This is a genomic window from Mangrovihabitans endophyticus (assembly GCF_014646155.1).
Lineage (GTDB): Bacteria > Actinomycetota > Actinomycetes > Mycobacteriales > Micromonosporaceae > Actinoplanes > Actinoplanes endophyticus.
Map to the genome: position 1 here is coordinate 56,377 of NZ_BMMX01000021.1, position 49,854 is coordinate 106,230.

The following is a 49,854-nucleotide window of genomic DNA, read 5'->3' on the forward strand; positions in this document are numbered from 1 at the left end:
GCGCCGCCGGAGCTGGAACGACTGGCCAAGCGCGCGCTGGTGATCGGCGACGAGATGACCACCGGGCTGCCGGTGGAATCGGCCCGAGCACACGGATGGCACCGGATCGCGGTCGGCGGTCACACCCGCGAGGAATGCCTGGAGCGGGCGCGGCGGCTCATCCAGTTGTACTCCCGCGAGTTGCGCATCTCCCTGCAGCACCCGAAAAACCAGGACCGGCTGGCGCGCGAGTTCATCCCGGGCGAGCCGATCGCCAACACCGGATACGTACGTCGCATGCCGGTGAAGCTGCTCGCCGCGGCGCTCCCGCAGGCCGCCTCCACCGTCGGCGACCGGCGCGGCGACCTGATCGGGCGTACCTCCGGCACCTGCCGACGTCCCGTCTTCCTGGACCTGCACTTCCCGATGGAGGTGCGGGAACGGTCCGGGCTCGGGGTGTTCGTCGCCGAGCCGGGCGGCGGCAAGTCCACGCTGATGGGCGCGCTGGGATACCTCAACGCGCGGCGCGGCGTACAGGTGACCCTGCTCGACCCGTCCGGTCCGCTCGCCCGTCTCTGCCAGATGCCGGAGTTGAAGCCCTACTCTCGCGTGCTCAACCTGACCGGCTCGGAGCAGGGGACACTCGCCCCGTACGCGCTGATCCCGACGCCGGTACGCTCCGAGTTCGCCGCCGGGCCGTCCGGCGACCGCGAGTTCGAGATCGCGGTGTCCAATGCCCGCGCCGAGCGTCGCATGCTCGTGCAGGACATCTGCTCGATGCTCGTACCGCCCCAGGTCGCCAAGGAGGCCAGCACCGCGACCCTGCTGCGCCACGCCGTGCGGCAGGTGCCGGCCGAGGAGACATCCACCCTCGACGACGTGGTCCGCACGTTGCAGGCGCTGGACGACGACGACGGCAAAGAGCTGGCGAACCTCCTGCTGGACACCGCCGAGATGCCGCTGGCGTTGCTCTTCTTCGGCTCGCCGCCGCAGCACCTCCTCGGCGGCGGCTCGGCGCTCACCGTGATCACCATGTCCGGCCTGCGCCTGCCCGACTTGAAGATCGAGCGCGAGTACTGGTCGGCGGAGGAGTCCCTGGCGCTACCCATGCTGCACACCGCGCACCGGCTCGCGGTACGCCGGTGCTACGGCGGGTCGATGGCCTCGCGCAAAATGGTCGGACTGGACGAGGCTCACTTCATGGAGGGATGGCGCTCCGGCCGCTCCTTCCTGGTGCGGTTGGCGCGCGATTCCCGAAAGTGGAACTTGGCGGCCCTCGTGGCCTCGCAGAACCCGCGGGACATCCTCGGCCTGGACGTGCAGAACCTGGTCTCCACCGTGTTCGTCGGCCGGATCGCCGAGGACCAGGAGATCGCCTCCGAAGCGCTGCGCCTGCTGCGTGTCCCGGTGCACGACGGGTACGAGGCGACGCTGGCCTCCCTGTCACAGGTGGATACCTCGTCGGCGACCCGGCTGGGCTTCCGCGAGTTCGTCATGCGTGACGTCGACGGCCGCGTGCAGAAGGTGCGCGTCGACGTCTCCTACGTGGACGGCCTGCTCGATCACCTGGACACCACTCCGGCCGCCGTGAAAGCGGCGCAGACGGTCATCCCGATGCCGTCCGACATGGAGGTTTGAGATGGTGCGGCGGGCGAGCTCCCTGGTCCTGACGCTGATCATCACGGTGGTGGCGTCGGTGGCCTGGGCGGTGGCAGCCCCGCCCGCCGCATCGGCGGCGCCGCTTGAGGGCCCGCTGGTGCGGGCACCCGGCGGCGCCTGCAGCACGGAGGAGTGGCAGCAGAACTTCAAATCGTGCGTTTCGCGGCTCGCAGAAGTGAGCGCCGACCGCGCACAGTGCCTGATGCCGCCGACCCCCAGCACGCCGGATTCCGGCCTCGCGGGATGGTTCGCCGAGCAACCCGCCTCTTCTACAAAGCCCGGGCCACAGGGTATTTACAGCCAGTACGGATATGCCGGATACAGTTACACGACATACGATCTCGACAGCGGCTGCGCTTCAACTTTGATCGATCCGGACTACAAATTCGAAACCACTGTCGCGAACGGCGAATTCATGATCGCCACTGCGGTCATCGGCGCTTCAAACGCTCTCCGGGAGCGGGCGTGGGATCCACAATCATTGTGGGGTTGGGCCGATCCGCTCGTTGCTCAGGCAACCAAGGCCGTCTACGAGAAGGTATTCAGCGTCTTCGGAGTCATCACACTCGCCGTCGTCGGCTTGTATCTCATATGGCGCTCTCGCCAAGCCGACATGGGTGCCGCCACGACGACCGCAGGATGGGCCATTCTCGTGATGGTCGCCGTCACGGCGATCGCCGCGTGGCCGGTGAAATCGGCAAACATCGCCGACGAAAGCCTCATTACGACTCTAGGTGTGGTACACGACGCGGTCGGACCACGAGCGCGGAGCGCCGCTGCTGGCGAATGCGATGATAAAACGCCCGGCGCGTGCAAGGACAATCGACCACCCGCCGTTCGAGCCAGCGATACGGCCACGGAAACCATGCTCTACCGCAATTGGCTCCGCGGCCTGCTCGGTTCGGCGGACAACACCACCGCCAAGAAATACGGTCGTGCCCTGTATGACGCGCGATCCCTCAGCTGGGCCGAAGCCGAGAAGATTCGCGCAAATCCAGAAACTCGGGAAGCCACGCTGAGCGCAAAGAACACCCAGTGGGAGAAGGTCGCCGAGCAGGTCAAGCAGGAGGACCCGGAGGCGTACGAATACCTGCAGGGCGTCAACGGTATGGACCGCATCGGCGCCGGCTTCATAGCCATGCTCGCCTCGATCATGTTCGCGATGTTCGACCTGACCGCGTCGGTGCTCGTACTGCTCGGCTTCCTGATCTTCCGATGGGCGGTGATCGCGGCACCGATTCTCGGCACCGTCGGGCTGCTCCGCCCCGCCAGCTCGGGCATCCGTCGGCTCGGCAACGCCGTCGTCGCCGCGGTCTTCAACATCGCGATCTTCGGAACCGGCGCGGCGATCTATCTCTTCGCCGTTGACTTGATCATGAATACGGCCAGCCTGGCAGGTTGGCTGCAGGTGGTGCTGGTCTGGTTGTGCGGAGTGGTGGGATGGCTCCTCCTGCGCCCCTATCGGCGCATCACGCAACTCGGCGGTAAGGACGGCACCCGCGCGATCGCCTCGGCCGGGTCGTGGCACCGGCGCTTCTTCCGCGACATGCGTGAGGCCGCCAAGCTTGAGGTTGCCGAGGGCGGCGGTACCCGGGAGCCGGTTATCGGCGGGAAGCGGTCCGTCTACGTCGAGCAGACCAATCTGCGGCCGGAGGCACGTCTCGAAGACCCTGCGCACCAGGCTTCGAGTCGCGGCGCGCTCGCACCAGCCGCGACCACCGGAAACGCGCGCGAGATTCCCCCGTCGGAGACGAAGCCGCGCCCCGACGGTGCGGAGAGCACGCAGGACCACGCGCCCGCCGCGCCGCGCCGCGCCGCGCCCGGACCGGCACGGACACGCAGCGCCGGCACGTGGACGGAACCGGATGTGGCCGAGCGGCAGGAGTCGTACGCGATCTATCGTCCCGAGACGGGAACCACCACCCGGGAATCGCCGGAGCCCCGGGTGCGCACCGAGGCTCGGTGACGGACCGTGGCGCCGCGTCTGCTGGAACGAGGACTCGCTGGGATCTTTCGGTCCCGATGGGGCGTCGCCCTGGTGCTCGCGATCCTGGTCGTGGCGGTCGTCGCGCTTGGCCGCGCCTTCGGTGACGGCGCCGCCGACCAGTCGTCCTTCGACACGGGGAGTTCACCGGCCCCGGTGCTTAGCGCCGACCCTGACGACGACGACAGCGTCCTCTCCGAAGCTCCGCCACCGTCCCCCTCGACCAGCCCCGGAACGGCCAAACCCGAAGCGGTCGCCTACGCCTTCGCGTCGGCCTGGGCCGACCACAAGAACGCCTCTGCGAAGGCGTGGCATGACGGTCTTGTCCCGAACGCGACTCAGGATCTGCTGGACGAACTGGACGGCACGGACCCGGCCGACGTTCCCGTCGATCGCGTGCTCGGCCGGCCCAGTCTGGTCCCCATCGGCGCGGGGCTGGTCGACGCGGACGTGCCGGTCGACTCCGGCAAACTGACCTTGCGGCTCGTGGCCCCGGACGGCCGTTGGCTGGTGGACGGGATCGACTGGGGACGGTCATGAGCCTGCCTCGTCCGCGCAAGGTGGCACTCATCGTGGCCCTGATCGGAACGCTGGCGTTGCTCTGCTGTGGCGGCAGCCTCAGCGCCCTCCTGCTGGGCGGTTTCGGCGACGATGACGTCAACACCTTCTCCACCCTTGGCTGCGGGCGAGGCGGGGTGGTCGACCCGGATGGTGAGCTCCCGCGGATCCGGCCGTACGGGCCGGAGCAGATCCGGAACGCGGCGATCATCATCAAGGTGGGCTCGGACCTGCGGCTGCCGCCGCGTGCCTGGGTCATCGCCGTGGCCACCGCGATGCAGGAGTCACGGCTGACCAACCTGGGAAATCTCGGAGCCGCCAACGACCACGACTCGCTCGGCCTGTTCCAGCAGCGGCCCAGTGCCGGCTGGGGCACCCCCGAGCAGGTCCGGGATCCCGTCTACGCCAGCCGAAAGTTTTACGAGAAGCTGCAGACCGTCAAGCACTGGGAGAAGATGTCGCTGACCCGGGCCGCCCAGAAGGTGCAGCGCAGCGCCTATCCCAACGCCTATGCGAAACACGAGACGGTGGCGACCGAGATCGTCAACATGCTGGCGGACGGAGCAGCGCGCGCGGTCGGCAACACGCTGGCAATGGTCTGCGCGGCCGGTGGTCAGATCGCCGCGTCCGGTTGGGGGATCCCGGTCAAGGCGGTGGTCGGTTCCGGTTTCCGGACGCCGTCACGGCCGACGCACCAGGGTGTCGACCTCATCATCGGGCGGTACACCCCCATCGCGGCGGCGGCGAGCGGGACCGTGTCGGTGGTCAAATGCGATGAGGACCATCGCGGGCGGCACACGTGCAACGTCGACGGCTATCCCGGCAAGGGCGGCTGCGGCTGGATGGTCGAGATCGTGCATGCCGGCAACGTGATGACCCGCTACTGTCACATGGTGCAGCGACCATTCGTCCAGGTGGGCCAGCAGGTGGCAGCCGGTGACATCATCGGCCGCGTCGGTACGAGCGGCAACTCGTCCGGACCGCATCTGCACTTCGAAGTACACCTCAACAACGACCGATCCAGCAGCGGCGCGGTGGACCCGGTCCAGTTCATGGCCGAGCACGGCGCGCCGCTGGGAGGACAGGGGTGAGCGGGGGCGCTATGCCCGACCCCTTCGCAGGCCATCCGGAGTGGGCGATCGAACCACCACGACCCATCGTCCCAGTGCCCGCGAACATGGGCGGCAACTTGCGTGGCCGCCGCGTCCTCATCGGCCTGCCGGGACACGGCTGGCGTGGGGATCTGCGAGCGGACGAGAAGGTGGTGCAGGGGAGCCGGACCTATGTGCCGGTGATGCCGGAGGCGGAGTGGTACCGCGCCGAAGCCGAACGCACCGAGGTCTTCGCGCCCCTCGTTCCCATCGAGCGCGTCTGGGTGGAAGACGAAGGAATGAGCGGCACAACCGCGAAGCCGAACGACGTGGCCGGCCGCCTGGTGTCACTCGACGAGCCGCCGCGCCGGTCACCGGTGGCGGCCCTGGACGCCGATTCCCTGGTCGGGCGCCGCGTCGTGCGTGTGGGCGACGATGGCAAGGAAGAACGTGATCTGCGAGCCGTCACCGAGTTGCACAGCAGCGACGACGGCGACATCTGTGCTCGGGTCACCAAGGAACTCGACTGGTACCGCTGGGGGTGGAGCGGAAAGACGCCAAGCACCCTAGAGGTTCCACTCAATGAACTTTGGGTGGAATAGCTCATCCCACTTTATGGGCGCCACAAACACGCCAGCCATTCTGGTCAATCAGGTCCAATGACCAGGTTTCGGAACGCCGGCTCTTTGTAACACCATCAGAGATACCTGAGATGAAAATGTCAGTGGAAACTGTTCGCCGTCCGCCTACCGTTTTACTTACCACGAGGCCACCCCAGTCGATGACTACATCGACGCCATAGTCACGTTCTCGCGTAAACATCTCCTGCCTCAAGGCTGCGACCTGAGAAAGGTCCGGCCCCGATTTGCAGGTATAGAGCGAGGCTTCCTCATCGTCACGGTTCACCAAGTACGCGCGCAAGAAGCTATCCGCCACCGCGTCCGGCGCTGTTCGCTTGATCTCTGTAGCCTCGTCATACAGCGAAACAATCACGCCGACGCCGCCCATGCAGAGCAACGCCAGAACGCCCGCTCCCAACGCCAGAATGAGCCGCAACCGCCTGTTCGGCTCCTTCTGTGGTGTGGACGGTGACTGCGGAGGCGACGCTCCTCGCGAGTCGTCCGGCCCCGGCGCCGAAGGCGCACTGGACCATGGACCGGCCGGGGTATCGGGCGGCTGCTTCACCCTTTCCAGGGTAGTCCCCGCTGCGACACACGCACGGTAGTCCTCACCCCGCCGCGCCCCACGCTGCGCCCGCCGTCGGCGCTTCTTCCTGGTCGCGCCCGCCGACCGAAGGCTCGTTACCACATCGACATGCTGAACTGTGCCACGCCGACGAAGGTGCACCGGCTACGCAACGCGATCTCACGCTCCGACCAAGGTACGGTTTGAGCGCACACAGGAGGTGGGCGGTGACGCAGGCGAGCACGCGTGTCGAGCAGGCCGCTGCTCTGCACCGGCAGGCAGTGGCCACGGTGGAGGCCGCGGCCCTCTCGCTCGACGGTCCGGTCCCGCCCGGCGGCGATCCGGCCGAGCAGTATCGCCTCGCCGAAGAGTTGCGGACGGCCGCGAACGCGCTTGCCCCGGGCTGGCTAGGCGCGCCGCTGGACGCCCAGTCGTCGGTGGCACCCCTCGGTGGTGACGTTCCGCCCCAGTTCGTCCGGCTGGGAGTGGCTCAGCTCTTGGACGATGCCCGGTTTCCCGCGGTCGTTCCGCTGCTCGGGACCGGCCATCTCACGGTGGACGCGGATTGCCGCGATCCGCGTGTCGCGGGCCTGTTGCGCAGCATCTTGCTCCGCCTTCTCGCCACGGCGCCGCCCGGGTCGTTGCTGATTCGTGCGGTGGACGGCGCGGCCGGGGGCACGGTGTTCGCACCGTTCGCGGCGCTGGCCGACGCGGGTCTGATGCCGCCGCCCGCGCTGGATCGGGCCGGTCTGCGTGACGCGCTGAACGAAGCCGAGAAGTGGCTCCGCCCCAACCGTTCCACCACCGCGCGGCGGGGGCGCCGGGACCGGTTGTTGTTGCTGGTGATCGCCTCGTTGCCGGAGCTTGCGGAGGCCGGCGATCTGGTCCGGATCGCCGCGCTGGCCCAGCAGGGTCCGGATTTGGGCCTGCATCTGCTCGTGGCGGGTTGGCCACCGCCGCCGTTGACGGCCGAGACGACACAGCCGCCGCTGCCTCGGACGACCATGATTTCGGTGCGCAACCCGTTCGCGGTGATCGGCGACCCGCCCGGCGGCACGTACGGGTCGGTGGACGGAGCCAACTGGCTGAATGCGCCGGTGTACCTCGACGAGGATCCGCCGCCTCACCTGATCGAAGCCGTGTGCCAGGAGTTGGCCGCTGACTCTGCCGCCGCATCGCAGGTGACGCTCGCCGATCTGCTGCCGGAGACCGGTGAGGAACTGTGGACCGGCGACGCGGCGGAAGGTCTGTCCACACCGGTGGGTCATGACGGTGACACACCGGTGGCGCTGAGTTTCAACGATCTGCATCCGCACTGGATGGTCGGCGGGCGGTCCGGAGCCGGCAAGACGGCCTTCCTGATCAACGTGCTGTACGGGTTGTGCGCTCGGTACAGCCCCGCGGAGCTGGCGCTGTATCTGCTGGATTTCAAGGAAGGCGTGTCATTCGCGGAGTTTGTGCCGACGCAGCGGGACCGGACCTGGCTGCCCCATGCCCGGGCGGTGGGCGTGGAGTCCGACCGCGAGTACGGGTTGGCGGTGCTGCGGGAACTGGACGCGGAGATGACCCGGCGCTCGGTGGCCTACAAGCGTGCCGGGGTCACCAAGTTCGCCGAGCTGCGCGCCGTGGCGGCCGAGGAGGGCCGCGGCAGGCCGATGCCGCGCGTGCTCTGCGTCATCGACGAGTTCCAGGTCCTGTTGGCGGGCAACGACGCGATGGCGACGGAGGCGGTGACGCTCCTTGAGTCGCTGGCGCGCAAGGGCCGCTCGTACGGCATTCATCTGATCCTGGCGAGTCAGACGGTGCTCGGCGTGGAGGCGTTGTACGCCAAGCGTGATTCGATCTTCGGCCAGTTCCCGGTACGTGTCGCGTTGCCCGGTGGTGGTGACGTGCTGGAGCCGAACAACGACGCGGCGGCCGGCCTTCCCCTGGGCACCGCGGTGGTGAACATGGCCGGTGGTTTGGGCGGCCCGCGCGGCGCCACCCGGGGGCATGAGCGGACCGTGCGGTTCCCCGACCCGCATGCCGATCAGGCCGGGCTCAGCGATCTGCGGCATCGCTTGTGGGGTGACCGCGACCCGGAGGCGACGCCGCCGAAGGTTTTCGCCGGGTACGCCGAGCAGCATCTGGCCGACGACCCGACCTATCGTGCCGCCCTCGCGGGCCGCGCCGGACGCCCGGCGGCCCTGGTCGGGCGGACGATCGACGTCGATCTGTCCACCGCCTCGTTCGCGTTGGACGGCTCGCCGGGCCGCCATTTGGCGATCTTCGGTTCGCAGGGTCTGGGCGCGGAGTTGCTGGAGGCGGCGGCGCGCAGCGTGGCGGCGTTCCACGCACCGCGTACCGCACGATTCGTGATCGCCTCGCTTGTCGCGGAGGGTGATGCCCTGGCGGAGTCGCTGGCCGACGAGATCGGGCTTCGACAGGAGGTGGCCGTGGTCGACGTGGCCGGCCTGGCGGCCGAGATGGACCCGGCACGACCCGGATACCGGGTGGTCTTCGGCATGGATGCCGCAAGCCGCGGGACTCTTCCCGGGCTGCGCTCGTTGTTGGTCGATGGTCCCGGCCGGGGAGCTCATCTGCTCTCCTGGTGGCGTGGCCTGCGCCGGTTCGCCGAGGAGACCGGCGGCAGTTCGGGCCGGGAGGATGTGGCCGGGCTGGTCTTCTTGAACGTGCCTGCGCAGGACGTGTCGATGATGCTGGGGAGGCCGGTCGATTGGACGCCGCGGCCGAATCGCGCCCTGTTGCATGACCGACAAGCCGACCGTACCGTCCGGTTCGTGCCTTTCGTTCAGCCCGAGGACGGCCGTCCGTGAGCCGCGACGCTCCACACACGCCGGACGAGGCGGCCCCGCCGCAGCACGGTGATCCGGCACCGGCGATACCGCGCCCGAGTCCACCCGGTCAGCCGGACCGGACCCGCCGGACCCCCGGCGGGCATGCCGACGCCGGGACCGCTGAGGTGGACGGTGGCGACCGTGCGAACGAGGCCGGCACCGGGCCGTGGGCCGGTTACCTCTGGGCCGCCCAGCGGCTCGACGCCGTGCGCCGTGCGGCGTCCGCGACGGCCGCGGACCGCGCTGCCACACTCGACGCCGCGCGGCAGGAGATCTCCGCGGTGCACGCCCGGCTCGCACCGCAGCGGTCCAGGCTGGTGCAGGATCTCGGCGTACCGGAGGCGGCTTTGACGCCTCTGCCCGCCGAGCGGGAGGCCGCCGCACGGGCCGTGGCGGGCGGTCCGGCCGCGGCGCTGGCGGCGGTGCGACAGGCGCGGGGTACGGCCGATGCCGCGGACGCGGTGATTCTGCGGCCGGACCGCGGCTCGTCATGGCTGCGCGGCGCGACCATGACGGCATGGCGGCAGTCCGCACCGTTGCGGCCGTGGGCACGCAATCTCCTCGTGTACGGGCCGTTCGCCGCCGCCGTGTTGGTGGTGCAGATCGTGCTCTACCTGGTCGCTCCGAGCGGCTCGCTGCCGACGTACGCGCTGTTGTGCGGGCTGAGCCTTCCGGTGCTCGCGTTCGGCCTGGGGTGGACCACGATCGGTTTCGTCTACGGCGGCAAGGGGACGAAGGTGGACCGCACCCCGGTGCTCGGCGCCGTCGTCTGTCTGACGCCGGTCCTGCTGACCTGCATGGGTGTCGGACTGCTCGCGCTCTTTCGGTGAGGGGAATGATCTGATGGCCAGCATCGAGGAGGTCAAGGCCAGCGTCGCGGCCTCGGTGGACGGCACCGGGCGCGCGGTCACCGGCATCCAGCAGGTGTCGGATCAACTCGACGATGCCTTGGCGTTGCTGCGGGTGACCGCGATCGGCTCGTTCCATCCGGCCGTGGCGGATGCCATCGCGCAGTTGGAACAGGCCCGTCTGCGCTTGGACGAGGCCGCCACGCTGGCTCGTGCCGCGGTCGACGCCGCCGAGCGCTACCGCATGATCGTCTGACGGGCCCGATCAGCGCGCGTTGATCAGGGCCATCGCCTCGGCGCGGACCTTTCCGTCGCGCTGGAAGGCACCGCGCACCGCCGACGTCACGGTACGGGCGCCCGCCTTGCGAATGCCGCGCATCTCCATGCACATGTGCTCGCATTCGAGCACCACGATGACACCGCGGGCGCTCAGCTTGGCGACCAGCAGGTCGGCGATCTGCGAGGTGAGACGTTCCTGGACCTGGGGTCGGCGGGCGAACACCTCGACGAGGCGAGCGAGCTTGGACAGCCCGGTGATGCGTCCGTCGACGCCGGGGATGTACCCGACGTGCGCCATTCCCTTAAACGGCAACAGATGGTGCTCGCAGAGGCTCATCACTTCGATGTCGCGGACCAGGACCAGTTCTTCGTGGTTCGCCTCGAAGGTGGTGGTGAGCACCTGCGCGGGGTCGACGCGCAGCCCGGCGAACAGTTCGGCGTACGCACGAGCGACCCGTGCCGGGGTGCGTTGAAGACCTTCGCGGTCCGGGTCCTCACCGATGGCGATGAGGATCTCCCGGACCGCTTTCTCGATGCGCGCCAGATCGACGGCCTGCTCCACCGGCGACCCGGTCACCTTGCCGTCGACGAGGCGCGCGGCCAGGTAGTCGATGTCGTCGTCGGAGTCCGCCGGTTCGGTGGCACTGTCGTCGCTGATCAGTGGCCGATCTCCCCATTGTTGCTGCTGTTGGGGCTGGCCCGTCCCGGCTCGCCGGCACCGCCGCCCACCGCCACCTGGCCGTCGGCCTCGGCCTGCGCCTTGAGCTTCTCCCGCTCGGCCGGGGTGAGCACCGGCGGCGCGTCGGAGGGCAGCCGCTTGCCGAACCCGTTGAACGGGGACATCGGCGGCCGCTTCTGCACCCGGGCGCAGATCCGGTTCATGTCCTCCTGGGTGATGGTTTCCTTCTCCATCAGCTCCAGGACCATCTCGTCCAGCACGTCGCGGTACTCGACCAGGATCTCCCAGGCCTCGTCGTGCGCCAGCTCGATCAGGGCCCGCACCTCGGCGTCGATGTCGGCGGCGATGGCGTCGGAGTAGTCCTTCTCGTGGCCCATGTTGCGGCCCATGAACGGTTCGTCGCCACTCGTGCCGTACTTGACCGCACCCAGCTTCGAGCTCATGCCGTACTGGGTGACCATGGCGCGGGCCAGGCCGGACGCCTTCTCGATGTCGTTGCCGGCACCGGTGGTCGGCTCGTGGAAGACGAGTTCCTCGGCGGCCCGGCCGCCCAGCGCGTACGCCAGGGTGTCGATCATTTCGGCCCGGGTCTGGGTGTACTTGTCCTCGGTGGGCAGCACCAGCGTGTGCCCCAGCGACCGGCCGCGCGGCAGGATCGTCACCTTGTGCACCGGAGCGCTGTGCGGCAGCGCGTACGCCACCAGGGCGTGGCCGCCCTCGTGGTAGGCGGTGATCTTCTTTTCCTTGTCGCTCATCGCCCGGGTACGCCGCTCGGGGCCGGCGATCACCCGGTCGATCGCCTCTTCGAGGAAGCCGTTGCTGATCGCCCGCTTCTCCTTGCGCGCGGTCAACAGGGCGGCCTCGTTGATGACGTTGGCCAGGTCCGCGCCGGAGAAGCCGGGCGTGCGGCGAGCCACCGAGTCGAGGTCGACATCCGGCGTGAACGGCTTGCCCTTGGCGTGCACCCGCAGGATGGCCTTGCGGCCCTCCATGTCCGGGTTGTCGACCGGGATCTGGCGGTCGAAACGCCCGGGACGCAGCAGCGCCGGGTCGAGGATGTCCGGCCGGTTCGTGGCCGCGATCAGGATGACCCCGCCCTTGGTGTCGAAGCCGTCCATCTCCACCAGGAGCTGGTTCAGGGTCTGCTCGCGCTCGTCGTGGCCGCCGCCCATGCCGGCGCCACGGTGCCGGCCGACCGCGTCGATCTCGTCCACGAAGACGATGGCCGGAGCGTTCGACTTGGCCTGCTCGAACAGGTCACGCACCCGGCTCGCGCCGACACCGACGAACATCTCGACGAAGTCGGAGCCGGAGATGGAGTAGAACGGCACCCCGGCCTCGCCGGCCACGGCACGGGCCAGCAGCGTCTTACCGGTGCCGGGCTGTCCGAAGAGCAGCACACCCTTGGGGATCTTGGCGCCCAGTGCCTGATATTTCGCCGGGTTCTGCAGGAAGTCCTTGATCTCCTGCAGTTCCTCCACTGCCTCGTCGGCGCCCGCCACGTCCGAGAATGTGGTCTTCGGCATGTCCTTGGTCAGCATCTTCGCCTTGGACTTGCCGAAGTTCAGCACCCGCGAGCCGCCGCCCTGCATCTGCGACATGAACAGCAGCAGCAGGATCACGAGGATCGCGATCGGTAGCAGGTTGACCAGCAAGGTCAACAGGATGTTGTCGCCGGAGACCGTCGAGTCGACCGTACCGGTGATCCGTCCCGCCGATTTGGCCTGCTGGACGGCCGACCAGATCTGGCCGGTCACCTCGTACGGGTACTGGGTCTCGATCCGGTCGGTGGACTTGCCGTCGAACCGCTCGGCCGAGGCGAGGTCGATTTGGAGCGTCTGCTCCTTGTCCTTGACCACGACCTTGGAGATGCCGGGCTGACTCAGCCGCTCAAGCGCGACCGATGTATCGACCCGCTGGTAGCTGGGTCCACTGGTGAAGAATGAGCTCAGCGCAATCGCACCGATGATCACCAGAATGATCCAGACCACCGGGCGGCGGAAGAAACGCGTACGTTCCATACTGTTGCGGGCGTCTGCGCGCCCGGACCCTCCTGATCGGCGTCCTGGTCACCTGGTCTATGTCACAACCGCCCGCCGGACCGGACCACTCCGATCCCGCATCGGCGACCGGCCGAGCCGGTTGCCTGGGCGGCACCTCCGGCACTCATGACATTGCGCCTTTGGTCACTCGACGGTACACCGTAGGTGCCGCCGTCGACTCCATGAGCCCGTGCGTGACCAGAACCCCGGACAATAAGATTTGGCTACAAAACCGGACAAAGACCTCTTTCCTGAGAAGAGGCTGAGGAAACGTTCAGCTACGCGCGTACACCTCGGGCTTGAGAACGCCCACATAGGGCAGCTCGCGGTACCGCTCCGCGAAGTCCAGCCCGTACCCGACGACGAACTCGGTCGGCATGTCGAAACCCACGTATTTCGTTGGCACCTGCACCTTGATGGCGTCCGGCTTGCGGAACAGCGCGACCACCTCGACGCTCGCGGGCGACCGGGACTGCAGATACTTCATCAGCCACGAAAGCGTGAGCCCGGAATCCACGATGTCCTCGACGATCACCACGTGCCGGCCGGTGATGTCCCGGTCCAGGTCCTTGAGGATGCGCACCACGCCGGAGGAGGTGGTGCCCTGGCCATAGGACGAGATGGCCATGAACTCCATCTCCAACTGCGGGCCGTAGCGACCCAGCGCCCGGGCGAAGTCGGCCATGAACATGACCGCGCCCTTCAGGACGCACACCAGCAGGATGCCGCCCTCCGCGCCGGCGTGGTCCGCGGAGACCTGCTTCGCCAGCTCATCGATCTTCTGCCGGATCTGTTCCTCGGTGATGATGACGCGTTCGATGTCGGCGTCGCGCCCGGACCCCTCAGCCATGGCCTAAGGGTGCCGCATGGACCCGCGGCGCGGTCACACGGGGCAGCCGTCATCCGCCGCAGAATCGCCCGATTTCACGGCAAAACTCGCGAAATTCGCTCCTCGCCGCGACGTTCAGTGACAACTCTCACAGGTACTCCGCGAGGAGGACTCCGTCCCGGCGAACCACCCCGATGCCGCCCGGTAACGCCGTGACGCCTTGGCCGTGCCAGTCCGTGATCAGCGCATCGAGGGCGTCCACATGGCGGTGCGAAAGGTCACCGCCGGGCGCGCCCAGCCCCCGCGCCCAGGCGTGCAACAACCGGGTCCGTACCGCGGGCGCGAGACCGGCCAGCACCGGCACCGACAGCGCCGGTGCTGGAGCTCCCGGCCGGACATCGGCGGTCTCCGCGGTCTCCCGCGCCCGCGCGGCGAGTTCGTCCAGCACCGCGTTGTCCGCCGCCAACTGGGTCGCGGTGCGCGCCAGGTTGTCCACCACCGCCGGGCCGAGCGCCTCGACCAATGCGGGAAGCGCTCCACCGCGCACCCGGGTGCGCGCGAACGCGGGATCGGCGTTGTGCGGGTCGGCCCACGTCGGCAGGCCGAGCGCGGAGCAGGCCTTGTGGGTCTGCGCTCGCGACACGTCGAGCAGCGGCCGGAGGAAGACGCCACGCCGGCGTGGCATGCCGGACAGGCCCCGGGGCCCGGCGCCGCGCGCCAACGCCAGCAGGACCGTCTCGGCCTGATCGTCCCGGGTGTGCCCGAGCAGCACCGCGACTGCGGACCACCGCGCCGCACTCGCTTGCAGGGCCGCATACCGCGCGCTGCGCGCGGCCGCCTCGGGGCCACCCGGCAGACCGCCGACGTCCACGCTCACCGCCTCGACCGGGTGGCAACCCGCCGACCGTGCCCACGTCGCCACCGCGTCGGCGCGGGCCGTGGAGCCTTCCTGCAACCGGTGGTCGACGGTGACCAGCCCGGGCCGCAGCCCGCTGCGCGGCGCGACGAAGGCCGTCGCGGCGGCCAGCGCCAGCGAATCCGGACCGCCCGAGCAGGCGACCAGCACGGTGCCACCGGACGGCAGGCCGGTCAGCGAACGGCGTACGGCGGTCCGGACGGCGGCGACCGGCGCCGGAATCCGGGCCATCGGCGGGCGATCAGCCGATCGAGGCGACCGGCCCGACCGCGCCGTGCACGCGGGCCACCCAGGCGTCCGGGTCGCTCAGCTCGGTCAGCCGCGGCAGGGTGAGCGGCGAGCTGAAGACCTTGTTGAAGCCGTCCATGCCCACGCGCTCCACCACGCCGTGCACGAACTTGCGGCCCTCGGCGTACTGGCGCATCTTCACCTCGATGCCGAGCAGGCGGCGGATCGCCTTCTCCAGCGGGTTGCCGCGCTCCCGGCGGCGATTGAACTTGGCGCGGATCTCCTCGACGCTCGGAATGACGTCCGGCCCCACGCCGTCCATCACGAACTCGGCGTGGCCTTCCAGCAGAGTCATCAGCGCGGTGAGCCGGTCCAGCACCGCCTTCTGCGCCGGCGTCTGCACGATGTCCAGCACCGACGAGCGGCTCTCCGGGTCACGCAGCGCGTCGGAGAGCGCGCCCACGCCGCGGCGCAGCCGCTCCAGGATGTGCTCTCCGCTCTGCGAGGCGTCCACGAACGCCTGCACCTCGCCCAGGAAGTAGCCCCGCATCCAGGGCACCGACGTGAACTGGGTGCGGTGCGTGACCTCGTGCAGGCAGACCCACAGCCGGAAGTCGCGCGGATCGGCGCCGATCTTGCGTTCCACCTCGACGATGTTCGGCGCGTTCAACAGGAGCTGGCCCGGGTCGCCGGAGAAGACCTCGTATTGCCCGAGCACCCGGCCGGAGAGGTACGCCAGCACCGTGCCGGCCTGCACGCCGGTGACCCGGGACCCGATCGCATCGCCGAAGGCACCCGGCTGCCGGTCTCCGGACAAGCGGCTGACCAGCGGCACGATGATCTGCTTCAGGCCGTCGATGTTCACCGCCGCCCAGTCCTTGCGGTCCACCACACGCACCGGCGGCACGTCGGCCGCCGCGGTCAGGCCGGTGTAGGCGGCGACGTGTCCGGCCGCCTCGTCGGTGAGTGTCCGCAGATCGGCCACCACCTGGACCGCCTCGTCGTATGACACCGCGGGCCCGGATTTGGACAGGGCGCCCGCGGTGGCGGCGGCCAGATCCCAGTCAACGAACTGCGCCATGCCGACCACGGTACCCGTGCGCCACCAGGCGCGGGCTCCGGTGAAATCCCTGATCACACTCGGTCAACGGGTGCACCCGTTCAGCAACCGCACCCCACCAACCCGGCGACGATCTTGTCGAGGGCGCTCCGGGCCGCGCTCGTCGGCCCCGTCTGGTCCGCCAGCACGGCGAACATGAGCAGGCGCCCGTCCTTGGTGACGAGTTCGCCGGCCATGGTGTTGACGCCGCTCAGCGATCCGGTCTTGGCGCGGACCACACCTTGACCGACTCGGTTGGGCGTGGGCGTGGCGAAGCGGTCTTCCAGCGTGCCCGACCAGCCGGCCACCGGGAGGCCGCCGAAGATGCTGCCCATCACCGGCTGCCCGCCGCCGGCCGCCATCGCCAGCAGGCCGGTGAGCAGGGTCGGGCTGATCCCGTCGTGGTAGGACAGGCCGCTGGCGTCGTAGAGATCCGCCTCGTCGCCGGGCAGGCCGAGCTCGTTCAGCTTGGCGATCATCGACTGGGTGGCGCCCTCGAACGACGCCGGTCGTCCGGCCGCGAGCGCCACCTGGCGGCCCATCGTCTCGGCGATCACGTTGTCGCTCTGCTGCAACATCCAGTCCACGATGTGCACCAGCGGCGGCGACTGCACGCTTCCCAGCTCGGTGCCGGGCGCGGGGTTGCCCGCCGCCGCGGATCCGTCCGGGTCGGCCGCCGAGGCGTCGCTCGCGGGAGTCGCCGTCGAGGCGTCCGACGTGGGAGCCGCAGGCGCCTTGCCGCGCTTCACCGGGGCGTTCACGCCGAGCTGCTCGGCGAACAGCCGGCCCGCGGACAGGGCCGGATCCGAGTAGCGCGGGTCGCCGCCGTACTCGTGGTGCACCGGCTTGCGCCGACCGGCGTTGGTCATCAGCGATTGGATCGCGGCGACCTGGCCCTCCGGCGAGATGAGGCCGGAGCTCCAGCCCGTCCCGGTGGTCGGGCCGACGAACAGCGACGTGTCGATGAGGACCTTGGTGGGGGCGTGACCGCCCAGCGCCTTGGTCACCTGAGCGGCGAGTCGATCCAGCCGGGCGGCACCGGGGAACTGGGCGTTCTCGTCAACCGCGAGAGTCGGATCGCCACCCCCGATCAGCACCACCTCCCCCGGCTCGTCGCCGGCCACCACCCGGGTGGTGAGCCGGTACGCCGGGCCGCGCGCCGCCAGCACGGTGGCCGCGGTGATGAGCTTGGTGGTGGAGGCGGGTGTCCGGAGATTGTCCGCATCGTGCTGATAGAGCGCCTCGCCGGTCACCGCGTCGACCACCGAGACACCCACACCGGTCCCCAACGCCTTGGCCTTGACCAGCGGCTCGATCGCCGCCGCGATGCCCGCCCCGGTCGGCACCACGCCGCTCTCGGCGTTCGCCGCCGCCAGCACCGGGGTCGGCGCGGGCTCCGGGTTCGCCGTGGCGGTCTGGCTGGCCGCCGGGCCCGCGCCCAGCCAGCCGGCAAGCGGGCCGGGCCGCACCAACAGCAGCGCGCTAGCCACGGCCAGCACCAGCGCGGACGCGATGCCGGACACCCACCAGACGCGAGTACGGCGTACGCCCACCGCCGGTTCCGGCGTCGGCGGTCCGGGGGTGGGTGCAGGCCCGCTGGTCGGCGACTGCTGCGCGGGCCCGCCGGGTGCGGTCGGCTCCCGTCGCATCGGGACGGCGGCACGCCCGTACGTCGCGCCGACTGGCGGCGGCGCCGCGGCGTTCGGCGGATCGGGTGGCGCCGGCACGGCCGCACGACCGGTCACCGCAGGACCGCTCGCCGGACCGCCGGGCGGCGCTGAGTCCGCGCCGTTCTCGCCGGAGGATGCGGACACGCCGCCGTACACAGGACCGTTATGTGAGTCTTCCCTCCTCACGAGCCCCCCTCCTCGTACGTGGCGTCAGACTTAGGGGAGACTACAAACATCCGGCACATCGCTGCGCGCGGATCCTCCCCGCCGACCGCGGCCGGATCTTCCGCGGCGCACCGGATGGCGCGTGACCTGCGCGGACTGACATGACGGGTGAGCAAGGGAGCGAGCATGGATTTCGACGTCCTGGTTGAGATCCCCAAGGGCCACCGGAACAAATACGAAGTCGACCACAAGACCGGGCGGATCCGGCTGGACCGGACATTGTTCACCGCGACCCAGTACCCGGCGGATTACGGCTTCATCGAAGGCACCCTGGGCCAGGACGGCGACCCCCTGGACGCCCTGGTGCTGATTCAGGAACCGACGTTCCCGGGCTGCCTGATCCGTGCCCGCGCCATCGGCATGTACCGGATGACCGACGAGAAGGGGCGCGACGACAAGGTCCTCTGCGTCCCGTTCGAAGACCCACGGCAGGAGCACCTGCGAGACATTCACCACCTGGGTGAGTTCGACCGGATGGAGATCCAGCACTTCTTCACGGTCTACAAGGACCTGGAGCCGGGCAAGTCGGTGGAGGGCGCGACCTGGACCGGGCGGGTGGAGGCGGAGGACGAGATCCGCGCCTCGTTCGAACGCGCCGCGTCCGCACAGCACGAGCACGCCGACCAGGAAGACTGAGCCGCCGGCCGGTGCCCCTCCGGGCGTTGCTCAGGAGGGGCCGAGGTTCATCACCGCGCCATAGAGGCCGGCCACCGCGCAGGCCACCGGAATCACCGCGACCACCACCAGCGTGTCCAGCAGGTCGGCGGCTCGACCCAGGTAGGGCGACGGCGGCCGATCGGACCATGTGGCTCCGGCTGCCACGGTGGCCAGTCCGAGCACCAGGCCCGCGGCGGTGAGGGCCAGCCAGGTTCCCGGACCACCCGCCGCGAGCAGGTCCACTCCGAGCGCCACCACGCCGGACAGCCCCGCCGCGATCAACGGCACGCGCTGGCGCAGGGTGACGAACAGGCGGGACCGCAACAACAACGCGACCGCGGAGACGGCCATCAGAATCCGGGCCCACATGCCGCCCACGGCTGCGAGCACCAGGAATGCCCCGGCGCACAGCACGGTATGCCCGGCGAGCATGCCGGCCAGCAGGTCGTCGGTGCGGGAGACGGCCGCGAAGACGGCCGATCGGGCGGGCCGGTCGCGTACCGCGTCGCGCGTCACCCCGGCGGGCGCCGCGGTGAAACCCTCCTCCGCTTCACTGCCGGTGGGCAGGTTGACCGGAGGGGTGGGCACCTTGCCCAGCCGGATGGCCAGCAGGGGCAGCGTGCCGATGCCGCAGACCAGGGCGGCCAGCAGCGCCGCCGCCGCGGTGTCCGCCCCGCCGACCAGGCTGACCAGCGCGGCGAGGGCACCCAACAGGCCGATGGTGACGCCGGCGGTGAACGTGCGCAGCGACGCCGCCACGCCGACGCCGGCAAGGACGGCGGCGACCAGCAGCGCGACCGCACCGGCCAGCAGCTCGGGACCGCCCAGCCAGGGCAGCACGGGCAGCACGCCGACCCGGTCGCCGGGCGCCGACGCGACCAGGGCGGCGCCGCCGGTGAACGCGTACGGCAAGGCGCACGCACCGAGCGCGGCGCCGGCTCGCGCGTCGCCGTAGGCACGGGCCGCGGTGACTGCGCAGAGCAGCAGCAGGATTGCCACCCCCAGCCCCGCGACCGCCCCTCCGGGCCACCTCGGCCCACGCGTGAGCAGGGCGGTCAGCCCGAAGACGAGCAGCACCGCGGCACCGATCAGGGTCGCGGTGCGCGTCGAGCCGGGCTGCCACACCGCGCCGCGGCGCCGGGCGCCCTCGGCGATGGCTTCCACCACGTCGTCGTACTCCAGCTCCGGCCACTGCGCCCGAGCCGCCACCAGGTGCAGCACTTCGCCGTCGCGCACGCCCTGGGCGAACAGACCCTGGGCCGCCGACAGCGGCGCGCCGTCGGGTCGCCGCAGCACCCAGCCGCCATGCTTCTCGCCGTCGTCGGCGAGGCTCTCCCCGGCATGTCTCAGCACCTCGGGCAGCAGTTCCGCCACCGGCACGTGTTCGGGCAACGCGACGTCGATCCGGCGTTGTGGCGCACTGATCGTGACCCGGGCGAGGCCGACCGCCATGTCGTGTTTCCCATCGATGGTGACGAGGCTGCGGAACGCCAGGGACTTTACCTACCATGGGCGCGACGCGAAGCCCGGCGATCGGGTCACGCCAATGTGGACGAAAAGGGCAAACGCACGACAACGCGACAGGGACGTAGTGGGCGAGCGTAGGAAACGAACCGTCCAGCGCAGCGGAGCGCCGGCATGAGCACTGTGATCATCAAACGGCCTGCCCGGCGCCCGGCGCCCGAGATCCCCACCGGGGAACTCGCCGTGGAGGCACCGCCGGAGATTCCGCAGGTGACCGGCGGTCGATGGCAGCAGGCGATGATGGCCCTGCCGATGCTCGGCGGGTCCGCCGCGATGGCCATGATGATGGGCCGCGGCGGCGGCGGGCCGTTCTCCTATGTGGTCGGCGGACTGTTCGGGCTCTCCTCGCTGGCGATGCTTGCCACCTCGTTCAGCGGGGGCAGCGCTCCGAAGAAGGCCGAGATGATGGCGGCTCGGCGGGAGTACCTGCGACATCTGGCCGGGCTCCGCCGCAAGGTGCGGGAGACGGTACGCGCCCAGCGCGTCGGGTTGTTCTACCGGCATCCGGACCCGGGACGCCTCTGGTCCACCGCGGGCAGCCACCGCGTGTGGGAACGGCGACCCACGGATCCCGATTTCGGCGTGGTGCGTCTCGCCGTGGGCCCGCAGACGCTTGCCACACCGCTGGTCCCGCCGGTCACCCGTCCGCTGGAAGACCTGGAGCCGATGACCGCCGGGGCGCTGCGCCGCTTCCTGGACGCCTACTCGGTGGTCCCGGATCTGCCGGTCGCGGTCTCCCTCCGCGGGTTCGCGCGGGTCTTTCTCCGCGGCCCGGAAGCGGACACGCGTGCGCTGACCCGCGCGGTGCTCGCCCAACTCGCCGTCTTCCACGCCCCGGACGATCTGATCGTCGCGGTATGCGCCGGCTCCGGACGCCGTTCGCTGTGGGAATGGGTCAAGTGGCTGCCGCACAACCTGCACCCGGGGCGGACCGACGCGCTCGGCCAGGTGCGCCTGGTCGCCGGCTCCGGTCCGGAGCTCGAAGAGCTGCTGGAGGACGTGATCGGCAACCGCCACCGGTTCAACCCGGCGGGGGTGAGCACCAACGGGCCGCACGTGGTGATCGTGCTCGACGGCGCCGACCTGAAGGGCGCCACTCAGCTCGACGACGGCATCGACGGGGTCACCGTGCTGGACCTGGACGAACAACCGCCGCGGCTGCTGGACCGGTCGATGCTGGTGCTGGACGTCAGCACCGACGAGGGGCGACGCGCCCTGCACACGTACGCGACGGAGCAGGCCGCCGACGTGGGTGTGCCGGACCGGCTCGACCCGGTCGAGGCGGAGGCGCTGGCCCGGCGGCTTGCTCCGCTGCGGCTGGCCGCCATGGCCAAATCCGCCGACTCACCGATGACCGCCGAGATGGGCCTGACCGAACTGCTGGGCGTCACCGACCCGGACGGCTTCAGCGTGGCCCAGAGCTGGCTGCCCCGACCGAACCGGGACCGCCTGCGCGTTCCGATCGGGGTGGGTGTGGACGGTGCCGCCGTCGAGCTCGACCTCAAGGAGTCGGCCCAGGACGGCATGGGCCCGCACGGCCTGCTCATCGGCGCGACCGGCTCCGGAAAATCGGAGTTGCTGCGCACCCTCGTGCTGGCCCTGGCCACCACGCACTCGTCCGAGTCGCTGAACTTCGTGCTGGTCGACTTCAAGGGCGGGGCGACCTTCGCCTCGCTGGACCGGCTCCCGCACACCGCGGCGGTGATCACCAACCTGGCCGACGAGCTGCCGCTGGTGGATCGCATGGTGGACGCGATCGACGGCGAGTTGATCCGGCGTCAGGAGCTGCTGCGCAAGGCGGGCAACTATGCCAGCCTGCGCGACTACGAGAAGGCCCGGACGTCCGGCGCGGCGCTGCCTCCGCTGCCGTCACTGCTCGTGGTGTGCGACGAGTTCTCCGAGTTGCTGTCCGCCAAGCCCGACTTCATCGACCTGTTCGTGCAGATCGGCCGGGTGGGCCGGTCACTGGGCGTGCACCTGCTGCTGGCCAGCCAGCGCCTGGAGGAAGGGCGTCTGCGCGGTCTGGACACCCATTTGTCGTACCGGATCGGCCTGCGGACGTTCTCCGCGCTGGAATCGCGTGCCGTGCTCGGTGTGGCGGACGCGTACGAGCTGCCGCGCTCGCCCGGACACGGCTACCTCAAGTTCGGCACCGAACCGCTGGTGCGATTCAAAGCGGCCTACGTCTCCGGCACGTTCCGCGCCGCGGGCCGTCGCGGCACCCACGCCCCCGGTGACCTCGGCACCCCCAAGGTGCACGAATACACCACACACCTGCTGCCCGCGCCCGCCCCGATCCGGCCGCCGGAGCCGAGACCGGAGGAACTCGCGGCCGGGGAGAGCCTGCTCGATGTGATGGTGTCCCGGCTGGCCGGTCAGGGACCTCCGGCGCACCAGGTGTGGCTGCCGCCGCTGAACACCTCGGCCGCTCTGGACGAGGTGCTCGGACCGGTCACCTCCGACCCGGCACGCGGGATGGCGTTCGCCAACCCGGAACTGCACGGCGCCCTGCAGGTGCCGATCGCACTCATCGACAAGCCGCGCGAGCAGTTGCGTGACGTGATGTGGATGCAGCTCGCCGGCTCGGCCGGACACGTCGCCGTGGTCGGCGGCACGCTCAGCGGTAAGTCCACCGCCCTGCGCACCATGATTCTCGGACTGGGCCTCACTCACACCCCGCGCGAAGTACAGATCTACTGTCTGGACTTCGGCGGCGGTTCGCTGGCCACGGTGCGCGACCTGCCGCACGTCGGCGGGGTGGCCGGGCGCCGCGACGGTGTCGCGGTGCGCCGGACCGTCGGCGAGATCGTCACCCTGCTCGCCGAGCGTGAGACGCACTTCGGCGAGGCCGGCATCGACTCCATGGCGTCGTACCGGCGGCGCCGCGCGAACGCCGCCGGGCTGGGCGGCGGGGCGGCCGACAACGACCCGTTCGGCGACGTCTTCCTCGTCGTGGACGGCTGGGCCACGCTGCGCAAGGACTACGAGGAACTCGAGCCGACGATCACCGACATCGCCACGCGCGGCCTGTCGTACGGCATTCACGTGGTGGCCTCGGCGACGCGGTGGATGGACTTCCGGCCCGCCATCCGTGACCTTTTCGGCTCGCGGCTGGAGCTGCGGCTGGGCGATCCGACCGACTCGATGATCAACAGACGAGCGGCGGGCGGCGTACCGGAGGAACGGCCCGGTCGGGGCATCGTGGAGCACCCCACCGACAAGCAGAAGGGCCTCCACCTGCTGACCGTACGCCCGGAGCTGACCACCGTGGGCGATACGTCCGAGCTGGTCAAGGCGATCGCCGCGAGCTGGAGCGGACCCGCCGCGCCGCGGGTGCGCTTGCTTCCGCGATCCCTGCCGTACGCCGAGCTGGATCTGGCCGCCTCCGCGGGCCTGCGCCTTCCGATCGGCATCGGCGAGCAGGACCTGCGGCCGGTGGAGATCGATTTCGCCGGCGATTCGCATTTCCTGCTGTTCGGCGACGCCGAATGCGGCAAGTCGTCGTTCCTGCGCGCCCTCGCCACCACGGTGATGCGCCGGTTCACCCCCGAGCAGGCGCGGCTCATCCTGGTCGATTACCGGCGCAGCCTGATGGACCTGCCGGAGTCCGAGCACCGCATCGGCTACGGCATCCAGGCGCAGAAGACCCTGGAGTTGATGGAGTCGGTGGCCGGTTACATGCAGCGTCGGCTGCCCGGATCCGACGTCACCCCTGCGCAGCTACGGGAACGCTCCTGGTGGCAGGGGCCCGAGCTGTTCGTCCTGGTGGACGACTACGACCTGGTGGTGTCCGGGCCGGTCAATCCGCTGCAGCCCCTGTTGGAATACCTCCCGCAGGCGCGGGACGTCGGCCTGCACCTGGTGGTGGTGCGGCGGGCCGGCGGCGCCGGGCGTGCGCTGTACGAGCCGGTCATCCAGCGGCTGCGGGAGCTGGCCTCGCCGGGGCTGGTGATGGCCGGGCCGCCCGACGAGGGCGCATTGATCGGGACGGTGAAACCCGGACCGATGCCGCCGGGCCGCGGTCGGCTGATCACCCGGCGCGAAGGCGTACGACTGGTCCAATTGGCGCATCTCCCCCCATATTGACCAGGTCGGCCGCACGATCGGTGCGACAAGCATCGACAGACTCCAGCGGCAACGTCCCGAAGGGGAGTAACCTCCCACCATCGAACGTCCCTTCGCAGATTGGCCTCGCTGCTCCGTGAGTTACCTTCCGCGAAAAGGTGCGCCCCGCCGCCAGCGGCCGGGCGCGGCTGGCGCACAGCCCCCGCCCGGGGGTGCTGGTTGCTGACCAGGATGTTGACGACCCGATCGCGGTTCGTCGCCGCCGTCGTGGCCGGCCTGCTGACCGCGGGGTTCAGCGCGACGCCGGTGCAGGCCACCCCCGAGCCGTTGGGCGCCGACCCGGTGCGCGCCGAGGAGTGGCACCTCAAGACGTTGAACGTGCCCGGTGCGTGGTCATACGCCTCCGGCGCGGGTGTGACCGTTGCCGTCATCGACTCGGGCGTGGACGCGCATCACGTCGACCTAGATGGCCAGGTGCTGCGCGGCCTGGATCTCGTCGATCCCAGCGGCACCGGCGACACCGACCTGGTCGGGCATGGCACCACCGTCGCGGCCATCATCGCCGGCAAGGCGGACGACGCGGGAGTGGTGGGCATCGCCCCGAAGGCCAAGATCCTCCCGGTCCGGGTGCTCGACCGGGAGAACCGATACGACGACGCGCTGATCGTCGCCAAGGGCGTGCGGTGGGCCGTCGATCACGGCGCCCGGGTGATCAACCTGTCGCTCGGCGGCACCGGCAGCAGCGCGGCGCTGGCCGCCGCTCTGGACTATGCCTTCGCCAAGGACGTGGTCGTGGTGGCCTGCACGGGCAACGTCAGCGCGTCGGACACCAGCGCGGTGTGGTACCCCGCACGGGAGCCCGGCGTGATCGCCGTGGCCGGCCTGGAGCGCGGCGGTGATCGGCTGTGGTCGGGATCGATCACCGGTCCCGAGACGGTCATCTCGGCGCCGGCCACCCAACTGGTCGGCGCCCGTCCGGCGGGCTATTGGCGTGTGCAGGGCACCAGCTTCGCGTCCCCGATGGTCGCCGCCACCGCCGCGCTGATCCGGTCGCGCTGGCCCCAGATGCCCGCCGGCGAGGTGATCAACCGGATCATTCACACCGCCGACGATCGCGGTCCCCGCGGGCGCGACGCCACCTACGGGTACGGCATGGTCGACCCGACCGCCGCCCTGACCGCCGATGTGCCGCTGGTGACGAGCAACCCGCTGGACACCACGCCACCGCCCGGCGTCGCCGGGTTCGGCAGCGCCCCCGCCGCGGGCCATGTCCCGTCCGCGCCGCTGGCGCAGCCGGGCACCTCGGGCGCGCAGGTATCGGGCGCCAACGCGGGATGGGCGGTCGACTCGGACGATCCCGCGCCGCCGCGCCGCTCCCCGCTCTGGTGGGCGGCCGGGGCACTGCTCGCGTTGTCCGTCGTGCTGAGCATCATGATCGTCCGCCGGTTCTCCGACGCCGCCTGACCCGGACCGGGCCGACCGGTCAGGCGCAATCGCCGGTGTCGGCCCCGCCGGTGCGCTCCGCACCCGCGCTCGCCACCCCGGCAGCCTCCTGCGCGGTGAGGGCGAAGCCGGTGGTCTGATCGTCCTGCGCCGCCGCGAAGATCACGCCGAGCACCCGGCCGCCCGGGGATACCAGCGGGCCCCCGGAATTGCCGCTGCGAACCTTCGCCCGGATCGTATAGATCTGCCGGGTCACTTCGGCACGGTCATAGATGTCCGGTCCGGTGATCTCGCTGACGTCGCGGACACGCGCCGACTGCGCGTCGTAGGGGCCATCCAGCGGGTATCCCAGGACGATGGCGCTCGCGCCGGTGTCGGCCGGATCGTCCGCGAAACGCATCACCGGGGCGCGCAGGCCGGGCACGTAGATCACCGCCAGGTCGCGCTCCGGGTCGTAGACCACCACCCGGCCGTCCAGCCGGTCGCCGTCCGACTCCACCTGCACGTCCCGGGTCCCGGCCACCACGTGCGCGTTCGTCATGATGCGCTCGCTCGCATACACGAATCCCGACCCCTCGATGCGGCGGGAGCAGCTCGGCGCGGTGCCGAGGACCTTGATGACGGACCGCTGCGAGTCGCGCACCACGACGGAGTTGGCCAGTGCGGGATCTGGCGCAGCGACCTCTCGGGCCTGGGTGCGGGAAAGGTCGCCGAAGACATCCGGAAAGCCGTTGGTGTTCAGCGAGTCGCGCAGCCCGTCGGACAGCGCCTGCGCCTGCTCCGGGACCAGCTCGCTGACGCCGCCGAGGATCGCGCTGCTGCGAATCTCCCGGTTCAGCCCGGGGAAGGGCGATGAGCCCAGAGGCACCGCCAGCAGCGAAACCACCAGGAGCAACGCGACCACCGAAACCACCGCTCCGCCGGCGTCATCGACGCGCTGCAGCGGCCGGCTCTCAATGGCGCGCCGCAGCCGGGTGCCGAACCAGCCGGCCAAAGTCTGGCCCAGCACCGCCAGCGCGAAGATGGTGGCCAGCGAGGCGACCAGCCGCATCAGCCCGTCCGAGAACTGGTTGGCGATCAGCGGGCCGATCTGCAGACCGATCAGCACTCCGCTGAAGAACCCGGCGATCGACAGCGCGCCGATCACGAAGCCCTGCCGGTACCCGCTGATGGCGAAGATCAGCATCAGCAGGATCAAGATCCCATCGACCACGGGCACCCGCTCAGCGTAGAGAAGTCGGACCAATCAGTTGTGCGGCGGTCGGTCATGGCACCACCTCGTCCGGTGCGCCACTCGGCACGGCCCCCACCGGAGCGGTCGAGCCCGGCAGTTCGATCAGCCGACCCGGCTGCCACGGCCGGGTCCACCCCGCCATGTCCAGCAGCGCGGAGATCACCCCCGCGGTGAAGCCCCAGATCAGCATCCCGCCCACGGCGAATCCCGGTGCCACCCACCCGTTCGGATGGCGCACGCGCAGCCGGTTGGCCGGTTCGGTCAGGTCCGCCACCGTCACCCTCTCCACCCGCGCCACCTCGCTGGCCTGACGGGCGTGCACCGGATGCGGCGCATGCCACCAGGCCAGCACCGGAGTGACGATGAAGTTGCTGACCGGGATCCACATCTGCGGGAGCAGGGTCAGCACGGTGGCACTGGACGGGTCCAGGTCCACTTCCTCGCCCGCCTCGCGCAGCGCGGTGGCGGCCGGTCCGGCATCGTCGGGATCCGCCGCGCCGCCCGGGAAGGCCGGCTGCCCGGCGTGGTTGCGCATGCTCGCGGCACGCTGCAGCACCAACACATCGGGCTCACCGGCCCGTTGCTCGCCGAGCAGGACCAGGACGGCGCTGGACCGGCCGCCGACCGCCGGGGCGCGCAACGTGGTGAAGTCCTCGGTGCGGCTGGCCGCCGCCCGGCTCAGCAGCGGTTCCCACCACTGCGGCAGGCCGGGTGGCCCGGGGACGGGACGCGAGGCATCCGGCGCGGGTTCGTTCACCGCGTCACCACCACACCGGTGCGCGCCTCGACCAGGCGGTTCAGCTCGGTGGTGCCGGACAGCGGCAGGGCGTGCACGTACGCCGTGCCGCGCTCGTCCAGCAGGACGGTCACCGGCAGGGCGGCCCGGCCCAGCGCCGACATCAGGCGCTGCTCCGGGTCGTACAGGGTCGGCATGCTGATGCCCTGGTCGGCAGCGAACGATGCGGCCGCGTCCCGCCCATCTCCGGTGTCCACGCCGACCACCGTGAGCCGACCGGTGGTGCGGTCCGCGAGTCGCTGCATGGCGGGCAGCTCGGCGCGGCAGGGGCCGCACCAGGAGGCCCAGAGGTTGAGCACCGCGGGACCGTGCAGGGTGGCGAGATCGACCGTCCGCCCTCCGGCGAAGCAGGGCAGGGACAGGGCCGGCAGCTCAGTCCGGGCGCCCACGGCCGGGTGCGAGGAAGCGGGTGCGGCCAGCCGATCGCAGTCGACGAACGGAACGGCAGCCTTCGCCGGGCCGGGGGCATCGCCGGTCCGCGCCGCGGCGGTGCACGCGCTCAGACCGGTGACCACCGCCAGCGACAGCACCATGCTCACGGTCAGCAACGGAAATCTCGGCATCCGCAGCGCCCCGGCCAGTCGGCGTGCACCGGGCCGCACCGCGGTGCGCTCTCCGGCATCCGTCACGGGGCCTCCGGACTGGCCACCGCCACCTGCGGCACGAGATCGGGATCGACGCCCGCGTGCTGCGCCAGTTCCCGCGCCCGCGGGCCCTTCAGCAGCCGTGCGGCGCCGGCCGCGTCGGTGGGGCCGGTCCCGTAGGACGGGCACAGGCTGGCGAGCGTGCACGCACCGCAGGCGGGCTTGCGCGCGTGGCAGACCCGGCGGCCGTGAAAGATCACCCGGTGCGACAGCATCGTCCAGTCGCGCTTGTCGATCAGGCCCGCCACCTGGGACTCGATCTTCACCGGGTCGTCCTCACGAACCCAGCCGAAGCGGTTCACCAGCCGCCGGAAGTGGGTGTCCACGGTGATGCCCGGGACGTCGAAGGCATTGCCCAGGATGACATTGGCGGTCTTGCGGCCGATGCCCGGCAGGGACACCAGGTCGTCCAGCCGGCCGGGAACCTCCGAGTCGAACCGGTCCACCAGCGCTTGACCCAGCTTGATGAGGGCATCGGTCTTGGCCCGGAAGAATCCCGTGGGCCGCAGGATGGTCTCCAGCTCGGCGCGCTCGGCGGCGGCGTAGTCCGCCGCGGTCCGGTATTTCGCGAACACGATCGGCGTGATCTCGTTGACCTTCTTGTCGGTCGACTGAGCGGAGAGCACGGTCGCCACGGCAAGCTCCAGCGGGGTGCCGAAGTCGAGCTCACAGTGGGCGTCCGGGTGGGCGTCGGCGAGCAGCCTGGCCATCCGGCGAGCGCGGCGTTTGCGGCCGATCGGGGTCTCTTCCGCGAAGCGCTTCGCGGACCGGGCCAACGGATCCGGCACGGCCTTGGGCACGGCGGGCGGCGGAGTCACCGGTAAAGAGTACGCCGCAGGTGCGACGCCGCCCGTCAGGCAGGCGGCGAGAGGGATCCGTCGTCGCCGATCTTCGCGGCCGTGTCGCCGAAATCGTCGGCGGAGAGTTCGGCGACCAGTTTTCGTCCGCGCTCGTTCTCCTTGTCCCGGATCGGCTTCCCGGACGAATCCATGAAGGTGGAGAGGAACTTCCCACCGGCCCAGCTCCCGTCCGCGGTCAGCGAGACGTGCAGGATGCCGCCGTACTTGAGCACGCCGGACCGGGACAGGGTCCGGCCGCCGCCGGCGAAGTTGCCCAGGCTGTACGCGATCAGCTTGCCCTTGTAGAACTGCATGCCGCGCAGCACGTGCGGGCCGTGCCCGATGACCACGTCGGCGCCCGCGTCGACCACCGCGTGCGCGAACGCGATCGGGTCGCCTCGGTTCTCCCCGAAGAAGATCTCGCTGCCCGGCTTGACGTGCGACTTGTCCGCGCCCTCGGCGCCCATGTGCACCTGCACCACGACCAGGTCCGCCCGGTCGGCGGCACGGCTCACGATCTTCCGCGCGGCGTCCAGGTCGTTCAGGTTGTTGGCGCTGGAGTACGGCGAGAAGCCCAGCACCGCGACCTTCAGCCCGTTGATGTCGGCCACGGTGATCTCGTCCCGCGCGCCGGTGTGCTGCAGTCCCGCGTCCTCCAGTGCCTGGACGGTGTTGCGATAGCCGGCCGAACCGAAATCGCTGGAGTGGTTGTTCGCCGTGTTCAGCAACTGGTACCCGGCGTCGGCGAGATGTTCCGCGTAGGACGGCGGGGCACGGAAGGCGTAGCAGTTGTCCGACCCCGCGCCGCACTTGGAGGACCCGGTGTCGGTGGTCAACGGCTGTTCCAGGTTGCCCATCACGAGGTCCGACTGGAGACCCTTGGTGACCGAGTCGAAGAATCCCGCGCCGTCCTGGGCGGGGAGCTTGCTGGGTGCGCTGCCCATGATGATGTCGCCGGTCGCGGACATGGTGATCGCGGACGATGAGGCGGTGGTGTCCGACTTCGTGTCGGCGTCGGTCGCCTCCGCCGTCGTCTCCACGTCGCCGGGCGCGACCGCTGCGGCGGAACCGGACGGTTGACGCCACTGCGGCGCATTTGCGACATTGTCCCGGTTCGCCAGCGCCACCCCGCCGATCGCCATCCCGGCCACGGCGGCCAGCACGATGGTGATGGTGAGGATCGGGCGGCCGAACAGTCCGTTGCGGCGCCTCGGTGCCTGGTGGGATCTCATCGACGGCGACTGTAGCGTTCGGATGCACGGACGAATGTCCGACTTTCGGTCCTCGTTGCCCTCGACGATGCGCCATTGCTCACCCAGAGCGACCGTGTCCTCGCGGTTGAGGGGCCGTTTCGGTTACGCTAAGAGATCTTGATCAAGGGGTGCCCGCCCGTTTCTCGCTCGCGTACGCCTAGACTGAGCGAGCGCGGCTGAAGAGCGCGCAGGTGGAGGTGCGGCGATGGACGAGGTATTGGCGCGCAGCGGTATCTTCCAGGGCGTTGACCCGGAAGCCGCCGAGGCGCTCGCCAAGGAGATGGACACGATCGAGGTCCGCAAGGGCGACGTCGTCTTCAACGAGGGCGAAGCCGGCGACAGCCTTTACATCGTTCTCTCCGGAAAGATCAAACTTGGTCGGCGGGCGGCAGACGGGCGACAGAACCTCGTCTCCATCATGGGTCCCTCCGACATGTTGGGCGAACTGTCGCTGTTCGACCCCGGGCCACGGACCGCGACGGCGACCGCGGTGACCGACACGCGGCTCGCACGACTCAAGAAGGCGTCGCTGCGGCCATGGCTGAACAACCGGCCGGAGATCGCCGAGCAGCTCCTGCGGGTGCTGGCTCGCCGGTTGCGCCGGACCAACGACGCTTTGGCTGACCTGATCTTCACCGACGTGCCCGGCCGGGTGGCGAAAAACCTGCTGCAGATGGCCGGCCGGTTCGGCACCAGGGACGGCGGCGTGCTGCGCGTGACCCACGACCTCACCCAAGAGGAACTGGCCCAACTCGTGGGCGCCTCCCGGGAGACGGTGAACAAGGCACTGGCGGACTTCGCGTCGCGCGCGTGGCTGCGCCTGGACGGCAAGAGCGTCATCATTCTCGACCCGGAGCGTCTGGCCCGCCGCGCCCGAGTCTGACCGACGATCCACCCGCACAGGGACCGCCCGACCGGGCGGTCCCTGTTTTCGCGTGCCCGGACCTTCGACCGGGTGACTGCGGCGGGGAAAAGAGATCCGTGTCGCACCCGGCGGGCCGCTCGTTACGGAGGTGGTCGAAAGGCACAACTACTTCCGGAAGGCGCGGGCTTTGAACAGAGCAGGCATCGGGGTGACGACGTGACCGTGCTCGACACCGCGATCGACCCGCGCACTCCCGCCTACTTGGAGAGCCGCAGCGCGATGCTGGAGCGCCTGGCCGAGCTGGAGGAGGCGCTGGAGGCGGCGCGCTCCGGCGGTGGCGAGAAGTGGGTCACCAGGCACCATGCTCGCGGCAAACTGCTGCCCCGGGAACGTGTCGAGATGTTGCTCGACCGGGACAGCCCGTTCCTGGAGCTGTCGCCGGTCGCCGCCTGGGGTTCGGAGTATTCCGTCGGGGCCAGCGTGGCCACCGGCATCGGCGTGGTCGAGGGCGTGGAATGCGTGATCATCGCCAACGACCCCACCGTCGACGGCGGGGCGGTCAACCCGTACACGGTGGAGAAGATCCGGCGCGCCGCGCGGATCGCGTCGGTCAACCGACTGCCGTTGGTCAATCTGGTGGAATCGACCGGGGCCGCGGCGCCCGCCGGGCCGCCGCCGGGCGGCGCCATCGCCCGCGATCTCAGCCAACTGACCGCCGACCGGGTCCCTACGGTGTGCGTGGTGTTCGGCGCGACCACCGGCGACGCGGCGTACCTGCCGGCGCTGTCGGACTACACCATCATGGTGCGCGGACACGCCAAGGTGCTGACCATCCACCCGCAGCCGGTACGTGCGTCCGGCGCCAACGGACGTCCCACGCCCGAGGTGCGCAGCACGCCGACCGTACCGGCGGGGGTGACCGGACCGGCCGATCAGCTTGCCGAGGACGAACGCGACGGCTTGCGGCTCGCCCGACAGTGCGTACGCCGGTTCAACTGGCGTAAACGCGGCCCGCGACCGCGCAGTTGGCCGCCCGCGCCGCCCCGGTACGACGCCGAGGATCTGCTCACCATGGCCGCGGTGGACGTCTTCGAACCCCGGGAAGTGCTGGCCCGGATCCTCGACGACAGCGACTTCGACGAGTTCAAGCCGTCCCAGGGCACCGCCTTGGTGACCGGCTGGGGTGAACTGCACGGCTACCCGGTCGGCGTGGTGGCCAACCTCGGCAGCGCGTTGACGCAGGCCGAGACCCAGAAGGCGGTGCACTTCATCCAGCTCGCCAACACCACCGACACCACCCTGCTCTTCGTGCAGTACACCGGTGCGCCGGCCGCTGCGGACCGGGAAGCCGCCGACGTGCGGCACGGTGCCCCACTGGTGCACGCGGTGGCCAAGTCGACCGTGCCGCACCTGACGCTGATGATCGGCGCCACACCCGCGCAGGAACTCGGCGGCGTGTACGGCCGCGCGTACGAGCCGCGGTTTCTGTTCACCTGGCCGGTGGAGCGTTCCGCGGACGCCGGAGCACCGACCCGGATGCTGACCGACGACGGAGTCATCGATCCCCGCGACACCCGGACGGTGCTGGGCCTCTGCTTGTCCGCGGTGCACAGCGCCACCGTGGAGGGCGCCGAGCATGTCGGCGTCTTCAGACCCTGAAAGGTAGACGAGACCAGTGATCCGACGTCTTCTGGTGGCCAACCGCGGTGAGGTCGCCCGGCGCGTCTTCGCCACCTGCCGTCTGGTCGGCATCGAGACGGTCGCCGTCTATACCGACGCCGACGCGGACGCACCGTACGTCGACGAGGCGGACTATGCGGTCCACCTGCCCGGCAGCACACCGTCCGCCACCTACCTGCGCGGCGACCTGCTCATCGCGGCGGCCAAGCGATCCGGCGCCAACGCGGTGCACCCCGGGCATGGCACGCTGGCCGAGGACCCCGACTTCGCGGCCGCGGTGGCCGAGGCGGGCATGATCTGGGTGGGCACCCCCTCCGCCACGCTTGCCACTTTGCGGCACAAGGCGGAGACCAAGGCGGTGGTCGACGAGGCGGCGGTGCCGATCCTGCCGTCCTTCGGCGACCCGCAGGAAGTGCCCGGTTTTCCGGTGCTCATCAAGCCGACCACCGGCGAGGGCGGTGTCGGCATGCGCGTGGTACGCGATGCTCAGACGCTGGCCGAGGCGGTGGCCTCCACCCGCCGCGAGGTCGGTGGCGACGTCTATTGCGAGCCCTACCTGGAGAATGTCCGGCACGTCGAGGTGCCGGTCCTGGCCGACGTGCACGGCACGGTGGTGCCGTTCGGTGAACGCGAATGCTCGGTGCAGCGCCGGTACCAGACCATCGTCGAGGAGACGCCGTCGCCAGCGGTCGACGCCGGGTTGCGCGAGGAGCTGTGCCGGGCCGCCATCGTCGCGGTCCGCTCGCTGGGGTTCGTCGGCATCGGCACGGTCGAGTTCCTGCTGGACGCCGACGACGAGTTCTGGTTCGTCGAGCTGACTCCCAGCCTGCAGATGCAGCACGCGGTCACCGAGTGCGTCTCCGGATATGACCTGGTGCGCCTGCAACTGCTGGTCGCCGAGGGTGGCGCACTGCCGATGCCCGGTCCGCCGCCGATCCGCGGGCACGCCATCGAGGTCCGGCTCAGCGCGGAGGATCCGGCGTACGCGTGGCTGCCAGCCACCGGGGCGCTGCACCGTTTCACCGTCCCGGACGTCGCCGGATCCTTCCGCCCGCTGCCCCAGCCCGGACTGCGGCTCGACGCCGGCGTCGCGGACGGCTCGTCGGTGGGCGCGCAGCAGGACCCGATGCTGGCCAAGCTGGTCGCCTGGGCGCCGACGCGCCAGGAGGCGGCGCGAATGCTGGCCTCCGCGCTGACCCGCACCCAGTTGCACGGCGTGGTGTCCAACCGGGACCTTCTGGTACGCGTGCTGCGCCATCCCGGCTTCCGCGCCGGTGAGACGGACACCGGCTTCCTGGACCGGCACCCCGAGGTCTTCGCGCCCCTGTTGTCCTCGGTGGATGCGGTTCGCCTGTCCTGTCTGGCCGCCGCGCTGGCCGGCGCCGCGGGGCGACGGGCAGCGGCGCCGGTGCTGCACTCGCTGCCCTCCGGGTGGCGCAACGTGCCGTCCGGCTCACAGACCGCCGTGTACGACGGTCCGGCCGGCCCGGTCGAGGTCGGCTACCGGATGAACCGGCACGGTGAACTCGCCGCGTGGTGGGTGCGCGCGGTCGACCCGGAGGAGCTGGACCTCGCCGGGCTCGGACAGGCGCCGGTGCTCGACGACCATCCGCCGACCGTGGTCGTGCACGCCGGCAGCGACCGGGTCGCGCTCGACGTGAACGGGATCCGGCTCACCTTCCACGTGCATCGGGTGGGCGAGGTGTCGTACGTGGACAGCCCGGAGGGTTCGGTGACGCTTCGCGAACTGTCCCGGTTCCCGCTGCCCGCGCCGGAGGCTGGCGAAGGTTCCCTGATCGCTCCGCTGCCGGGTGCGGTCCGGCGCATCCTGGTGGTACCCGGCCAGCGGGTGCGCGCCGGGGAGTTGCTGCTCACCCTGGAGGCGATGAAGCTGGAACATCCGGTGCACGCGCCCGCGGCGGGCGTCGTCGCCTCGCTGCCCGTGCACCCGGGCGTCGAGGTGGACACCGGCGAGCTGCTCGCCGTGCTCGACCCGGAGTAACGTGCCCGATCCGGAGTAGCCGGGCGGCCCCTGTCAGAAGCCGCCGAACAGCCACTTGCGGCGGCCCCGTTTGCCGCCGCCGGTGTGCACGGTGGGTGTTTCGTCGTGCTGGCCGGGGCTCGGTTGCTCCGCCGCGTGGTCGTCCCCGGCCTCGGACACGAAGGTGGACGACCGGTACACCGTCGGCGGCCCGGACCGGTGGTGCGCCGCCAGGTGCAGGCCGGACAGCAGGTCTCGCAACTGCAGCGCGGTCGGGCGGGCGCGCGGTTCGTTCGCCATGCCGAAACGCAGCACCTCGGTCAGACTGCGGGGCACCTCGGGAAGGTCGGGGATCGGCCGCTCGAACAGTTCCATCAGGGTGAGCAGCCCCGGACTCCGGTCGGCTTCCCAGCGCGGCGGGCGTCCACGCATCACGGCGTAGAGCGTGGCGCACAGCGCGTAGACGTCGACCGCTCCGGACGGCGTCTCGTGCCGGAACATCTCCGGCGGCGCGTAGGCCGGGGTGAGGACCTCCAGCGTCAGCGACGAGTCCCGCATCTCGCCCAGCACGGCGAGCCCGAAGTCAGCGAGCACCGCCGAGTTGAAGTGCGAATAGAGGATGTTCGCCGGCTTCACGTCGCGGTGCAGCACGCCGTTGGCATGTGTGTGCACCAGCGCGTCCGCGATCTTCACGCCCAGGTCACGGGCTTCCACCGCGCCGAGCGGGGACACCCGCATCCGGTCCAGGTACGAACCGTCGCACAGCTCCATGATCAGGTAGGGGTGCCGGTCGACCGTGACGCCCACGTCGAACAGGTCGACCACGTGGGGGTGGGAGGACATCCGCCCGGCGGCCCGCGCCTCCCGGAGAAAGCGTGCCTGGTCGCGAGGATCCTCCAGGGTGCGGTTCTCCACCTTGATGGCCACGTCGCGACCCACCGAGTCCTGGGTGGCACGGTAGACCGTGGCGTAGCCGCCGCGCGCCATCACCGACAAGCCGGACATGCCAGGCACGTACGGCAGCGGAAGCTGACCGGGCGGAGTCTCCGTCACGGATATGAAAATACGCCAGACACGATCGAGATCATCCCGGCACGTCAGACGCGTACGCGACAGTTTCTTCCGTATCACCGGTGGGCAGCGCGTCGCGCAGCTCCCGCGCAGCCGCCCGCTCGCCCACCTGCTCGGTCCCGCAGGCCAGCAGCACCGCCTCGTCCGCCGCGGCACGCGCCGGTGTGTCGAGTCCCGCGACGGACAGCACACGGGCCCGGACACCAGCGCACACCACCCGGCTGCGCACGTCCTCGGCCGGCACCTGCCGCGCCCGGTCGATCCAGGACAGCGCCTCCGCCACGCGGTCCTCGGCGAGCAGCGCGGACGCGTACGACGCGATGGCGTGCCGCCGGGAGAACAGCACCGACGGGGCCGTCGCGTTGCTGACGATCGGCGCGAGCAGACCCACCGCGGTCGGCGCATCGCCCGCGCGCAGCCGCGCCTCGGCGAGCAACACCCGCGGGCCAACCTGTGCCGGAGCCAGCGGATTGTGCGGTTCCACCGCGGTCATCACGCGGCGCGCGTCGGCCTCCGCGCCGGCCACGTCGCCGCGCTGCAGGGCCACGAACCCGCGCACCGTGCCGGCCATGCCCAACAGCAGCGGGTGGCCGGTGCGGTCGGCGTAGCCCAGCGCGTCGGTGAGCAGGTCCGCCGCGTGGTCCCATTCGCCCAGGCCGCGAGCGACGACGCCGCGGACGACCAGGGCCAGGCCCTGGCCCCAGTTGTCGCCGACGGCCGCGAAATCACGGTATGCGCGCCGCGCACCGGCGTCGGCCTCGGCCAGATCGCCCAGTTCCGCAGCCGCGTACGCCTCGACCGCCCGCAACGTGCCCACCGCCCAGCCCTCGCCGACCCGGTCGCCGAACGGCAGAAAGATCCGGGCCAGACGGCGGGACTCGTGCAGCCGCCCGGACAGCAACCGCGCGAAGGCGGTGGTGCCGCGCAGCCAGGACCGGCCGACCGGGTCGCCAAGCTCGGCGAACAGCCGCGCCGCCCGGCCCAGCACCGCGTCCGTCCCGGCGAAGTCGCCGCGAGTGGTGGTCACCCAGGCCAGGTTCTGCAACGCCCACGCCTGCCCATGGCGGTCGCCCGCGCCCAGCGTCACCTGGTAGGCCGCCGCGAACCGGCTGCTCGCCTGGCTGAGCTTGCCCGCCAGGAAGTCGGCCATGCCGAGCCGGCGCATCGCGTTGGCCCGCTCCGGGGCCAGCTCGGCGTCGGTGGCCACCTCCAGTGCCTCCTGCCAGGCCGCGATCGCGCGGGCGTTGTCTCCCAGGGCGTCGTGCGCCCGCCCGGCCACGAGCAACGCCTCGGCGCGGCAGACCGGATCGTTGTCGGCTCGCGCCGAGATGTCGTCACCGCACTTCAGTGCCTCGTCCGCACGGCCCAGGCGCAGCAGCGCGCGAGCGTGCACAAGCTGGTCGGAGAGCGGCAGCCCGTCGGTGGCGATGGCGGCTGCCCGTTCGGCGTACTCGATGGATGCGGCCGGCTCGATGTTGGCCAGCGCCCGGCGGGCCAGCCGGCCGAGCGCGGCGACGCCCAGCGCGGAGACCGCCCGCGCGGTGGCGTCCGGCCGCAGCCGGATCACGTCGGCCAGCTCGGTGGCGCACTCGGCGTGGGTGGCGACGAACGCGTCCCGCTCGTTGTCGGTGAGGCTCAGCCGGCTGGCCGTGTCGTACCCGAACTCGGTGATCGACTCCGGTGCCGCCCACCGGGCCAGGAAGGCGTGCCGGTCGGCCAGGTCGGCCTTGCCGATGCCGGTGTAGGCCGCCTCGCGCATCAGCGGCGTGGTGAACGCGTAACCGCCGCGGATCCGGTGCAGCATGCGGCGCTGCAGCAACTCGTCGACCGCGCGTTCCAGCTCCACCGCGGCCACCGCGCCGGGTCGGGTGTCGGTGGTGGTGCGGCGTTCCCGCAACGCTTCGATCACGCCGGTGGGGACACGGTCACCCACCACGGCGGCGTCGCGCAGCACCGACCGGGGCTCGGCCGGCAGCGCGTCGATGCGCGCGGCCAGCACCGCCGCCAGGTCGCGGGAGAGTAGCTGGGTGTCCATCGAACCGGCGGCGAGCTGCCAACGGTCGGCCGCGTTCGCACCGACCGCGGGGATCAGCGCGCCGCGCTCCATCAGCAGCGTGCTGAGCTCGGCCAGGTAGAACGGATTGCCCTGCGCGGTGGCGAGCAGCCGGTCCGCATCCGCCTGCGGGAGTTTGCCGCCGTTGAGGTACGACGTGAGCAGCCGGGCGGCGTCCGCACCGCGCAACGGCGGCAGGGTGTGCACCTCGGCGTCCGGCAGCCGGGTCAGCGCCCCCGCCGTACGCACCAGTTCCGGGCGGCCGAGCAGCAGCACCACGACCGCCCCATCCAGCTTGGACAGGGTGCTGCCCAGCGCATCCATGGTGGAGGCGGTGGCATCGTGCAGGTCGTCCACCACCACCAGCAGCGGCGCTTCCCGGGCCAGCGCGTTCAGCATGTTCGCCACGGCGGTGGACAGCGCCTCGCCGTCCATCCGCTTGACGTTCGGCGGCCAATCCGCGCCAGCCGCCGGCCCGACCGGGTTCACCGGCGCGTCGCCGTACCCGAGCAGGGCGAGCAACCTGTCGATGTCGATGTCCGGGCTCTCGCCGTCACGGCTCAGGCGGTGCACCAGCTTGCGTAGCCGTTCCTCCACCACCGGGCGGGTGACCGTAGCGATCAGATCCTTGGGCAGACCCACCGATTTGCGCACCATGTCGGCCAGTGGGGCGTACCGCCGGCGTTCGCCGAACGCCCGGCAGCGCACCCGCAGCACCCGGGCGCCGGTGTGCGCCGCGAACCGGCCGCTGCTGACGTCATAGCCAGCCGCGAAGCGCTTCGCCTCCGCGGCGAAGCGTGTCTTGCCGATGCCGGCTTCCGCGGTCATCAGCATGATCCGGGGCGTGCCGGAGTCGATCGCCTCGGCGAGGCGGCCGGCCACTCGGCCCAGTTCGGTCTCCCGCCCCACGAAGGGCGCTTCGTCACCCAACCCGGACCGGGTGCCCGGGGCGTCGTGCAGACCCAGCAGTTCGAAGGCCGGGACCGGCTCCCGTTTGCCCTTCAGCCGCAACGGACGCAACTGTCGCCAGGAGGCGACATGCCGGGTGCCGCTGCTGGTGCGGGTACCCGCGTAGACCGCGCCCACGGCGGCCGCGTCGGCCAGCCGGGCCGCGGTGTTCACCGTGTCGCCGATGACGGTGTACTCGATGGCGGCTTGAATCCCGGCCACCACCTCGCCGGTGTTCAACCCGACACGCAGTCCCAGGGGCGCGCCGCCACCACGCTCGTCGTCCAGCACCCGCCGCACCGCGCGCTGCATGCTCAAGGCGGCGCGGACCGCGCGTTCGGCGTCGTCCTCGTGCGCCACCGGTGCGCCGAACACGGCCATGATGCCGTCGCCAGTCAGCTTGTCGACGTGTCCGCCGAAGGTCTTCACCGCCCCGGCCAGGGCCGCCAGCACCCGGTCGGTCACCGCGCCCACCCGTTCCGGGTCGAGGTCCTCCGACCACGAGGTGAAATCGGAGAGGTCACCGAAGAGCACCGTGACGATGCGCCGCTCGGCCGCGGGCAGCCGAGCCGCCGCGGGCAGCGCGACGCCGCAGTGATGGCAGAAGCGGGCACCGGGTATGGCGACGGTCCCGCACACCGGGCAGGTCACGGCCGGTCCAACCACTCCGGGCCGGGTGATGATTCCCGGCGCAGGTACTCCCATTGCGCCCGTGCGGACATCACCGCAGCGAAACGCACCCGCGGGTCCACCTCGGGGTAGACCGCGGCGACCACCGCATCCGGGCTGTCCGCGCCCGCGTCGATGGCGGCGCGGACCTGGTCCAGCCGTTGTGCGCGGTGCGCGAGATAGGTGCGCGCGACCGCCGCACAATCGGGCAGAACCGGGCCGTGCCCCGGCAGAACCGGAACCTCCGGGTACCCGGTCAACGTCGTCAGGCTGGTCAGGTACGCGCCGAGGTCGCCGTCCGGCCATGCAACGACCGCGGTGCCGCGCCCGAGAATGGTGTCGCCGGTGAACATCAGCCGGTCATCCCCGGCTTCGGCCAGGAAACACACCGAGTCCGCGGTGTGCCCCGGGGTGCTCAGGACGCGGATCATCAGCCCGTCGACGCCCGCCTCCGCATCGGGCCGCAACACCGCGTCGTCGGGCCCCAGCCCGCCGCCGTCCGGCACGCGGTCGCTCCGCGACGCCACCGGCCGCGCATGGGCCGGGTCGGCGGCGAGCACCGGCACACCGCCGAGAAGCTCCGCCAGTCGTGCCGCACCCTCGACGTGATCGTGGTGGCCGTGCGTGATGAGAATGGCCGCCACCGGCGCGTGCTGCGCGATCGCGGCCAGGTGACCGTCGTCCCGCGGGCCTGGATCGATCACGATCGCGCGCTGCGCGCCAGGCCCCCGGAGGATCCACGTGTTGGTGCCGTCCAGCGTCATCGGCCCCGGGTTGGGTGCACGCCGCAGCGTCACCCAACCCGGCAGCCGTTCATCCACGCCGGAATACTACGTCGCGAAGCCCACCGAATCGCAGGACCGGATGTGCGATCTAGTCACTTTCGGTCACTGTTCGAGCAGAAATCCACATCCGCGGTCATCCGACCTCGACGATCGCCTCAACCTCGACGGGCGCGCCCCGGGGCAGCTCGGCGACGCCCACCGCACTGCGTGCATGCCGTCCCAGCTCCCCAAGCACCTCACCGAAGAGCTCGGAGGCACCGTTGATCACGCCGGGTTGGCCGGTGAAGCCCGGTGCCGACGCCACAAAACCGGTCACCTTGACGACCTTCACCACCCGGCCGAGGCCGCAGAGCGCGTCCACCGCCGCGAGCGCGTTCAGCGCGCAGATCCGGGCCAGTTCGGCGGCTCGCTCCGGGCTGACCTCGGCGCCGACCTTGCCGGTTGCCGCCAGCTCACCGTCGACCAGCGGCAACTGGCCGGAGACGTAGACGTAGTTGCCGGACTGCACCGCGGGCACGTACGCCGCGAGCGGCGCGGCCACCTGCGGCAGCGTGAGTCCGAGCTCTTCCAAGCGGGCGTAGATGCTCGCGCCGCCGTCGCCACTCACCGGTGTCGGCGCGGTCATGCCTTGGCCCGCTTCATGTACGCGACGAGCTGGTCCGGGTTCGGCCCGGGAACCACCTGCACCAGCTCCCAACCGTCCTCACCCCACGTGTCGAGGATCTGCTTGGTGGCGTGCACCAGCAGCGGGACGGTCACGTACTCCCATTTCTGCATCGCTGAGGGCTCCTTCGTCCAGTCGGCTACCGCGCCAGCTTAGGGCTCGCCGCGGGTCCGGTTTGGCTAGGCTGAGGCGAGGGCGCACACCGGACATCGGAGGGCCGACGATGACGCCATCGGAGCAGGAACCCGGCACTCCAGAACCGGACAATCCGGGTGCAGACGATGAGGCGCCGGACGCGGACCTCTCAGATCCGGCGGCGCGCGGGCCGGTCACGCAGCCGGTGCCCCGCATGTCCGCCACGCCCGAGTCCGACGAGCAGCCCACCGCGGTCCTGCCTCGCGGCGGCTCAGACGAGACGCCGACCGTGCTGACCGGCGCCCCGCCGGTGTGGCATCAGCCGCCTCCGGACAAGCCGTGGCACGCCCGCCACGAGAAGCCCGGCGAGTGGCAACACCCACCACCCGAGCATCTGGCGCACCACCACTCGCCGCCCGCGGAGGTGTCGCAGCGGCCCCCGGAAACATCCTGGCAAGGGTCCCCACCGCAGCCGCCGCCCTGGCAGATCCCGCTCGCCGAGCCGCCCGCGCAACGGCGCGGAGCGCTGTGGGTGTCGCTGGCCACGGTCGCCACCGTGCTGCTCTGCGCCGGCGGCGCGGTCTCCGCGTACCTCCTGCTGCGCGATGCCGACACCGCCGGGTCGCCGGATCCGGTCACCGCGGTCAACCGGTTCATGACCGCGGTGTTCATCCAGCAGGACGCCGCGACCGCCGGCGACCTGGTCTGCCGTGAGTCGCGCGACGAGCAACAGCTCACCGATCGGGTGAACCAGGTCAAGGGATACGCCGACGAGTACGACTCTCCGGCCTTCCGCTGGAGCCAGCCGGCCGTGGCCACGACCGGCGACGAGCGCGCCACGGTGACCGTGCAACTGACCATGACCACCGAGGACGAGAAGCTGTCCCAGCAGCAGTTGACGTTCACCACCGTGCGCAAGAGCGGCTGGCTGGTCTGCGAGATCGCCGGCTAGCCGTACCCTCGACAACGTGGCAAGCAACGAGCGGACCGCACGATGGCCGGCGCGCCTGCACGTGGTGACGGGCAAGGGCGGCACCGGGAAGACCACCGTGGCCGCCGCCTTGGCGCTCGCCCTGGCCGAGGGCGGCCGGCGCACGCTGCTGGTCGAGGTGGAGGGCCGGCAGGGCATCGCCCAGCTTTTCGGCATCCCCCCGCTGCCGTACGCCGAACGACGCGTCGCCGGGGTTCCCGGCGGTGGCGAGGTCCGCGCGCTGGCGGTTGACCCGGAGGAGGCGCTGCTCGAATACCTCGACATGTTCTACAAGCTCGGCGCCGCCGGTCGCGCGCTGCGCAAGGTCGGAGCGATCGACTTCGCCACCACCATTGCCCCGGGCCTGCGAGACGTGCTACTGACCGGCAAGGTCAAGGAGGCGACCACCCGGTCCCGCGAGGGCCGCCGGGTGTACGACGCGGTGGTGCTGGACGCACCGCCGACCGGCCGCATCGGGCGATTCCTCAACGTCACCGCGGAGACGGCGCGGCTGGCCAAGGTCGGCCCCATCAAGTCGCAGAGCGAAGGTGTGGCGTCGCTGCTGCGCTCGCCGATCACTGCGGTGCACGTGGTGACGCTGTTGGAGGAGATGCCGGTGCAGGAGAGCCTGGACGCCATCACCGAGCTCGGCTCGCTGCACATCCCAGTGGGCCGGATCATCCTGAACGCCACCCAGCCGGCCCTGCTGACCGCAGCGAAGGTGACCAAGGCAGAGTTGAAGCGGGGCCTGAGCGCCGCCGGCCTGCCGGCCGACGCCGGAGCCGTGTCCGGCCTGGCCGCCGAGGCGCGGGCGCACCTGACGCGGCGCCGGCTGGAGGAGTCGTTGCGCACGGAGCTGACCGAGACCGGGCGGCCGATGGTGGAGTTGCCGCTGTTGGATCGCGGCGTCGACCGCTCCGGCCTGGAGGAGCTCGCCGACCGGCTGATGTCGGGATGACCACCACGCACGTCCGCCACGGGTGCGGGCATGACTGGTTACGCTCGGGTAATGACCACCCCGCATCTTGACGTCGACGCGCTGCTGGCCGACCCGTCAACCAAGATCGTGGTCTGTTGCGGGGCGGGCGGGGTGGGCAAGACCACGACCGCGGCCGCGCTCGGCCTGCGCGCGGCCGAGGTGCACGGCCGACGCACCGTGGTGCTGACCATCGACCCGGCACGCCGGCTCGCGCAGTCCATGGGCCTGACCGAGCTGGACAACACACCCCGCCAGGTGAAGGCCATCGACACCGAGGCCGGCGGCGAGTTGCACGCCATGATGCTGGACATGAAGCGCACGTTCGACGAGGTCGTCGAGGCGCACACCACCCCGCAGCGGGCCGCGGAGATCTTCGCGAACCCCTTCTACCAGGCGATGAGCTCCACCTTCTCGGGCACGCAGGAATACATGGCGATGGAGAAGCTCGGTCAGTTGCGGGCCACGGACGAATGGGACCTGATCGTGGTGGACACGCCGCCGTCCCGGTCCGCGCTGGACTTCCTGGACGCGCCCGCGCGGCTGTCGCGTTTTCTCGACGGCCGCATGCTGCGGATGCTGCTGGCGCCCGCACGGTCCGGCGGGCGGAGCATGTTCAGTCTGGTGACCGCCTCGTTCGGGGTGTTCTCCCGCGCGGTGCAGAAAATCTTGGGCGCGCAACTGCTGACCGACCTGTCCGGGTTCGTTGCGGCGCTGGACTCCATGTTCGGCGGGTTTCGGCAACGCGCCGACGAGACCTACCGCATCCTGCAGGATCCGCAGACCTCGTTCCTGCTCGTCGCCGCCCCCGAGCGGGACGCCGTTCGAGAGGCGGCGTACTTCGCCGAGCGCCTGGTCACCGAGCGGATGCCGCTGGCCGGGCTGGTCCTCAATCGGGCGCATCGCACCGAGATGACCGGCATGTCGGCCGAGCGTGCCGAGTCGGCCGCCGCCGCGCTGGACGCCGCCGGGGAGCATCCGGTCACCGCGGATGCGTTGCGCATCCATGCCGCGCTGGTCCGGCTGACCGAACGCGAGGCGGGTGTCGCGACGACCTTCACCGACGCCTTCCCGGCCGTCGCCGCGACCTCGGTCGCGGCGCAGCCCGCCGACGTGCATGACGTCGACGGGCTCCGTGCGATCGGCGCGGCACTCGCCGCCGCGCCGTGACGCTCAGCGCGTGGCTACCAGCACCTTGTCGGCTCGCTTCTCCTTCAGCGCCGCCTCGAACATCTTTCGCCAGCTCGCCACGTGCGGATGACGGCGCAGCAGGGCGCGGCGCTCCCGCTCGGTCATGCCACCCCACACGCCGAACTCGATGCGGTTGTCGAGTGCGTCGGCGAGGCATTCGTACCGCACCGGGCAACTACGGCAGACCCGCTTCGCCACGTTCTGCTCTGCACCCTGCACGAACAGCGCGTCGGGATCCCCGTTCTGACACGCTGCCATGCTGGGCCAATCGCTGACCATCCCCATAAGTGAACGTCCCCCCTTGCTTACCCCCTGACGCCTTGCGGCTCGTGTCCCCCTGCAGCCGCGCTGACGTCGTGCGATGTCTCGCCGAACCATCATGCTCTGTAGTTGGTCGATTACGCAACGTTGTACCCCAAAAACGGATAGCTCCGAACTTTTGGGCATCTCGCCCGCCACGCATTGGCGGACGCGATCCGCGACTTCCGGAAAACCGCACGTCAGGGCGGGGAAGCGCGCAGAATCAGTTTGGGGAACCGTGACCTGCTCGACGGGTGATCACGGGCGAGTGTCGCGTACCCTGCATGCCGTGAGTTCTTGGATGCGCAGACGCGATCACAACATCTTCGCCAATGCCACCTCGCTGCTGATCTGCGGCTTACTGGCCGGCGTCGTGGTGGCGGCCGCAGCCTTTCCCGCGGTCGCGATGTCCGGCCTTGCGGCAAAGGCCGGCGGCGAGACGTTCGCGCAGCTACCCAGCCAACTCAAACGGGCCACGGCACCACAGGTCAGTCGGATCTACGCAGCAGACGGCAAGACGACCATCTCGGTCTTCTACGACGAGTTCCGCAGTGATGTGCCGCTGAAGGAAATCTCGAAGAACATGCAGAACGCGATCGTGGCCGCCGAGGACCACGAGTTCTACAACCACAACGGCGTCGACCTCAAGGGCGTCGCCCGCGCATTCGTGAACAACAACAGCGGCAAGTCCCAGCAGGGCGCGTCCACGCTCACCATGCAATACGTGCGCATGTCGCTGGCGTACTCGGCGACCACCCCGCAGGAGGTCGTGGACGCCACCAAGGACACGCCCAAGCGCAAGATCACTGAGATGAAGTACGCGATGCAGATCGAGAAGGAGCTGACCAAGCAGCAGATTCTCGAGCGCTACCTGAACACCGCCCCGTTCGGCGGTGGCGCGTACGGCATCTTCGCCGCCAGCCAGGTCTATTTCAGCAAAAAGCCGAAGGACCTCACGGTGCCGGAGGCCGCACTGCTCGCCGGCATGGTGAAGGCGCCTTCGGCGTTCGACCCGACCACCGAGAGCGGCTACCCGCAGGCACGGGACCGTCGCGAATACGTCCTGCGCGACATGCGCGACATGCGCTTCATCACCCCCGAGGAGTTCACCAAGGCCAACGCCACCGAGATCCCGCGCAAGATCAAGCGCGTCGGGAACGGCTGCGTGTCGGTCGCCAAGAACGACTGGGGGTTCTTCTGCGACTTCTTCTACCGGTGGTGGCTGAGCCAGCCCACGTTCGGTGAGACGACGTACGACCGGGAACGGCGCCTCAAGAGCGGCGGCTACCGCATCGTCACGTCGTTGGACATCGACGCGCAGAAGGCCGCGCGCAGCAACATCGCGGACCAGATCAAGGAGAATGATCGGGACGCGCTGCTGATCGCCGGGGTCGAGCCGGGCACCGGCAAGGTGCGCGCGCTGGCCGCCAACCGCAAGTTCAAGCTCGACGACCCGGACCACCCGCAGAACAAGCTGTCGTCCGACCCGAAGAAGCGCAAGCAGGGCAAGCGCGGCACCTATCCGAGCACCACGAACCCGCTGCTCACCGGCGGCGGTGACATCACCGGTTATCAAGCCGGCTCGGTGTTCAAGATGTTCACCATGGTGGCCGCCCTGGAGAAGGGGCTGCCGCTGGCCACCACGATCAAGGCCGAGGACGTCTACAAGTCCGGCTACGTCATCGAGAAGAACAGCCCGGCGGCATGCCCCGGCACTCACTTCTACTGCCCGCGGAACGCCGGCAAGGAAGCCGGCGTCTACAACATGTGGACCGGGTTCGGGCGCTCGGTCAACACGTTCTTCGTGCCGCTGGAGGAGCGCGTCGGCGCGGAGCGGGTGGTGGACGTCGCGAAGCGCTTCGGCGTCAAGTTCCGCGTGCCGCAGGAAAACGACTGGGCGAACGACAAGAGCTTCTCCCACACATGGGGCGCCTTCACGCTCGGCGTCTCCTCCTCCACCCCGCTGGACATGGCCAACGCCTACGCGACGCTGGCCGGTGACGGCATGTACTGCGAGCCGACCCCGATCGAGCAGATCCAAAACCAGGCCGGCGAGGAGATCGACGTCGGCAAGTCGCACTGCATCCGCGCCACAGACGCCGACGTCGCCCGCGCCGCGCTCGACGCCGCCCGCTGCCCCGTGGGTGACCACGCCCAGCTAGGCACCTGCCACGGCTCCACTGCGGGCAACGTGCACGGCATCGTCAAGCACCCCGTGTTCGGCAAGACCGGCACGACCGATGCGGACAAGACAGCCGCGCTGATCGTCGGCACCACCTCCCTGGTCTACGCGGGATACCTGGTGAACCCCGACTACGCCGATCATCCGTACCGGATGTCGCACCAGATCGTGAACCCGGCCGTCTACCACGCCATGGCCGACTTCATGAAGGGCAAGCCGAAGAAGGAGTTCAAGAAGCCCGGCGACAAGAAGGTCGGCCAGGGCGAACAGCGCTCCATCCCCCGGGTGACCTGCTCGTCCATCGGCGATGCGAAGTCGCGGCTGAAGAACGCCGGCTTCGACGTCACGGTGGGCGGTCGCGTCGAGTCGGACTGCCCGGAGGGCACGGCCGCCGGCACCAACCCGTCCGGCCATACCGTCAAGGGCGGCTTCGTCTCGATCGCGGTCAGCGAAGGCAAGAGCGAGCCGAAGCCGGACAAGAAGGACGACAAGAAGGACGACAAGAAGAAGCCCGATAAGCCGCCGTCAGGGCGGTGACCACGATCGGGCGGGGCGTGAGCCCCGCCCGATTTTTTCTGCCACCGCGCGGCCCCCGGCGCGGCACTCAGCCAAGCTGCCGCCGCACCTCCGCGGCGACCCGGCCACCCTCCGCCCGGCCCGCCACCTTGGCCTGCACGGCCTTCATGGCCGGCCCCATCTGCCCCTTGCCGGTGAAACCGCCCTCGGCGAGCACCGCGGACACCAGACCGGCGATTTCCGCATCGGAGAGCTGCTGAGGTAGGTAGTGCTCCAGGACTTCGCCCTCGGAACTCTCCCGGGCCGCCTGGTCGGCGCGGCCGGCGTCGGCGAAGGCGGTCGCTGCCTCGCGCCGCTTCTTGGCCTCCTTGGTCAGCACGACGGTCACCTCGTCGTCGCTCAAGTCCCGGGCCTGCGCACCGGCGACCTCCGCGGTGCGAACGGCCGCCAGGGCCATCCGCAGAGTGGACGTGGTCAGATCGTCGCGCGCCTTCATCGCAGTGCGCAGATCCTCGTTCAGGCGGTCCTTCAACGTTCCCATGAACGGAGAAACTACTCTGGCCGTCATGCGCACACGATCGCTCGTCGCTCTCACCGCCGGTCTGGGCGGCGCCACCTTCGCGTACGCCTCGCTCGTCGAACGCAACATGTTCACGTTGCGACGCTTCGACGTGCCGGTGCTGCCCCCCGACGCCGAGCCGCTGCGCATCCTGCACCTCTCGGATCTGCACATGATGCCGGACCAGCGACGCAAGCAGGAATGGGTGGCGGCTCTCGGCGGCACCGACCCCGACCTGGTCGTGGTCACCGGGGACAACATGGCCTCACCCGCGTCGGTGCCCGGGGTGCTGCGGGCGCTCGATCCGTTCCTGGACCTACCCGGCGCGTTCGTCTTCGGGTCCAACGACTACCGCGGACCGGTCTGGAAGAACCCCCTGCGCTACCTGATGCCGGACCGCGAGTATGTGCAGGGCACCGATCTGCCGTACGACGATCTGCGTGCCGCCTTCACCGGATCCGGCTGGGCCGACCTGAACAACGCGCGCACCGTACTCAAGGCCGGCGGTCGCACCATCGAGCTGGTCGGCGTGGACGATCCGCACATCGAGCGCGACGACTACGCCTCCGTGGCCGGTCCCGCCTCGGCGCTGGCGGACCTGCACCTCGGCGTCACCCACACTCCGGCGTCGCATGTCCTCGACGCGATGACCAGCGACGGGTTCGGCCTCGTGCTGGCCGGACATACGCACGGCGGGCAGGTGTGCGTGCCCGGATACGGCGCCCTGACGACCAACTGCGACCTGCCCACCCGAATGGCGAAGGGTCTGCACCGGCTACCCGGATCCGACGCGTGGCTGCACGTGTCGGCCGGCCTCGGCACCCATCCCACCGCCCCGATCCGGTTCGGCTGCCGCCCGGAGGCCTCGATACTCACCCTGATACCGCGCTGACCTGCGACTTCACCCCACGGCGGATACCGATTTCGCGTGCGAGGCAGCGTCGGATAGTATTGCGCAGGCACGCCGCGGGGTGTGGCGCAGCTTGGCAGCGCGCTTCGTTCGGGACGAAGAGGCCGTGGGTTCAAATCCCGCCACCCCGACCGCGAGGAAGGCCGCTCATCACTAGATGGGCGGCCTTTCCTGTCTCGGCATTCCGAATATTCCGCTCGCGCTCGCGCCGACCGGGCTGGAAGGTTCCTCCCGCGAGTTGCTCTCCAGGATTCCGTCCGTGGTCGACGAGATGTGGCGGGACGGGCCCTTCGCTGTAGGACCTCTACCACTTGGTCTATGGGGGCCGACCATGTCGGTCCGGAGGCGGATCGCGCGCCGCGAGCCGCACTGACCTTCATCGGTGCCGGCCGTCATCGGTGCCGGCCGGTCGCCGATACGCCATGCTGCCCCGGCCCTGCCCGTCGATCTTGGAGTTTCGGGTCGGACATGTCGGTGATATCGAGCCCGGTCGGGCACGAGATTTCCAAGATCGGCGGCGCCTGTTGGGGGTGGGGGCTGGCGCAAAAAAGCAACGTCCCGGAAGCCCCCTGTTACAGGGGTTTCCGGGACGCTGCTTTCATGTTTGAGTCCGGCGGTGTCCTACTCTCCCACACCCTCCCGAGTGCAGTACCATCGGCGCTGGCAGGCTTAGCTTCCGGGTTCGGAATGAGACCGGGCGTTTCCCTACCGCTATAACCACCGGAACACTTATCAACAAACCACAACCCCAGCCCCCGGCCGGGCCGGGGTGGTTGGTTGTTTGCTGTGAATCACACAGTGGACGCTAAAACACGCTTGTTCTCATTGAGAGTGGT

At 70.3% G+C, this 49,854-nt stretch carries 39 protein-coding genes, 1 tRNA gene and 1 rRNA gene (1 of these 41 only partly in view); 20 read left to right on the plus strand and 21 right to left on the minus strand.

Translation table 11 applies throughout. The features are described from left to right. From IEY73_RS21155 to IEY73_RS21175, 5 genes are all read left to right on the plus strand, one after another. Window positions 1–1,617 carry the 3' portion of an ATP-binding protein gene (locus tag IEY73_RS21155; RefSeq protein WP_229716018.1) on the plus strand. It extends 2,112 nt beyond the left edge of the window, so only the last 1,617 of its 3,729 coding nucleotides appear in the window; its start codon lies beyond the left edge, outside the window; it ends in the stop codon at window positions 1,615–1,617. A gap of 1 nt (window position 1,618) precedes the next feature. Next, a complete protein-coding gene (locus IEY73_RS21160) occupies window positions 1,619–3,604 on the plus strand; it encodes an MFS transporter (RefSeq protein WP_189081010.1) in 1,986 nt (661 codons plus the stop codon). Between the two features lie 72 nt (window positions 3,605–3,676). Beyond that, complete coding sequence (locus IEY73_RS21165) at window positions 3,677–4,162, plus strand: hypothetical protein (protein WP_229716019.1); 486 nt, start codon at window positions 3,677–3,679, stop codon at window positions 4,160–4,162. Continuing rightward, window positions 4,159–5,271 carry a M23 family metallopeptidase gene (locus IEY73_RS21170; protein WP_189081012.1) on the plus strand — a complete coding sequence of 371 codons (1,113 nt, stop codon included), beginning with the start codon at window positions 4,159–4,161 and terminating at the stop codon, window positions 5,269–5,271. Before IEY73_RS21165 ends, IEY73_RS21170 begins: the two co-directional genes overlap by 4 nt. 11 nt (window positions 5,272–5,282) lie before the next feature. Beyond that, complete coding sequence (locus IEY73_RS21175) at window positions 5,283–5,873, plus strand: hypothetical protein (RefSeq protein ID WP_189081013.1); 591 nt, start codon at window positions 5,283–5,285, stop codon at window positions 5,871–5,873. Window position 5,874: 1 nt separating this feature from the next. Here IEY73_RS21175 and IEY73_RS21180 read toward each other — a convergent pair whose 3' ends face one another. Then, window positions 5,875–6,327 carry a hypothetical protein gene (locus IEY73_RS21180; protein ID WP_189081014.1) on the minus strand — a complete coding sequence of 151 codons (453 nt, stop codon included), beginning with the start codon at window positions 6,325–6,327 and terminating at the stop codon, window positions 5,875–5,877. 356 nt (window positions 6,328–6,683) lie between these two features. On the opposite strand from IEY73_RS21180, the gene IEY73_RS21185 reads away from it, so the two are divergent. Genes IEY73_RS21185 through IEY73_RS21195 form a run of 3 tightly spaced genes read left to right on the plus strand, consistent with a single transcriptional unit; the run spans window position 6,684 to window position 10,397 of the window. Further along, window positions 6,684–9,272, plus strand: a complete 2,589-nt coding sequence (locus IEY73_RS21185) for an FtsK/SpoIIIE domain-containing protein (protein ID WP_189081015.1) — start codon at window positions 6,684–6,686, stop codon at window positions 9,270–9,272. After that, window positions 9,269–10,123, plus strand: coding sequence for a hypothetical protein (locus tag IEY73_RS21190; RefSeq protein ID WP_229716020.1), 855 nt, complete (start codon window positions 9,269–9,271; stop codon window positions 10,121–10,123). The genes IEY73_RS21185 and IEY73_RS21190 overlap by 4 nt, the downstream gene beginning before the upstream one ends. A gap of 13 nt (window positions 10,124–10,136) precedes the next feature. Next, a complete protein-coding gene (locus IEY73_RS21195) occupies window positions 10,137–10,397 on the plus strand; it encodes a hypothetical protein (protein WP_189081016.1) in 261 nt (86 codons plus the stop codon). A 9-nt stretch (window positions 10,398–10,406) separates the two neighbouring features. Here the strand turns inward: IEY73_RS21195 and folE are convergent, their stop codons facing one another. The 6 genes from folE to dacB all read right to left on the minus strand — a co-directional run bounded on the left by folE (window position 10,407) and on the right by dacB (window position 17,862). Next, window positions 10,407–11,081: a GTP cyclohydrolase I FolE gene (gene folE, locus IEY73_RS21200; RefSeq protein WP_373292831.1), complete on the minus strand. Its 675-nt coding sequence runs from the start codon at window positions 11,079–11,081 to the stop codon at window positions 10,407–10,409. Further along, the gene (ftsH, locus tag IEY73_RS21205) at window positions 11,078–13,120 is read right to left on the minus strand and encodes an ATP-dependent zinc metalloprotease FtsH (RefSeq protein WP_189081017.1); all 2,043 of its coding nucleotides are present in this window, start codon (window positions 13,118–13,120) and stop codon (window positions 11,078–11,080) included. The genes folE and ftsH overlap by 4 nt, the downstream gene beginning before the upstream one ends. Window positions 13,121–13,415: 295 nt before the next feature. Next, a complete protein-coding gene (gene hpt / locus IEY73_RS21210; RefSeq protein WP_189081018.1) occupies window positions 13,416–13,991 on the minus strand; it encodes a hypoxanthine phosphoribosyltransferase in 576 nt (191 codons plus the stop codon). Between the two features lie 127 nt (window positions 13,992–14,118). Continuing rightward, window positions 14,119–15,117, minus strand: coding sequence for a tRNA lysidine(34) synthetase TilS (tilS, locus tag IEY73_RS21215; RefSeq protein WP_189081019.1), 999 nt, complete (start codon window positions 15,115–15,117; stop codon window positions 14,119–14,121). 10 nt (window positions 15,118–15,127) lie between these two features. Then, a complete protein-coding gene (locus tag IEY73_RS21220; protein WP_189081020.1) occupies window positions 15,128–16,195 on the minus strand; it encodes an Rv3626c family coenzyme F420 biosynthesis-associated protein in 1,068 nt (355 codons plus the stop codon). An 80-nt stretch (window positions 16,196–16,275) separates the two neighbouring features. Beyond that, entirely contained in the window at window positions 16,276–17,862 is a 1,587-nt protein-coding gene (gene dacB / locus IEY73_RS21225) for a D-alanyl-D-alanine carboxypeptidase/D-alanyl-D-alanine endopeptidase (RefSeq protein ID WP_189081049.1), read from the minus strand. A 372-nt stretch (window positions 17,863–18,234) separates the two neighbouring features. Between dacB and IEY73_RS21230 the strand changes: the two genes are divergently transcribed. Then, window positions 18,235–18,744 (plus strand): inorganic diphosphatase, encoded by a 510-nt coding sequence (locus IEY73_RS21230; RefSeq protein ID WP_189081021.1) that lies wholly within the window; start codon window positions 18,235–18,237, stop codon window positions 18,742–18,744. A gap of 30 nt (window positions 18,745–18,774) precedes the next feature. Here the strand turns inward: IEY73_RS21230 and eccD are convergent, their stop codons facing one another. Continuing rightward, window positions 18,775–20,217, minus strand: coding sequence for a type VII secretion integral membrane protein EccD (gene eccD, locus IEY73_RS21235; protein WP_189081022.1), 1,443 nt, complete (start codon window positions 20,215–20,217; stop codon window positions 18,775–18,777). A gap of 186 nt (window positions 20,218–20,403) precedes the next feature. Between eccD and eccCa the strand changes: the two genes are divergently transcribed. Further along, window positions 20,404–24,375 carry a type VII secretion protein EccCa gene (gene eccCa / locus IEY73_RS21240; RefSeq protein ID WP_189081023.1) on the plus strand — a complete coding sequence of 1,324 codons (3,972 nt, stop codon included), beginning with the start codon at window positions 20,404–20,406 and terminating at the stop codon, window positions 24,373–24,375. 108 nt (window positions 24,376–24,483) lie between these two features. Beyond that, a complete protein-coding gene (gene mycP / locus IEY73_RS21245) occupies window positions 24,484–25,818 on the plus strand; it encodes a type VII secretion-associated serine protease mycosin (RefSeq protein ID WP_373292832.1) in 1,335 nt (444 codons plus the stop codon). A gap of 19 nt (window positions 25,819–25,837) precedes the next feature. On the opposite strand, the gene IEY73_RS21250 is transcribed toward mycP, so the two are convergent. From IEY73_RS21250 to IEY73_RS21270, 5 genes are all read right to left on the minus strand, one after another. Continuing rightward, window positions 25,838–27,016 carry a MarP family serine protease gene (locus IEY73_RS21250; RefSeq protein ID WP_189081025.1) on the minus strand — a complete coding sequence of 393 codons (1,179 nt, stop codon included), beginning with the start codon at window positions 27,014–27,016 and terminating at the stop codon, window positions 25,838–25,840. A gap of 46 nt (window positions 27,017–27,062) precedes the next feature. After that, window positions 27,063–27,788, minus strand: a complete 726-nt coding sequence (locus tag IEY73_RS21255; RefSeq protein WP_229716021.1) for an NUDIX hydrolase — start codon at window positions 27,786–27,788, stop codon at window positions 27,063–27,065. Next, window positions 27,785–28,456 (minus strand): TlpA family protein disulfide reductase, encoded by a 672-nt coding sequence (locus IEY73_RS21260; RefSeq protein WP_229716022.1) that lies wholly within the window; start codon window positions 28,454–28,456, stop codon window positions 27,785–27,787. The genes IEY73_RS21255 and IEY73_RS21260 overlap by 4 nt, the downstream gene beginning before the upstream one ends. Then, on the minus strand, window positions 28,453–29,247 hold the full coding sequence (gene nth, locus IEY73_RS21265; protein ID WP_268240472.1) for an endonuclease III: 795 nt from the start codon (window positions 29,245–29,247) through the stop codon (window positions 28,453–28,455). The genes IEY73_RS21260 and nth overlap by 4 nt, the downstream gene beginning before the upstream one ends. 77 nt (window positions 29,248–29,324) lie before the next feature. Then, complete coding sequence (locus IEY73_RS21270; RefSeq protein ID WP_189081026.1) at window positions 29,325–30,542, minus strand: CapA family protein; 1,218 nt, start codon at window positions 30,540–30,542, stop codon at window positions 29,325–29,327. Between the two features lie 226 nt (window positions 30,543–30,768). Between IEY73_RS21270 and IEY73_RS21275 the strand changes: the two genes are divergently transcribed. The 3 genes from IEY73_RS21275 (at window position 30,769) to IEY73_RS21285 (ending at window position 35,110) form a co-directional block, all read left to right on the plus strand. Further along, on the plus strand, window positions 30,769–31,446 hold the full coding sequence (locus IEY73_RS21275; protein ID WP_189081027.1) for a Crp/Fnr family transcriptional regulator: 678 nt from the start codon (window positions 30,769–30,771) through the stop codon (window positions 31,444–31,446). Between the two features lie 198 nt (window positions 31,447–31,644). Beyond that, a complete protein-coding gene (locus tag IEY73_RS21280; RefSeq protein ID WP_189081028.1) occupies window positions 31,645–33,087 on the plus strand; it encodes a carboxyl transferase domain-containing protein in 1,443 nt (480 codons plus the stop codon). 16 nt (window positions 33,088–33,103) lie between these two features. Further along, a complete protein-coding gene (locus IEY73_RS21285) occupies window positions 33,104–35,110 on the plus strand; it encodes an ATP-binding protein (RefSeq protein WP_189081029.1) in 2,007 nt (668 codons plus the stop codon). A gap of 33 nt (window positions 35,111–35,143) precedes the next feature. Here IEY73_RS21285 and IEY73_RS21290 read toward each other — a convergent pair whose 3' ends face one another. The 5 genes from IEY73_RS21290 to sp36 form a co-directional block, all read right to left on the minus strand. After that, entirely contained in the window at window positions 35,144–36,142 is a 999-nt protein-coding gene (locus IEY73_RS21290; RefSeq protein ID WP_189081030.1) for a serine/threonine-protein kinase, read from the minus strand. Window positions 36,143–36,173: 31 nt separating this feature from the next. Then, window positions 36,174–39,812: an adenylate/guanylate cyclase domain-containing protein gene (locus tag IEY73_RS21295; RefSeq protein WP_189081031.1), complete on the minus strand. Its 3,639-nt coding sequence runs from the start codon at window positions 39,810–39,812 to the stop codon at window positions 36,174–36,176. Then, window positions 39,809–40,651, minus strand: a complete 843-nt coding sequence (locus IEY73_RS21300; RefSeq protein WP_229716023.1) for an MBL fold metallo-hydrolase — start codon at window positions 40,649–40,651, stop codon at window positions 39,809–39,811. Before IEY73_RS21300 ends, IEY73_RS21295 begins: the two co-directional genes overlap by 4 nt. 97 nt (window positions 40,652–40,748) lie before the next feature. Further along, window positions 40,749–41,240, minus strand: coding sequence for a RidA family protein (locus IEY73_RS21305; RefSeq protein WP_189081032.1), 492 nt, complete (start codon window positions 41,238–41,240; stop codon window positions 40,749–40,751). Beyond that, window positions 41,237–41,392 (minus strand): Sp36 family protein, encoded by a 156-nt coding sequence (sp36, locus tag IEY73_RS21310; protein WP_189081033.1) that lies wholly within the window; start codon window positions 41,390–41,392, stop codon window positions 41,237–41,239. The genes IEY73_RS21305 and sp36 overlap by 4 nt, the downstream gene beginning before the upstream one ends. 110 nt (window positions 41,393–41,502) lie before the next feature. On the opposite strand from sp36, the gene IEY73_RS21315 reads away from it, so the two are divergent. The 3 genes from IEY73_RS21315 to bagB are packed head-to-tail and all read left to right on the plus strand — an operon-like array spanning window position 41,503 to window position 44,530. Beyond that, window positions 41,503–42,366 (plus strand): Rv0361 family membrane protein, encoded by an 864-nt coding sequence (locus IEY73_RS21315; RefSeq protein WP_189081034.1) that lies wholly within the window; start codon window positions 41,503–41,505, stop codon window positions 42,364–42,366. A gap of 16 nt (window positions 42,367–42,382) precedes the next feature. Beyond that, window positions 42,383–43,342, plus strand: a complete 960-nt coding sequence (gene bagA, locus IEY73_RS21320) for an ATPase BagA (protein ID WP_189081035.1) — start codon at window positions 42,383–42,385, stop codon at window positions 43,340–43,342. A 51-nt stretch (window positions 43,343–43,393) separates the two neighbouring features. Beyond that, entirely contained in the window at window positions 43,394–44,530 is a 1,137-nt protein-coding gene (bagB, locus tag IEY73_RS21325) for an ArsA family ATPase (RefSeq protein WP_189081036.1), read from the plus strand. A 3-nt stretch (window positions 44,531–44,533) separates the two neighbouring features. Here the strand turns inward: bagB and IEY73_RS21330 are convergent, their stop codons facing one another. Then, a complete protein-coding gene (locus IEY73_RS21330) occupies window positions 44,534–44,836 on the minus strand; it encodes a WhiB family transcriptional regulator (RefSeq protein WP_189081037.1) in 303 nt (100 codons plus the stop codon). A 316-nt stretch (window positions 44,837–45,152) separates the two neighbouring features. On the opposite strand from IEY73_RS21330, the gene IEY73_RS21335 reads away from it, so the two are divergent. After that, complete coding sequence (locus tag IEY73_RS21335; protein ID WP_189081054.1) at window positions 45,153–47,570, plus strand: transglycosylase domain-containing protein; 2,418 nt, start codon at window positions 45,153–45,155, stop codon at window positions 47,568–47,570. A gap of 67 nt (window positions 47,571–47,637) precedes the next feature. Here the strand turns inward: IEY73_RS21335 and IEY73_RS21340 are convergent, their stop codons facing one another. Continuing rightward, window positions 47,638–48,090: a GatB/YqeY domain-containing protein gene (locus IEY73_RS21340; protein WP_189081038.1), complete on the minus strand. Its 453-nt coding sequence runs from the start codon at window positions 48,088–48,090 to the stop codon at window positions 47,638–47,640. A 25-nt stretch (window positions 48,091–48,115) separates the two neighbouring features. Here IEY73_RS21340 and IEY73_RS21345 point away from each other — a divergent pair, with 25 nt between their 5' ends. Both IEY73_RS21345 and IEY73_RS21350 read left to right on the plus strand, forming a co-directional pair. After that, window positions 48,116–49,000 (plus strand): metallophosphoesterase, encoded by an 885-nt coding sequence (locus IEY73_RS21345; protein WP_189081039.1) that lies wholly within the window; start codon window positions 48,116–48,118, stop codon window positions 48,998–49,000. Window positions 49,001–49,075: 75 nt separating this feature from the next. After that, window positions 49,076–49,149, plus strand: a tRNA-Pro gene (locus tag IEY73_RS21350). 477 nt (window positions 49,150–49,626) lie between these two features. Here IEY73_RS21350 and rrf read toward each other — a convergent pair. Further along, window positions 49,627–49,743: ribosomal RNA gene (rrf, locus tag IEY73_RS21355) — 5S ribosomal RNA — on the minus strand. Window positions 49,744–49,854: the final 111 nt, after the last annotated feature.

What these genes read in the sequence shown, in the direction of transcription:
- IEY73_RS21160 (WP_189081010.1), top strand. Translation starts at nt 1,619, where the DNA reads ATGGTGCGGCGGGCGAGCTCCCTGGTCCTGACGCTGATCATCACGGTG.
- IEY73_RS21170 (WP_189081012.1), top strand. Translation starts at nt 4,159, where the DNA reads ATGAGCCTGCCTCGTCCGCGCAAGGTGGCACTCATCGTGGCCCTGATC.
- IEY73_RS21175 (WP_189081013.1), top strand. Translation starts at nt 5,283, where the DNA reads ATGCCCGACCCCTTCGCAGGCCATCCGGAGTGGGCGATCGAACCACCA.
- IEY73_RS21195 (WP_189081016.1), top strand. Translation starts at nt 10,137, where the DNA reads ATGGCCAGCATCGAGGAGGTCAAGGCCAGCGTCGCGGCCTCGGTGGAC.
- ftsH (WP_189081017.1), bottom strand. Translation starts at nt 13,120, where the DNA reads ATGGAACGTACGCGTTTCTTCCGCCGCCCGGTGGTCTGGATCATTCTG.
- hpt (WP_189081018.1), bottom strand. Translation starts at nt 13,991, where the DNA reads ATGGCTGAGGGGTCCGGGCGCGACGCCGACATCGAACGCGTCATCATC.
- tilS (WP_189081019.1), bottom strand. Translation starts at nt 15,117, where the DNA reads ATGGCCCGGATTCCGGCGCCGGTCGCCGCCGTCCGGACCGCCGTACGC.
- IEY73_RS21220 (WP_189081020.1), bottom strand. Translation starts at nt 16,195, where the DNA reads ATGGCGCAGTTCGTTGACTGGGATCTGGCCGCCGCCACCGCGGGCGCC.
- dacB (WP_189081049.1), bottom strand. Translation starts at nt 17,862, where the DNA reads ATGCGACGGGAGCCGACCGCACCCGGCGGGCCCGCGCAGCAGTCGCCG.
- IEY73_RS21230 (WP_189081021.1), top strand. Translation starts at nt 18,235, where the DNA reads ATGGATTTCGACGTCCTGGTTGAGATCCCCAAGGGCCACCGGAACAAA.
- eccD (WP_189081022.1), bottom strand. Translation starts at nt 20,217, where the DNA reads ATGGCGGTCGGCCTCGCCCGGGTCACGATCAGTGCGCCACAACGCCGG.
- eccCa (WP_189081023.1), top strand. Translation starts at nt 20,404, where the DNA reads ATGAGCACTGTGATCATCAAACGGCCTGCCCGGCGCCCGGCGCCCGAG.
- IEY73_RS21270 (WP_189081026.1), bottom strand. Translation starts at nt 30,542, where the DNA reads ATGAGATCCCACCAGGCACCGAGGCGCCGCAACGGACTGTTCGGCCGC.
- IEY73_RS21275 (WP_189081027.1), top strand. Translation starts at nt 30,769, where the DNA reads ATGGACGAGGTATTGGCGCGCAGCGGTATCTTCCAGGGCGTTGACCCG.
- IEY73_RS21305 (WP_189081032.1), bottom strand. Translation starts at nt 41,240, where the DNA reads ATGACCGCGCCGACACCGGTGAGTGGCGACGGCGGCGCGAGCATCTAC.
- sp36 (WP_189081033.1), bottom strand. Translation starts at nt 41,392, where the DNA reads ATGCAGAAATGGGAGTACGTGACCGTCCCGCTGCTGGTGCACGCCACC.
- IEY73_RS21315 (WP_189081034.1), top strand. Translation starts at nt 41,503, where the DNA reads ATGACGCCATCGGAGCAGGAACCCGGCACTCCAGAACCGGACAATCCG.
- bagB (WP_189081036.1), top strand. Translation starts at nt 43,394, where the DNA reads ATGACCACCCCGCATCTTGACGTCGACGCGCTGCTGGCCGACCCGTCA.
- IEY73_RS21330 (WP_189081037.1), bottom strand. Translation starts at nt 44,836, where the DNA reads ATGGGGATGGTCAGCGATTGGCCCAGCATGGCAGCGTGTCAGAACGGG.
- IEY73_RS21335 (WP_189081054.1), top strand. Translation starts at nt 45,153, where the DNA reads ATGCGCAGACGCGATCACAACATCTTCGCCAATGCCACCTCGCTGCTG.
- IEY73_RS21340 (WP_189081038.1), bottom strand. Translation starts at nt 48,090, where the DNA reads ATGGGAACGTTGAAGGACCGCCTGAACGAGGATCTGCGCACTGCGATG.
- IEY73_RS21345 (WP_189081039.1), top strand. Translation starts at nt 48,116, where the DNA reads ATGCGCACACGATCGCTCGTCGCTCTCACCGCCGGTCTGGGCGGCGCC.